The following is a 55472-nucleotide window of genomic DNA, read 5'->3' on the forward strand; positions in this document are numbered from 1 at the left end:
GCGGCTATCTCAGCCGATTGTCGGCCGGGTGTCGGCCGGATGCAGGGTAAGTGGGGGCGGAAAGGGCCGCCGGGCTGGCGGCTGAAGCGGGCCTGGCCGGGAGAAGGCGGCCATGCCGGGTACGGAAAGTCCGCCGGGCTGGCGGACGGAGGAGCAGGCGGGGCCGGGAGGTGGCGCCGTTTCCGCCGCACTGGGTCTGCCGCGCCGAAGGCGGCAGGCACGATCGGGCCAAACCGGCGCGTGGCAGGCGTCGGCCGCCCGGTCAGATCGGCAGCAGCGTCAGGAGCGGCGCGATCAGCACCATCGCGACGCCCGCGATCATCATCGTCAGGCTCGACACGACACCTTCCTCGCTGCCGATCTCGCGCGCCTTCGCGGTGCCCACGCCGTGGGCGGCCGCGCCGAACAGCGCGCCGCGCGCCAGCCGCGTGCGCATCGGCACCAGCGCGAGCACCAGCTCGCCGAGCAGCATCCCGCAGATGCCGGTCGCGATCACGAACAGCGCGGTGAGATCCTTCGGCGCGTGGATCTTGTCCGACACCGCAAGTGCGAACGGCGTCGACACCGAGCGCGTCATCAGCGAGCGCTGCAGGTCGGGGGACAGGTGCAGCAGCTTCGCGAGCAGCAGCGACCCGCACACGCCCGCGCCGATCCCGACCGCGACGCCGACCGACAGCGACAGCCAGTGGCGGCGGATCAGGTCGCGATAGTCGTAGATCGGCACCGCGAACGCGATCGTCGCCGGGCCGAGCAGCCACATCAGCCAGCGCGTGTCGCGGAAGTAGACCGAATACGGGATGCCGGTCAGCAGGACGAGCAGCACCAGCACGCCCGGCACGAACACGAGCGGCGAGAACAGCAGCGTCTTCTTGTACGCGTAGAGCCGCTTCGACGCGAAGTACAGCACGACCGTCAGCACGAAGCAGCCGAACGAGATCGCGGTGTTCGCCTGGTCGGCGGACAGGTTCGACAATGCGGCAAGCATGGCAGGCTCCGGCTCAGTGGGCGGACACGGCGCTCAGGCGCGCGCGGCGACGTTCGGCGAACACGCGCTGCGCGGCGAGCCGGCGCTCGAGCTTCGCGGCGAGGTCGACCGCGACGGCCACCGCGACCATCACGAACGCGGTGCCGGCGAGCATCACCAGCGCGATGCGCCAGCCGTCCTCGCGGAACAGCCCGCCGTACTGCACGGCCGCGACGGCGGCCGGCACGAAGAACAGCAGCATGTCGGACAGCAGCCAGTTCGCGCCGTCCTTCACCCACGCGGGCGCGACGCGACCCGAGAACAGCAGCACCAGGAGCACCGCGAGGCCGATCACGCCGGACGGAATCGGCAGCCCGACCTTGCGCACGGCCCAGTCGACCGCCATCCACAGCACGCCGAGCGCGGCGGCCTGCAGCGCGATCCGGCCCGTGTGCGCCATGCTGCCCGAAGCAGCGGGGCGGGCGGCGAGTGCGGCGGTCGGCTTGGTCATGGCAGGCTCCCTACAGATATTCCGTTGATGGTGGGAGTATAGGGTTTCCCCTAACCATAAATAAAATGACTTGTCTCTATCCTTGTCATTCCAATTCGGAATTCATTCAGATCGCCGCACCAATTTGGGGAGTCATCGATGGAATTGCGCGCGCTGCGGTACTTCGTCGAGGTGGTTCGCCAGCAGAGTTTCACGGCGGCCGCCGACAAGCTGTTCGTGACCCAGCCGACCATCAGCAAGATGGTGAAGGCGCTCGAGGACGAGATCGGCTCGCCGCTGCTGCTGCGCGACGGCCGGCAGATGGTGCTGACCGACGCGGGGCGGATCGTGTTCCAGCGCGGCCAGGACGTGCTCGCCGCGCAGGCGCAGTTGCAGTCGGAGCTGAACGATCTCGGCACGCTCGGGCGCGGCGAGCTGACGATCGGGATCCCGCCGCTCGGCGGCTCGCTGTTCACGCCGATCATCGCCGCGTACAAGCAGCGCTATCCGAACATCGAGCTGAAGCTGTTCGAGCAGGGCGCGCGGATGATCGAGGCCGCGCTGACGTCGGGCGAGCTGGAGCTGGGCGGGCTGCTGGAGCCGGTCGATCCCGGCACCTTCGAGCGGCTGCCGATGGTGCGCGCGCCGCTGTGGCTCGTCGCGCCACGCGAGTCGCGCTGGGAGGAGCATGCAGCGGTGCCGCTCGGGGATCTCGCGCGCGAGTCGTTCGTGTTCTACGCGGAAAGCCTCGCGCTGCACGACGCGGTGCTGGACGCGTGCCGGCAGGTCGGTTTCACGCCGTCGATCGTGAGCCGCAGCGGCCACTGGGATTTCATGGCCGCGCTCGTGCATGCGGGGGTCGGCATCGCGCTGCTGCCCGAGCCGTATTGCCGGCGGCTCGACGCGGGCCAGTTCACGTGCCGGCCGATCGTCGAGCCGGAGATCACGTGGGCGATCGCGCTCGGCTGGCTGAAGAAGGGGTATCTGTCGCACGCGGCGCGCGCGTGGCTGGAAGTGGCGCGGGCGACGCTGCCGATCGCACCCGGCGACGATCTGGCGTTTGGCGGGTTGCGGGCGAGGGAGTGAGGCGCAGCGCGCAATCGGACGCGCTGGATCGACAGCTTTACTCGCCGCCCTCGAAAAGCTTCGAAATCGTATCGCGTCCCATTGAATCGAAGTCACCCGGGACGCGAATCTGCCCCTTCATGAAGCCGATCCGGCTTGGTGACACTGGCTTCGGCATGTCGATCGGTACGACCCTGACGAGCGGCTTGCCAGCTTTGGCAATCACAAACGGCTCACCAGTGTCGACTGCTTTGTCGACCAACTGCGGCAAGTTCGTCTTTGCTTCACCCATGTCGTCAGTCTGCATCGCACCCTCGAAATCGGCCGAATTGAAACAATCACGTCGGCTTAGTTTAGTTTGAAGATGCGAGAAGGCGAGCGCGCCCGCAAGACGCCCCAGCGCCAGCCGACAGTCACGCCGCTTTCAATGCCCCATCGCCGGCCCCGCACCCTTCCTCGGCTTCGTGACCCACACGAGCAACGCGAGCGCGCCGAACATGAACGCCGACAGCAGGAAGAAGTCGTTGGTCGCCATCATGAAGCCCTGCTGCGTGACGAGCTGGTTGAGCTGCGCATTGGCCGTCTGGCCGACGATGCCGAGCTGCGACAGCGCGCCCTGGTAGTCGGTCGTGCTCTGCGCATACACGCTCACCGATTCCGACAGCCGCGCGTGGTGGTAGATCGCGTCGTTCTCCCAGAACGTCGAGCTGGCCGCGGTGCCGATCGCGCCGGACAGCGTGCGCAGGAAGTTCGACAGCCCCGATGCACTTGCGAGCCGCTCGTCGGGGATGCTCGACAGCGTGATTGTCGTCATCGGCACGAAGAAGCACGCGACGCCGATCCCCTGCACGAGACGCGGCAGGATCACATGGTTGAACGGCACGTCGAGCGTAAACGTCGAGTTCCAGATCGACACGCCGGCGAACACGATGAACGCGAAGCTCGCGACCATCCGCAGGTCGAGCCGGTGCATGTTGCGGCCGATCAGCGGCGACAGCACGAGCGCGAGCAGCCCGACCGGCGCGGTCGCGAGGCCGGCCTTGCCGGCCGTGTAGCCCATCACCGTCTGCAGCCACAGCGGGAAGATCACGACCGAGCCGAAGAACGCCATGAAGCCGAACGAGATGATCATCGCGCCGAGCGCGAAGTTTCGATCCTTGAAGAGCGACAGGTCGACCACCGGCTCCTTCTCGGTCGCCTCCCACACGAGCATGAACGCGAGCGACACGACCGCGATCAGCGCCAGCGCGACGATGAACGTCGAGTTGAACCAGTCGCGGTCCTTGCCGAGGTCGAGCATCATCTGCAGGCACGACACGCCGATCACGAGCAGCGCGAGGCCGATTGCGTCGATCCGCTGCTTCGACGTCTTCGTCTCGCGGCCGCGCAGCAGGAAATACGCGCAGGTCGCCGAGAAGATGCCGATCGGCAGGTTGATGTAGAAGATCCACGGCCACGTGTAGTTGTCGCTGATCCAGCCGCCCAGCAACGGGCCGAAGATCGGTGCGACGATCACCGTCATCGCCCATAGCCCGAGCGCGAGCCCGCGCTTCGCGGGCGGGTAGCTGCGCATCAGGATCGTCTGCGACAGCGGCACCATCGGCCCCGACACGAGGCCCTGCAGCAGCCGGAACGCGATCAGCGTCTCGAAGTTGGTCGCGAGGCCGCACAGCGCCGACGCGACCGTGAACGCGAGCACCGACAGCGTGAACAGGCGCACCTCGCCGACCCGCCGCGCGAGCCAGCCGGTGAGCGGCACCGCGATTGCGGACGCCACCGAGTACGACGAGATCACCCAGGTGCCTTCGCTCGTCGCGACGCCGAGGCTGCCCGAGATGGTCGGCACCGCGACGTTCGCGATCGACGTGTCGAGCACTTCCATGAAGGTGCCGAGCGCGAGCCCGACGGTGAGCAGCGCGAGTGCACCGCCTGACAGCGGTGCGGGCGAAGCGGCCGGCGAGGCGGCAGATGCCGTGGTGGCGGACATCGAAATCTCCTAGACGCGGCGCGCGCGACGCGCCGGCACAACGCACGGGTGTGCGCCGCAGCGCAGCCCGGCCGGGTGGAACGGATCAACGGAAAAGGGGAGCGCGTGCCCTGTCATCTTCTGCCCAGACAGATAAATAAGCGAACGCTTAACCTAGACATGGGGCCTCCGCGCACATCAGCCGTCCGCCTCTTCGTCGGGTGTCGGGCAACCGGTCGAGCCGGGCCCGTTGGCGATGAAGCGTTGCAGCAGGCCGGTGAGCGTCGCGAGCTCGTCAGCCGAGAAACCGTCGAGCTGCGCGTTGAGCGCAGTCGCGATCAGCGACGGCAGCGCCCGGGCGGCGTCGGCGCCGCGTTCGGTCAGCGTCAGCTCGATCATCCGGCGGTCCTGCTCGCTGCGCGAGCGTGCGACCAGCCCCTTGCGTTCGAGCCGGTCGAGCATCCGCGTCATCGAGCCGCTGTCATACGACATCTTGCGGGACAGTTCGAACGGCGTGCGCGCGTAGCCGCGCGACAACAGCAGGATCACGCCGATCTGCTGCGCGGTGAGGTCGAGCGGCTCGAGCGCACGGTCCATCCGCTCGACGAGCGCCTGCTTCGCCTTCGACAGGTAATAGCCGAGGCTGGTTTCCAGCGCGATGTTCTCGGGATCGTAGAGGCCGCCGGTCATGCGATTGCGCGCGCAGCAATAGTGCGTTTCAGATTTAAACGCGCCCAGTATCTTGAAAATTGATTGCTTAGTCAATATTATTTGAGGCAACCAGTTACGACGTGCATGTTGCACTGCCGGAGACTATGTTCTGACCGATGCGCCCGCGCTGCGGGCACCCCGAGGATGTTCGCGATGCTGTTCCTGAAAAATGCCGCCGGCGCGCTGCGCCGCAACCTGACCGATACCGCTCATCATGCGTTTTCCGGGCCGCACCGCGGCTGGAAGATCGCGCTGTACGTGACGATGCTGGTGGTGCCAGGCGGCTCGCTCGCGGCGCTCGGGTTCGCATGGTTCGATCATCGCCGGCAGCGCAACGCGAAAGACGGCGCTCGCCGCACGGGCCAACCGGCCGCGACGGAGCCGTCGACATGGCGGTCCGCCGCCGAACCGCTCCCGCTGCCCGCGCGCTGCCACTGACATCGCGCGTCTCCCGCCTTCCTGACTGCTCCGACTGAGCGCCGGCCGCGCCCCGCACGGCCGGCGTCGCACGCCCGTCTTCCCGCCCGCTGGCCGTAATGGCCGGTAAACCGGCCGCTCGTGCCGGTAACACATTCCTGTCGCCGCGCACCGTACCCTTGGGGCTGCGCAGCTTTCCCGCCGTCAGTTACCATTTGTCCGCCAGCGGCACGACGACCGCATCGCGCGACGCCGCTCGCCGGCCGTCGCGCCCAGACAGGAAAATCACCATGCCGTACGCCACCCTCCCGCGCGCCCTTCGCCCGCTGAGCGCCGCCGTCGCCGTTGCGACGGCCGTGCTGCTCGCCGGCTGCGCCGTCGGGCCCGACTATCACCGGCCCGACACGTCGATCCCCGCCGCGTACAAGGAAGCGCCGGCCGGCTGGAAGGTCGCGCAGCCCGCCGACCGCACCGACCGCGGCGCGTGGTGGTCGGTCTACAACGATCCGCAGCTCGATGCGCTGATCGGCAAGCTCAACGCATCGAACCAGACCATCGCGCAATCGGCCGCCGCGTACCGGCAGGCGCGCGCGCTCGTCACCGAGGCGCGGGCCGCGTATTTCCCGACCGTCGGGCTGACCGCATCGGGTTCGCGCGCCCGCACGCCGCGCACGTCGGTGTCGTCGGGTTCATCGTCGAGTTTCGGCAGCGGTTCGACCGGCTCGATCAACAACAGCTACAGCATCGGCCTCGACGCGAGCTGGGAACCCGACCTGTGGGGCAAGGTGAGCCGTACCGTCAGCGCGCAGCGTGCCGGCGAAGCGGCCGCCGCGGCCGATCTCGCGAATGCGCGGCTGTCGCAGCAGGCGCTGCTCGCGCAGACCTATTTCCAGCTGCGCACGTCCGATGCGCTGCAGAAGCTGCTCGACGACACCGTGAAGTCGTACGAACAGTCGCTGAAACTCACGCAGAACCAGTACGCGCAGGGCGTCGCCGCGCGCGCGGACGTGATCCAGGCGCAGACGCAACTGCAGAGCGCGCAGGCCGCGTCGATCGACAACGGCGTCGCGCGCGCGCAGTACGAGCACGCGATCGCGACGCTGATCGGCGAGCCGGCATCGACCTTCTCGCTGCCGCCGAATCCGCTCACGGCCGAGCCACCGATCACGCCGGTCGACGTGCCGTCCGCGATCCTCGAGCGCCGGCCCGACATCGCCGCGGCCGAGCGCCGTGCGGCCGCCGCGAACGAGCAGATCGGCGTCGCGATCGCCGCGTTCTTCCCGACCCTCACGCTGTCGGCCACCGGCGGCTTCCAGAGCTCGGTGTGGTCGCAGCTGTTCACGCTGCCGGCGCGCTTCTGGACGGTCGGCCCGCAGCTCGCGGCCACGCTGTTCGACGCCGGGCTGCGCGCCGCGCAGACCGACGCCGCGCGCGCGACCTACGACCAGGATGTCGCCGCGTACCGCCTCGCGGTGCTCACCGCGTTCCAGGACGTCGAGGACAACCTCGCGTCGCAGCGCATCCTCGCGCAGGAAATCGACGTGCAGCGGCAGGCGGTCGACAGCGCCGAGCATTCGCTCGCGATCGTCACGAACCAGTACAAGGCCGGCACGGTCGCCTACCTGAACGTGCTGACCGCGCAAACCACCGCGTTCACCGCGCAGCAGAAGCTCGCGACGATCTCCGGGCAGCGGATGACGTCGTCGGTCGGGCTTGTGAAGGCGCTCGGCGGCGGCTGGAACGTAGCGGAGATGGCGCGCGAGAACGGCGACATGGCGGCACCGGCACCCGTGCCGGCGTCCGGTGCGGCCGCGCCCGCGGCCACCGCACCGTCGGTTGCCGCGCCGCTCGCGCAGAAGTAGGAAGGGAAGGGCGACGCGCGCGTCAGCGCTGCGCGTCGCCGAAGATCAGCGATACCTCGTTGTTCCCGATCGGGTGGCCGAGCAGGTTCAGCAGCCCCGCGAGGTTCGCCTGCTGTTCGGGCGACGAATGCGCGGTGCCGCGAAACGATCCCTGGCCCGGGCCGAAGTTGCCGTGGCCGTCGAGGAACAGCGGGCCGTGCGTCGTCGACAGGTCGAGGTCGGCGCCGGCCCCCTTCGCCTGCAGCACCGCGCGGTACGAACCGAGCGGCTTCACGCGCGAGACGCGCGAACTCATCGAGTCGATCGTCACCGTCAGCTGGCCGAACGCGTTGTTGCCGATCAGGCGCCAGTCGCTCCAGCCGAGCCGCACGTCGCCCTGCAGGTCGAGCGTGTTGAACGGCGTGCCGAGCCCCGCGAGCAGCGACGCGGGCACGGCCATCGTGCCCGCCGACAGCACCGCGCCGCGCCACGTCGCATCGAGCGTGACCGCATCGGGCATCGCCTCGGTCTGCCGCATGCGCATCTGCACGCGCCCGGTCAGCAGCGGCCAGAAACCCGTGGTCCATTCGACCCGGCCCGGCAGCAGCGTCGCCGCGCTCTGGTCGGCGCCCGGCGCGAGCATCAGCGTGCCGGAGCCGTGCCACAGCGACCCGTCGGGATCGACGAGATTCACGTGCCCGCCGGTCGCGCGTGCGAACTGCGGTGCGATCCACGCGGCCGGTGCGAGCGCGACGAGCGTCACCGCCGTCGCCAAGCCACCCGCCAGTACCCACGGCAATGCGGTGGCGAACCGCTTGATCCCCGGCCTCATCGGCCGACCGCCACTTGCGTCATCCAACTGCGTCATTTCTGCGTAGACGGTTGCATCACGGCCGTCAGGTCGACCTGGCCGTCGTCCTTCAGCGCGGTCGCATGCGCCTCGCCGACCTGCACCTTGAACTGCCGGCGCGCATCGTCGAGCCACTGCGTCCACGCCGGGAACGACACGTTCTTCATCTGGACCTGCACGCCGTTGCCGACGATCTGCACCTGCGCGCCCTGCAGCCCGTGATCGGACAGCGACGCGGTCAGCGCGTCCTTCAGCGCGAGGCCGGTCGGTGCCACGCCCTGCGCGGCAGCCGTCAGCGACTTCGCCTCGTTCGCCTGCGCGGTCATCTGCGCGAGCTCGCGGCGCATCGTCGGCAGCTCGCGCTGGATCCGCGCGCGGCCTTCCTGCGCGGGCGACCACAGCACCGAATATGCGATCGCGACCGCCAGCACGGTGCCGCCCCAGCCGAGCAGCATCTTCTCGCGCTGGGAGCGCTCGCCCCAGAACTGGGCCAGCGTCTGGGTCAGTTGTTCCGTTTTCATGAGCGGCTCCGGATCGTCCATTTGCCCGTGTTGCTGTCGACTTCGCCGGACAGTCCGTTACGCGCGAGGCGCTGCGTGAAATCGGGATCGACCTTGACCTCCGGCTTGAAGCCGACGTCGAGCTTCCGGTCGTGATAGTCGAGCGACGCGATGCCGTTCAGCGGCAGCGCGCCCATCGAACGCGACAGCCCGCTCGATAGCGCAAGGAAATCGTTCGGCGACAGCTCGCCGGCCGCCAGGCGCAACTGGTCGAGCTGGCGCTGCATCTGCGCGGGCGGATCGAGCACCGTCGTCGTCTTCGGGAACGCGGACAGCAGCGTCTCGGTGATCTGTGCGGACAGCGCATCGCGCTCGCGCGACAGCTTCCACCAGTGCAGGTTCATCCCGATCACCGCCACGCCGAGGGTCGCCGCGACGAGCGCGAGCGGCACGCGCAGGCGCTTCACCGTCGCGCGGTCGAAGCGCCACGGCTGCGATTCGAATTCGAACTGGCACAGGTCGAGCTTCTCGGTCAGCGCGCGCCGCGCGAACGCATCGAACGACAGCGGCGCGGCGCCCGGCAGCAGCGGGCCGTCGGCGCGGCCGACCGACGCGAGCCGCGGCTCCGCGCCCGGTTCGCCGAGTTCGTAAAGTTCGACGTCGCCGCCGCCCGCCAGTGCGGCCAGCGTGCCGGCCGCACGCGACGCGGGCGCCGCGAAGCCTTCGCCGAGCGCGCCACGCGCGACCGCGAGTTCGAGACGCGGCGCACCGGCCGCAACCGGCTGCGCGCCCGCCTCGACCAGCACCGGTTCGACCGATGCCGCGAGGCCGAGCACCGCGGCCACCGTCGCCGGGCGGGCCGGCGGCGCCTCGACGGCGTCGGCGGCAACCGCGGCGGCATCGACTTCGCTGTCGGCGGGTGCGGCGGACGCGTGCGGCGCCGGCAGGCAGCGGGTCGCGGGCACGGCGCTCAGGTGCCGGTGGCCGGCCGCCGTGAACGCTTCGCAGATCGTGCGGAACCATGCGCGATCGACGACGGCCAGCACGCGGCGCCCGTCGGGCAGCGCGTCCGGATCGAGCGCGATATGGCAGCCGAGCGGATCCTGGATCAGTTGATCCTCGACGATGTTGGGCAGCGCCTGGCGCAGCTTCGGTCCCTTCAGCGGCGGCACGGTCGCGGCCAGCAGCAGCACGTCGCGCGCGGCGACGATCAGCACCGTCGCATTCGCGCGCGGCAGCAGCGCGAGCGCGGCACGGCCGGCGCGCTGCACATGGCCGGCCTTGTCGACGAGCGTGAACGGCAGCTCGGGCCACTGCCATTCCTGCAACGGCACGGCAGGCTCGCGCGGCGGCAAAGAAACAATCAACGTGCTCACAAGAGCTCCTCTCCCGATTGGCGTCGTTATAGCTGGTCGCGGATGCGCACGACCCGTGTCGAATGCGTGGTCGGATCACGATACACGAGCGAGGTGCGATCGACCTCCGCGCGATCGTGCTGGATCCGGCCATGCACGATGAAATAGCTCGAATTGACGTCGACGACGCTCGCGTCGAGCGTCACGTTCGGTGCACCGGCGCCGCGCAGCGCGAGCTGCACGTCGGCGACGTTGCGGAAAAACACGGTCTCGCGGCGCGACACGAGCGCCTGCGCGGACGACACGCTCATCCCCGGCATCAGCGCCGCGATCACCTCGGCCGGCGCGGTATTCATGTTCACAGGCGTCGTGGTCGGCAGCACGGTGACGAACGGGCGCAGCCGCGCGACCATCTCGGGCGTCACGCCGTCGACGTCGAGCAGGCTGTCGACACCCGTCATCATCAGCGGCGCCGGCCCGCGATCGCCGCCCGTCATGCCGGGATCGTCGGTGAAGCCGCCACCGCCTTGCTGATCGGTCGTCACCGGCGCGGTGACCGGCGGCGCCGTGCCGCCCCCCGGCAGCGTCGGCATCTGGAAACGCGTCGCCGAATTCAGCAGGCTCGCGCGTACCTGCAGCGCGATGCGCTTCGCGAACGCGCCGTCGTAGCCGAGCGTCGTCAGCAGGCGCTGGAACGCCTGGACCTGCGTGACGTTCAACTGCAGCACGCCGGGCGCCGGCGACGCCACCAGGTTGCGCAGGTTGAACTTCGCCTGCGCGTCCTCGATCGAGCCGGAGATATAGGTGTCTTCGCCGCCGGTGTCGTTGGGCGCGCCGATCCGGCCGAGGAAATCCGACAGCTTGGTCTTCGCGATCGGTACGCCCCAGATGCCGCCGAGATACGTGATGCCGGGCGCCGTGTCGCCTTCGGAGCGCAGGATCATCCGCGTCCAGTCGAGCGCGCCGCGTGCGACCCACTGCGCCTGCGCGAGCATGCGCTGATTCTCGATGCGGCGGATCTGCACCTGCTGGCGCCACAGCATCCCGGAGACCAGGATCGCCGACAGCGCGACGACCAGCAGCGCGGTAATGATCGCCGCGCCGCGCTGGCGGCCGCGTGCCGGTGCGCGACCGGCCGCACGGGCGGCAAGCAATGAGCGATGAGGGCGCGCGCGCATCGTCATTCCCCGACGAGGAAGATGCGCGTGACCGGCACGCGCAGCGACGTCGCGCCGATGCTGACCTGCAGCCCCGTCACCGCGCGCGTCGGCGGCGCGTTGCCGATCTGCGGCACCTTGAGCGCATCGTTGTTCTGCGCGAGCGCGTCGTTGGCCGTCTGCAGGTTGGTGGTCCAGCCCACGCGCGGCACGTACAGCTTCGCGTCGATCGCGCCGACACCGCCCATCAGCGCGACCCAGCTCCAGCCTTCGACGCTGCTGTCCTTCAGCACGCTGCGCAACCGGTTCGCGTCGTCGATCGGCGGCGACGCATAACGCACGACGCGCCCGCCGGCGATCCGGTAGCGGACCACCTGCAGCCGCGGCGCGGCGCCCGGCACCTCGAGTTCGCGGACGATCTGCAGCGTATTGCCGGCGACGCCGATCGCCGGCTGGCCGGCCTCGTCGTCGGTCGCGGCGAGCCGCGCGTCGATGCGCATCTGGTCGAACATCTGCGCGAACACGCGCTCGTCTTCCATCGCGGCCGCGACCTTGTCGCGCCCGCGCATGATCTGGTCGAGCCCGCGCCACGCGAGGATCGCGACCACCGCGAGGATCGCGATCGCGATCATCAGCTCGATCAGCGTGAAGCCGCGGGCAGGGCGGGCGAGCGGGCGGCGCATCGGCGCGTCAGAGCGGACGGCTGGTTTCATTCGCGACCACCGTCACCATCTGCGCGAGCACGCCGGTGCGCCCCGGCATGCTCACCGAAATCCGGACGCGCCGGAACACCGGGTTGGGCGTAGTGCTCACGCGCTGCGTGCAGACGAGCTGCACGTTGCCTTGCGAGCAGTCGAAACTCTGTTCGCCGATCTCCGGCCACGCATGCGTGAGGCGCATCTGCGCGAGCGCGTTGTCGGCGCTCCAGCCGGCAAGCAGCCGGCGATGCAGGTCGGAGGCATTGGTCGCCATCGTGCCGACCGCGCGGATCGACGCGGCGAGCGCGACCGCGATGATCGCGAGCGCGACCAGCACCTCGATCATCGTGAAACCGCGGCTCGAAGGAAGCCCCTTCGAGGCATGGCGGCGCGACGAAGCAACGGGGAAGGGCAGGCGACGACGCATCGTCATTGCACCTCGTAGCGGCCGTTGCCGGTGCCGACGATCGTCGCGCTGCCGGCGGCCGAATGCAGCGTCACGCGTACCGGCGTGTCGATGCTCTCGGTGCCGAACACGACACGATTCGCATGCGTGTCGGACCCCGGATAGTCGATGTCGGCGCCCGTGACGCCACCGTCCCAGTCGCGCGGGCGCAGCAGGTCGTCACGCAGCGTGCGCCAGCCGTCGGGCGAGCTCACGTCGAACCGGAAGCCGTGCGCGGTCGGCTGCCACGCGATCGGCCGGGCACGCACCTGCGCTTCGTCGCCGGCGGTCTCGAACAGCAGCGCGATGCGCTGCGCTTCCTCGCGCAGATCGGTGCGCGGATTGCGCGTGAGCGACAGCGACGCGAGCGACACGAGCAGCCCCGCGATCACGAGCACGACCAGCATTTCGAGCAGCGTGAAGCCGCGTGCGCGATGACGCCGCGCACCGTGCCACGCCTGCCCGCCGTCGGCATGCGCCGGCACGGACGCAGCCGCGCCGCGACGCGCACGGCAATCGCGGCCGCAGCGGGAGGTCGTGCGAATGGCGAGCATGAAGAACGGGAACGAAGCGTCGGGCCGGTCAGTGAAGCCTTATTGCCACGAACCGATGTCGGAATCGTTGCCTTCGCCGCCTTCCTTGCCGTCGGCGCCGTAGCTGAACACGTCGATCTCGCCGTGCACGCCCGGGTTCAGGTACTTGTAGCCGTTGCCCCACGGATCGTTCGGCAGGCGCTCGAGATAGCCGCCGTCCTTCCAGTTGTTCGGGATCGGATCGGTGGTCGGCTTCTGGATCAGCGCGTTCAGGCCCTGCTCCTGGGTCGGGTAGCGGCCGTTGTCGAGACGGTACAGCTTGAGCCCCTGCATGATCGTGCCGATGTCCTGCTTGGCGGCGATGCGGCGCGCTTCGTCCGGGCGGCTCATGATCTTCGGCACGATCAGTGCCGCCAGGATCCCGAGGATCGCGACCACCACCATGATCTCGATCAGCGTGAAACCGCGCTGACGACGCACGGCCGCGTTGCGGCGAGTGATCCACGTTTGCATGACTGACTACCTCTTTCCAAAAAATGTCGTTGGTTGAGTGACGCACCCGGCGCACCGGCCGATTGCCTGACGGCAAGCTTCCGAACCCACGGGCGCGGAGCACGCATTGTAAGGCGCGCATTGCCGAGGGCTTTCACCCAACGCAAATTTCATATACATCCGTACAATAGCGCGCATGAACGCGCTCTCGATCCGGATCCTTTCCCTCGCCCTCTTCGCGGGTTTGTGCGCGACGGCCACCTACTGGGTCGTCACGCTGTCGGCTCGCGAAGCGCCGCTGCCCGCCGCCGCCGCGCGGCTGCCGATCCGCACCGAGGACGCCGCGGCGCTCTTCGGCGGTCAGCTCGACAAGAATCCCGTGCAGGACATCCACCTGTTCGGCATCCTCGCGCTCGACCACGGTGGCGCCGCGATCGTCGGCGTCGGCGGCGAACCGCCGCGTGCCGTGTCGCTCGGCGCGGACGTCACGTCCGGCGCGAAGCTCGCCGAAGTCCGCCCCCGCTCGATCATCGTCGAGCGCAACGGCGCCCGCACCGAGGTCCAGCTTCCCGCCAACACGCCGTCCCCGGCGATCTACATGCGCTGAAGCCGAAGGTGACGGCCTGACCCACGGTCAGCCCGTCACTGCACCATGTTGTTCAGCTCGATGATCGGCAGCATCACGGCCAGCACGATCACGAGCACGATGCCGCCCATCGCCAGGATCAGCAGCGGCTCCAGCAGGCTCGTCAGGAACATCGTGCGACGCTCGAGTTCGCGCGCTTCGCCTTCGGCCGCGCGATCCAGCATCGTCGTCACGTCGCCCGTCGCTTCACCGGAACGGATCAGGTGCACGAGCACCGGCGGAAACGTCTTCACGTTGTTCAGTGCGCGCGACAGCGCGGAGCCTTCGCGCACGCGCACGATCGCGTCGTCGATGTTCGCGCGCATCGCGCGGTTCGACAGTGTCTCGCCGGCCGCCTGCAGCGCGCGCAGGATCGGCACGCCCGCCGCGGTGAGGATGCCGAGCGTGCTCGCGAAGCGCACCGTGTTGTAGCCGCGCACGAGCTTGCCCGCGAGCGGCGCGGTCAGCACCCAGCGGTCGAAGCGCAGCCGGGGTCCGTCGCGCGACAGCGTCGCCTTCACGAACCACGCGACGAGCGCGACCGCGATCAGGATCGCCCACCACCAGTGCCGCACGAAATCCGACAGCGCCATCATCACGATCGTCAGCATGGGCAGTTGCTGTTTCGTGCTCGCGAACACGTTGACGACCTGCGGCACGACGTAGCTCAGCAGGAACGTGACGATGCCGAATGCGATCAGCGTGACGATGCCCGGGTACGTGAACGCCAGCAGGATCTTCTGCTTCAGCGCGTTGCTCTGCTCGATGTAGTCGGCGAGGCGCGACAGCACGATGCCGAGCTTGCCGGTGTGCTCGCCCGCCGCGACGAGCGCGCGGTAGATTTCCGGGAAATCTCGCGGATGCTGACCCAGCGCATTCGCGAGCGAATGACCGCCGAGCACCTCGGCGCGAATCGCGGCCATCAGTTCGCGGATGTAGTCGCGCTCGGCCTGCTCGGTCAGCACGCCGAGCGCCTCGTCGAGCGGCAGCCCCGCGATCAGCAGGCTCGCGAGCTGGCGCGTGAGGATCGCCTGTTCGCGCTGCGACAGCTTGCGGCCGAACGCGAGCCGCTGCGACCGCGCCCCGCGCGTCGCGCTGGCGGCCGGTTCGACGACGAGCGGCGTCAGCCCCTGCGTGCGCAGCTGGCCGCGCGCGGCACGCGCGCTGTCGGCATCGATGACGCCTTTCTGCGCGCGTCCCGCCGAATCGATTGCTTCGAAACGGAATGCCGGCATCGCGCTATGCGCCTCCCGTCACGCGCAGCACTTCCTCGAGCGACGTCGCGCCCGACGCGAGCCAGCGCTCGGCGTCGTCGCGCAGCGTGCGCATCCCTTCCGCACGGCCGGCGGCGAGAATCTCGGCATCGGCCGCATTGCGGTGGATCAGCGAGCGGATCGACTCGTCGACCAGCAGCAGTTCGTATACGCCACGCCGGCCCGAATAACCCGAATGCCCGCACTTGTCGCAGCCGACCGGATGCCACACGGTGCGGCCTTCTTCCTGGCGTTCTTCCTTGCAGACGGGGCAGAGCTGCCGCACGAGCCGCTGCGCGAGCACGCCGAGCAGCGACGAGGCGAGCAGGTAGGGCTCGACGCCCATGTCGGTCAGACGCGTGACGGCCGATGCCGCATCGTTGGTGTGCAGCGTCGCGAGCACGAGGTGGCCCGTCAGCGATGCCTGCACCGCGATCTGCGCGGTTTCGAGGTCGCGGATTTCGCCGATCATGATCACGTCCGGATCCTGGCGCAGGATCGAGCGCAGCGCGCGGGCAAAAGTCATCCCGATCCGCTCGTTCACCTGCGTCTGGCCGATGCCGCCGAGATCGTATTCGATCGGATCCTCGACGGTCATGATGTTGGTCGTCGCGGTTTCGAGCCGCGACATCGACGCATACAGCGTGGTCGTCTTGCCCGAACCCGTCGGGCCCGTGACGAGCACGATGCCGTGCGGGCGCGCGATCAGCTTGTCGAACTGGCCGAGCGTGTCGCGACCCATCCCGAGCGCTTCGAGGTTCAGCCGCGCCGCATCCTTTTCGAGCAGACGCAGCACCGCACGCTCGCCGTGCCCGGTCGGCAGCGTCGACACGCGCACGTCGACCGGCCGGCCGCCGACGCGCAGCGTGATGCGGCCGTCCTGCGGCAGGCGCTTCTCCGCGATGTCGAGCTGCGCCATGATCTTGATCCGCGAGATCAGCGCACCGTGCAGCGCCTTCTTCGGCCGCACGACGTCACGCAGCGTGCCGTCGACGCGAAAGCGCACGACCGATGCGTTCTCGAACGGCTCGATGTGAATGTCCGATGCCTGTTCGCGCGCCGCTTGCGTGAGCAGCGCGTTGATCATCCGGATGATCGGCGCGTCGTCTTCCGATTCGAGCAGATCCTCGACTTCGGGGATGTCCTGCATCAGCCGCGACAGATCGACTTCGCCTTCGACCTCGCCGACCACCTGCGCGGCACTGCCGTCCTGGCGCGCATACGCGTGGTTGATCGCCTGCGCGAGCTCGTCGGCCGGCACGCGATGCACGGAAATCGAGCCGAAGTTGCGCGCGATCTCCGCGAGCGCGGCGTCGCTCGTGCGCTCGCTGATCCACACCTCGAGCGTGTCGTCGAGCTGGTGCGCGATCAGCACCTGGCCGCTCTTCGCGAAGCCGTATGGCAGCAGGCGCGCGGCGAGCGGCGACGGCGGCTGCCGTTCGCCCGGCGCGCCGTCATGGGCGGAGGACGCGAGCATGTCGCTCACTGCGATGCTCCCGGCGTGGCCGTCAGCGGCTGTTGCGGCACCGCCTGCTGCGGCACGCTCTGCGGCTGCGCGGGCGTCGCCTCCGGCAACGGCTGGGCCGGCACCGGCGCCACCTGGCGCTGCATCTGCTGGCGGCGCATCTTGTCGAGATCGAACAGGTTGCCCGCCGGCGTGCCACCCTGGCTCGGACCCAGCGGCATCGGCGGGACGACCGGATCGTCCTTGTCGCGCATCACGTTGTTGTCCGACTTGTACGCGCCCGTCACGCCCTGAATGTAGTCGTAGCGGTTAGCCGTGACTTGCTGCGCGACATTGCGATCGTTGATGATCACCGGGCGCAGGAACACCATCAGGTTGGTCTTCTGGCGGTTCTTGTTCTCCGAGCGGAACAGCTGGCCGATCCACGGGATGTCGCCCAGCAGCGGCACCTTGCTGTTCGACACGGCGTAGTTGTCCTGCATCAGGCCGCCGAGCACGATGATTTCGCCGTTGTCCGCGAGGATCGTCGACTGGATCGAGCGCTTGGTGAAGGTCGGGCCGTTGACTGCGGTCGCAGTGGAGGTCACGACCGCCGAATCCTCGGTGTAGAGCTGCAGTTTCAGAATGCCGCCGTCGGTGATCTGCGGCTTCACGTGCAGCGTGAGACCGACGTCGCGGCGATCGTAGGTATTGAATGCGTTGTTCGTATTGCCGCTCGTCAGGTTCGAATACGAACCCGTCGGAATCGGCACGTTCTGGCCGACGACGATTTTCGCCTCTTCGTTGTCGAGCGTGATGAGGTTCGGCGTCGACAGCACGTTCGCGTCACTCACGCCCGCGAAGTAATTGAGCAGCGCGCCGAGGCCCTGCACGCCGAACATGTTGTGCAGCCAACCGACGTTGAGGCCCGGCAGGAGCGTCTGCCCCAACGCGCCGAGACCCGTCGCACCGCCGGCTGCAACCGCGCCGGACACCCCGAGGATGTTGCCGGTGGGCGTACCGGGGGAATTGAAGTTCGTGCCGCCGAGAAACTGGCCCTGCGCGATCTGCCACTGAATGCCGAGGTTGCCGGACGTGTTCGAGTTCAGTTCGACGATCAGCGCTTCGATATAGACCTGCGCGCGCCGCGCGTCGAGCTGGTCGATCACCGAGCGCAGGTTCCGGTAGACCGGATCGGATGCCGTGATGATCAGCGAGTTGGTCGCCGCATCGGCCTGGATCATTCCGCCCGGCTGGTTGTCGTCGCCCTTGTCCTTGTCACCGCCAAGCAGGCCGCCGGTGCCGAGGCCGCCGCCCGACGCACCGCTGCCGTACGACGATGACGACGACGAGCCGCCGAGGCCGCCCGACGGCAGCGGCGGGGTGCCGGACGTGCCGGTCGAGAAGTTGCCGCTCGACGACGAGCCGCCATTCTGGTTGAAGCTGTTCGCATCGTTGGACGACGCCGACGAACCGCTGTCGCTGCCGCTCCCCTTGCCGAGCATCCCGCGCAGCGTCTTCGCGAGCTTCACCGCATCGGCGTTGCGCAGCGGCACGACGTGCATGTTGCCCGGCACGCCGCTCGGCGCGTCGAGCTGCTGCACGAGCCGCTTGGCGGCCGCGAGGCGCGACGCGCTCGAGGCGCGCAGCATCAGCGAGTTGGTGCGCGGGTCGGCCGTGACCGACACCTTCAGCGTGGCGTCGCTGTTGCCGATCGCGCCCGGGTCGAGCATTTTCTGCAGCTGCGCGGCGAGGTCGATCGCGTTCGCGTTGCGCAGCGGAATGACCTGCACCTGCGCACCCGCGGCGCTGTCGACGCCCGCGATGATCTGCGCGATGCGCCGCACGTTGTCCGCGTAGTCGGTCACGACGATCGTGTTGTTCGCCGGGTAGGCGGTGACCGTGTTGTTCGGCGAGATCAGCGGCCGCAGCACGGGCAGCAGGTTGTTCGCCGATTCGTTGTGCAGCTCGAACACCTGCGTGATCACCTGGTCACCGCGCGCCTGCGGCGCATTGCCGACGTAGGTCGGCACGCCCTGCAGCTTCGCGTCGGCCTCCGGCACGACCTTCAGCACGCCGTGATCCTGCACGAGCGCGAAGCCCTGCATGCGCAGCGCCGACTGCAGCGTCTTCAGCGCCTGGTCTTCCGGCACTGGCCGTTCGGCCACGAGGTTGAGCTGCCCCTTCACACGAGGGTCGACGATGATGGTCTTGCCGGTGGCGGCGCCGATCGCCTTGGCGACCTGGTCGATATCCGCGTTCACGAAGTTGAGCGTGACCTGAGCGTAGGCGGCCTGCGAGACGATGAGGCCGGCGACGATCAAGGTCGTGGCGACACGCCGCATAACGAAGCGATTTCTTGTCATGGATGAATGGGTCGATGCCGGCTCAGGCCACTTCCGGCGGTAGTGCTGGGATCCAAGTCCGAAAGAGGCGACATTAGCAGTTTTTCATGTCCGAAATATCACATTGATCCGAGGACTGTCTCACATACGACATGTATCCGGCGATCCGTATGCAATATGTAAGATTCGAGGCTGTTCTCGGCATGCCGACCATCGTCCCCGTTTCACGATGAACCGACACGCAAATGCGGTATAACCGGGCTGCCGTATTCCTGTATGTCGCAAGCTGACGGACTGTCGGTATGATACGGGCGGCACGTTTCTCGTCGCACGAATAACAGGCACGGGTTTTCCCGACCCGCACGTAATTTCTTGTCGATTCCGCACCATGAACAGACGGTTCGTTTCGATCGCGTTGATCGCCGCCGGCGCGTGTTTCGCCAGCGCGAACGCTCGCGCGGACTGTTTCGACGAAGCGGCCAGATATCAGCAGGTCAATCCGCTGATCCTGCGCGCGATCGCGTGGCAGGAGTCGCGCAACCGGCCCAACGCGCTGAACAAGAACACGAACGGTTCGGTCGACTACGGCCTGATGCAGATCAATTCGATCCACCTGCCGACGCTGTCGCGCTACGGAATCGGCCGCGACACGCTGATGGAACCGTGCAAGAACGTCTACATCGCCGCGTGGCATCTCAAGCAGAAGATGAACCGCTACGGCAACACGTGGCAGGCCGTCGGCGCCTATCATTCTGAAACACCGTCGCTGCGCGACAAATATGCGCGGCAGATCGCCGGCATCCTCGCGCAATGGAAGCTGCTGCCGCCCGTGCAGTGACACCGCGCCGCGCCGTGGTCCGACGCCGTACCGGCCGGCCGGCGCGCGTTTGATGCACAATGCGGGCTCACGCCGCCATTTCGCCCGTTCGCGGGCCGATCGTGCCCCGGAAGGGCGCCGCGGCCGCTTTTTCAATTTTTCCGTTGGTGCATATCGCTATGAATCCGGCAATGAACCAGCCGTTGCCCGTCACCGTGCTGTCCGGCTTCCTCGGCGCCGGCAAGACCACGCTGCTCAACCACGTCCTGTCGAACCGCGCGGGCCTGAAAGTCGCCGTGATCGTCAACGATCTCGCGGCGGTCAACATCGACGCCTCGCTCGTGCGCGACGCGCAGGCGCTGTCGCACGTCGAGGAACGCCTCGTCGAGATGTCGAACGGCTGCATCTGCTGCACGCTGCGCGACGACCTGCTCGTCGAGATCCGCACGCTCGCGTCCGAAGGCCGCTTCGACGCGATCATGATCGAATCGACCGGTATCGCGGAGCCGATGCCGATCGCCGAAACCTTCACGTTCGTCGACGACGACGGCACGTCGCTGTCGGCCGTCGCACGGCTCGACACGCTCGTCACCGTGGTCGACGCGTACAACTTCCTGCGCGACTACGGCTCGGATGACGCGCTCGCGACGCGCGGCATCGCCGCGTCGGAAGAGGACGATCGCACGCTCGTCGAGCTGCTGATCGAACAGATCGAGTTCTGCGACGTGCTGGTGATCAACAAGGCCGACCTCGTCGACGCCGACGCGCTCGCACACCTGCAGCACATCTTCGCGCGACTCAATCCGCGCGCACACCAGGTCGTGTCGACGTTCGGCAACGTGCCGCTCGACGAAGTGCTGAACACGGGCCGCTTCGATTTCGACGAGGCCGCGAATGCGCCGGGCTGGCTTGCGTCGCTCGATGACGATCGCACGCATTGCGACGACCCGGACTGCCATGACGAACATCATGCGCACGTGCACGGCGAAGCCGACGAATTCGGGATCGGCAATTTTGTTTACCGTGCGCGCCGGCCGTTTCATCCGGCACGACTCTGGGCGCTGCTGCACCAGGAGTGGCCGGGCGTGCTGCGCAGCAAGGGCTTCTTCTGGCTCGCGACGCGCAACGACATCGCGGGTTCGCTGTCGCAGGCGGGCGGCGTATGCCGGCATGGCCCGGCGGGTCTCTGGTGGGCTGCGCAGGATCGCGCGGAATGGCCGGACGACGACGAGCTGCTCGCTGAAATCCGCGCCGAATGGCACGGCGATCTCGACGATCGCACGGTGGGTGATCGCCGGCAGGAACTCGTGATGATCGGCATCGCGCTCGACGCGGATGCATGGCGCGCGAAGCTCGACGCATGCCTGCTGACCGACGCGGAATTCGCGCTCGGCGCGGCGGGATGGCACGCGTTCGACGATCCGTTCCCGGTGTGGGATATCGATTCGCACGATGACGACGATCACGGCAACACGCAGATCGTGCACGCGTAACGCGTCGTAAAAACAACCGTTAAATCTTGCAAGAGGGTCGCGGACTGTGGCAAAAATGCCGCGCGCACCCAACAAAAAACCCGCCGAAAGGCGGGTTTTTCTTGGAACAGGCGCTGGATTAACGCTTGTTGACGGCGTCCTTGAACGCCTTGCCAGCCGTGAACTTGACCGTCTTGGCTGCCGGGATCTTGATGGTTTCGCCGGTCTTCGGGTTGCGGCCCGTACGTGCTGCGCGCTTGCCCGAACCGAAGCTGCCGAAGCCGATCAGCTGAACCGCATCACCCTTCGACACGGCCTTCTTGATAACTTCGAGCAGCGTGTCCAGCGTTTCGCCGGTTTGAGCCTTGCTGGCGCCCGTTTGGGCGGCGACGGCGTCGATCAGTTCCTGTTTGTTCATTAAGGTTCCTTTATCAGGTTAGGTTGACACGAACAGCGCGAACGCGCCGATTATACGTGCGCGAACCGTGCCGTCGAGAGTCAGACTCCGACGACACAGCGCCGAATCCTGGCCCGCGCGACGCGCCCTCCGGTTAGCCGGTGGCCACCCCGCGGTACGGCGTTGCTATGATAGCGCAGCGCAAACCCAATAACGACAAGGGTTTCAAAGATTTTCATCGGTATTTCGCCGAATGAATCATCGACTGCCCGTTTTTTGACCAGCGCCACCCGGACAGGATACGCAGCGCGGTCCGCCCGTGCGCCGCCCCGTTGGCATTTCCCAACGACCGGTCGGACGGCTCCGCGCAATCCCTTGCCAGGCTTGGCTGCCACGTTTTTTGTTTCGCATGACCGACCGACTTGTTCCCGCCACGCTCGCGCTTCGCGACGACGGCACGCTCGTCTCGCCCGAGTTCGGCGATCTCCATCGCGGCGCGTCAGCCGCGCTTGCGCATCGCGCGTTCGTCGCGGGCAACGCGCTGCCGGCGCGCTGGCAGGGCCGCCGCACGTTCACGATCGTCGCAACGGGATTCGGCGCGGGCGGCAGCTTCCTCGCGGCCTGGGCCGCGTGGCGCGACGATCCCGCGCGCTGCGAGCGGCTGCATTTTGTCGCAGTCGAACCGCATCCGTTCTCGCGCGACGACCTGCGCCGCGCCGCTTCGCACATCGTTGCGAACACAACTATCTCGGCAGATGTCGATGCGCTCGCCGACGCGTGGCCGATGCTCGTGCCGGGCCTGCATCGGCTCGAATTCGACGAAGGGCGCGTGGTGCTCACGCTCGCGTTCGGCGACGCGATCGACATGCTGGGGAAGATCGTCGCGCGCGCCGACGCGTTCTGTCTCGACGGCTTCGCGTCATCGAGCGACGCGGATCTCCGTTCGACCGACGTGGTTCGCGCGCTTTCGAAAATCGCCGGCGAACACGCCACGTTTGCAGCGCATGCGAATTCCGACGCGTTGAAACACGCACTCGGCAAAGCGGGTTTCACGTATCGCGAGGTCGACGATGTGCTCGTCGGCGAATATGCGCCGCGCTGGCGCGCGCGCCGGCACGAACCGCCGCTCGCACTGCCCGTTGCGACGCGCCGCGCGATCGTGATCGGTGCGGGCCTGGCCGGTTGCGCAGTCGTCGAACGCCTGGCCGCGCGCGGCTGGGATGTCACGCTGATCGAGCGGCACGACCGAATCGCGAGCGAAGCATCGGGCAATCCGGCCGGCGTTTTTCATCCGCTGATGACACGCGACGACAACGTCGCGAGCCGCCTCACGCGCGGCGGCTTCCTGCACGCGATCGCACGCTGGCGCGCACTCGAACGTGCGGGCCACACATTCGCGCGCAGCACGCACGGGATGATCCATCTCGCCGAATCGGCCGACGACTTCGCACGGATGCGCGATGCATTCGATACGTTCGGCGCACCCTCCGACTATGTCTCGCTGCTCGACGTCAATGCCGCGCGCGCGCATCTGAACCTGCCGGTCGCGCAGGGCGGCCTGCTGTTTCCGCACGGCGGCGCCGTCTGGCCGGCCGGCCTTTGCGCGGCTCAATACGCGGCGGCCGGCGAGCGCGTGCGCTTGCTCGCCTCCACCGGCGTTGCGCGGCTTGAACGGCGGGGCGACGCATGGCATGCACTGGACGAGGCGGGTGGCACGCTGGCCGAAGCGCCCGTCGTCGTGCTCGCGAACGCCGGCGACGCCGCGCGTCTCGCCGGGCTGCAGCATGTCGCGCTGCAACCGGTGCGCGGCCAGCTCACGTTGCTGCCACCCGGCAGCACGGCACCGCTGCCGTGCCCGACGATCGGCGACGGTTACGCGGTGCCGCTCGACGACGGCACGCTGCTGATCGGCGCGACGTTCGAACCCGACGACGTCGATCCTGCGATGCGCGCAGCCGGCCACCTCGAAAACCTCGAGCGCGTCCGGCATCTGCTGCCGGGCCTGATCGGCGACCTGCCGGATCCCGACACGTTGCGCGGCCGCGTGGCGTTCCGCTGGGTCGTCGGCGACCGTCTGCCGCTGCTCGGCCCGCTCGCCGACGAAGCGGGCGCCGTCGCCAACGCGCGCGCACTGAGCGGTGCGCAGGCACGCGACCTGCCGCGCCTGCCCGGACTCTATGGCGCATTCGGCTTCGGCTCGCGCGGGCTCGTCTGGGCCGCACTCGGCGCCGAGCTGATCGCCTCGCAACTCGAAGGCGAACCGTGGCCGCTCGAACGCGAACTCGCCGATGCCGTCGATCCCGCACGCTTCCTGATCCGCGCGTTGCGCGCGCGCCGCGTCGGCCAGGCCGACTGACTGCTCACTCGAGCCGCTCACAGTTTCCCGACTTTTTCGCGCAAGGTTATCCACTCGACACTGTGGATAACCGCGCGGAATCCGCGCGCACTTCGTGTGCAATCACAGTGGACGTAAACTGGGCAACTCGGCACAGCTGTGAAACGGCCCGAAAGTTGCTCAACTCAAACCTCTGTGCACAAACAGTCTGTGCAACGGGTTATGGGCTCCCCAACGCGTTGATCTGTCGACGTAAACTGAAGTTATCCACAGAACTGTGCGTCCTTTGTTAACTTCTACTACGTATATATACAAGTAAACCTTTGAAACCAAAGACCTGCGGTGCCGCACAGCGCCGCGAGTCGAATCAATGGGTTCCAGACCGAAAAAGCTGTGGCACAATCGGTTTCCTTCGCGTTCATCCGGCCAGGCGCCGGACATGCTTCAATGGAACGGTCGGCACGATTTCGAATCTGAATCTTCGAGACTGCGCAGTCCGTTCACACACCAGGCCGACAATCCAGATCGGCAACCTGAACGACTTTCCGCCCTGTGGCGGAAAAGGCGGATCCCATGTCCCGCCGTCGTCGACACAACAATCACATTCGGGGCGATACCCAGCCGGCGCGCATCCATTTCTGACGCTTGACCCCGCGTCGCTGGCGGTCGCTTCCAAAGGAGAAGTCACCACGATGAAGTCGGCGTTCTCATTCCTGCCCAACTGGCCGCTCACGCCGGATGCCGTGTTCTGGGCCGGGCTCGCGCTGTTCGCGGCCGGCCTGTGTGGCGAGCTTTGCTATCGCGCATGGCGTCTGCCTCGCATCACCGGTTACGCGGTGATCGGTCTCATCGCCGGTTCGTTCGGATTCGGCGTGATCGATGCAAGCACCGACGAAACCTCGCGGCTCTTGATCGACGTCGCGCTCGGGTTGCTGCTGTTCGAGCTCGGCAGCCGCCTCGACCTGCGCTGGATCCGGCGCAATCCGTGGCTCGTCGCGTCGAGCCTCGCCGAAGCCACGCTGACGTTCGTGCTGGTGCTGTTCGCGATGCTCGCGCTCGGGGTGTCGGGAATGGTCGCGCTCGTGCTGTCGGCGATCGCGATCGCGACGTCGCCGTCGATGGTGATCCAGCTGAAGACCGAACTGCGCGCGGAAGGGCAGGTGTCGCAACGCCTCATCACGCTCACCGCGCTCAACAGCGTCTATGCGATCGTGCTGACCAAGCTCGTGACGAGCTGGCTCCATCAGGAAGCGTACGGCAACGTTTTCGCGACGATCCTGCAGCCGCTCTACCTGATCGCCGGTTCGTTCATCGTCGCGTATCTCGTCGCGCGTTCGTGCAACTACCTGTTCCGCCACATGAACGCGACGATGCGCGACGAGCATTCGTTCGTCGCCTTGTTCGGGCTCGTGATGCTCGCGATCGCCGTCGCCCAGGCGCTGAAGCTGTCGACGCTGCTCACGCTGCTGCTCGCCGGCATCATCGTGAAGAACCTCGAGGCGCGCCCGCAACTGTGGCCCGAGCATTTCGGCACGGCCGGCTGGCTGCTGACGGTGATCCTGTTCGTGCTCACGCTCACGTCGTTCACGTGGGGCGACATCGCGCTCGGCGGGTTGCTCGCGATCGTGCTGATCGTCACGCGGCTCGTCGCGAAGCTGGCCGGCGTCGTCGCGTTCGCGAAGCCGAGCGGCATCGGGATGAAGCAGGGCATTGCGCTCGGCATCGCGCTCACGCCGATGTCCGCGCTGTCGTACCTGCTCGTCGACGACACCTACCAGCTCTATCCGAATTTCGACCCGCACCTGCGCGCGATCGTGATGTGCACGATCGTGATCCTGCAGCTCGTCAGCCCGTTCATCGTCTACCGCTGCCTGTCGGCGGTCGGTGAGCGCAGCGACAGCAACTGATTCCGGAACCTGCCATGGCACTCGAAACCTTCGTCAATTCCGAGCCGTTCACGTTCGGCGTCGAACTGGAGATCCAGGTCGTCAACACGCACAACTACGACCTGACCAAAGCGGCCTCCGACCTGATGCGCCTGATCCAGGGCGAGACCTTTCCGGGCAACATCACGCCGGAAATCACCGAGAGCATGATCGAGCTGTCGACCGGCATCTGCCATTCGCACGAGCAGGCCGTCACCGAGCTGCATGCGATCCGCGACGTGCTCGTGAAGGCGGCCGACCAGCTCAACGTCGGGCTGGCCGGCGGCGGCACGCATGCGTTCCAGCAATGGAGCGACCGGCAGATCTACGATGCGCCGCGCTTCCAGTACATCTCCGAGCTGTACGGCTATCTCGCCAAGCAGTTCACCGTGTTCGGCCAGCACGTGCACATCGGCTGCCCCGATCCCGACAGCGCGCTGTTCCTGCTGCACTCGATGTCGCGCTTCATTCCGCACTTCATCGCGCTGTCGGCATCGTCGCCGTTCGTGCAGAACGTCGACACCGGCTTCCATTCGGCACGCCTGAATTCGGTGTTCGCGTTCCCGCTGTCGGGCCGCGCGCCGTTCGTGCTGACCTGGGACAGCTTCGAGGAGTACTTCACGAAGATGGTGAATACGGGCGTCGTCAACTCGATGAAGGACTTCTACTGGGACATCCGCCCGAAGCCCGGCTACGGGACGATCGAGGTGCGCGTGATGGACACGCCGCTGTCGGTCGACCGTGCGGCGGCGATCGCCTGCTACATCCAGACGCTCGCGCGCTACCTCCTGACCGACCGGCCGCTGAAGCTGTCGGAGGACGACTACCTCGTCTACACGTTCAACCGTTTCGAGGCGTGCCGCTTCGGGCTCGAGGGCACCTGCGTGAATCCTCAGACAGGTGAGCGCCGCACGATCGCGGAAGACATCCTCGACACGCTCGACCGGATCGCGCCGCATGCGGCCGCGCTCGGTTCGCGCGCGGCGCTCGACGAGATCGGCGCGCAGGCCAAGGCGCGCGTGAACGATGCATCGTGGTTGAGAACCGTTTTCAAACAGGAAAAATCGCTCAATGAGACGGTCCGCCAGCAGTGCTTACGTTGGCGCGAGTGAAAAAATGTTTTGCAGATTACGGGCTCGACCGAGTGGCGATTCACTGAACGACGGGCGGCCTCGATTGAGGCCGAAATCGTTGCCGGTTGTCCTGAAAATCTGTGGATAACTTGATATTCCGCTGCAAAGTCAACGATCTGTGCGCGGGATAACCCGGTGGATCATTGCGGTCGGCCCGATGGCCGATCCGAACAGGAAAATGTCCGTTCGCACCGTTCCGCGGGCGTTCGGCATTGCAGGCACAACGAAAAATTTCGGTTATCCAGCGATTTTCCACAGAATGAAGGGGATAACTTAGCTGTGCGATTTTCCGCTCTCGCTTAGAATGTCGGCTTTGCGGACACCGGAACGACGCGTGTCTTACCGGTCGCCGCGAACGCGACCGCCGCGTGTGCCCTCGCGACGGCCGTGCTGACGCACTCGCAAGAGCGTGTCTGTTTTGAGATAGACATTCGATCTCCACACTACGGCCGCTCGGCAAACCGGGCGGCGGCAAAGCGAAAAGACTATGAGCGAAGGCGTTTACGGGAATCAGGCTTCGGGACGTGTGACCCACAGCCTGCTGCGGTTGAGTACGGCCATGCGGAGCCAGGCATGGGATTGGGCGGAAGGCGCTGGCCTGACGCCGACGCAGGGCGAGATTCTCGTGCTGCTGCTGCAGCGCAAGGGCCCGATGCGGCTCGGCGAGATCGCGCGCGAGACGCAGCTGACCGCTGCGACCACGAGCGATGCCGTCAGCACGCTCGAGACCAAGGGTCTCGTCGAGAAGCGCCGTGCGCTGGACGACGGCCGCGCGCTGGCCGTGCGCCTGTCGGCCCGTGGCCGCACGGCCGCGAAGAAGGCGCTGCAATGGCCTGAATTCCTGACGAAAGCCGTCGGCAAGCTCGGCGCGGACGAGCAGGGCGCACTGTATCGCGCGCTGCTGAAGACGCTGCGCGAACTGCAGGTGGCCGGTGCGACGCCGCCGCAGCGCATGTGCGTGACGTGCGCCCACTTCCAGCCGGGCAAGCTGTCGAAGAAGACCGTGCATCACTGCGCGGCGCTCGACATCTCGATGTCCGACAGCGATCTGCGTCTCGACTGCTCGGTGCAGGAAGAAGCCGACGCGGCGACGCAGAAGAAGACCTGGAAGATTTTCGCAGGCTGACGTCCGTCGATCGACCGGGAGGCCGATGATGAACGCTGAAGTCGTGGCGATCCGCCACGTGCATTTCGAGGATCTCGGGAGCTTCGAGCAGGTGCTCGGCGAACGGGGCCGGCGGGTGCGCTACGTTGACGTCGGGTCGTCGCGGGTCGAGGTGCTCGACGTGCTCGAGCCATCGCTCCTCGTCGTGCTCGGCGGGCCGCTCAGCGTGTACGACGATGCGCAGTATCCGACGATCGCGCCGCTCGCGGCGCTCGTGCGCAAGCGCATCGACGCGGGCCTGCCGATCCTCGGCATCTGCCTCGGCGCGCAGTTCATCGCCCGGGCGCTCGGTGCGCGCGTCTATCCGGCCGCGCAGCACGAACTCGGCTGGGCGCCGTTGACGCTCACCGACGCCGGCCGCGCATCGCCGTTGCGCCATCTCGACGCTGCGGCGACGTCGATGCTGCACTGGCATGGCGACACGTTCGACCTGCCGGGCGGTGCGATGCATCTCGCGTCGACACCGGCCTGCCGTCACCAGGCATTCGCATGGGGCCAGCATGTGCTGGCGCTGCAATGCCATCCGGAAATCCGCACCGACCGCTTCGAACCGTGGCTGATCGCGAACGCCGGCGAAATCGCGGCGACGCCCGGCATCGACGCGCGCCAGTTGCGCGCCGATACCGCGCAGCACGGCCCCGCGCTCGAGGCGGCCGCGCGACGCATGTTCGCGGAGTGGCTCGACAGCGTCGGACTCTGACGCTGCCAGTCGCGGCGCCGTTCGCCGCGAAGGGGTTGCCCGGCCCGCATCCGTTGCAGGCCGGCGCATCGTCGTTTGCGCCGCGTTTGCCGCGTCGCCGGCCACTCGCCGCGGCCCGTTCCTGACCGTCCGCTTACTGCCGGGTGCGCCGTCAGCACGCTTCCGGCCTGCGTGCTACGCTCGTTCGCTCTTTCCTTTCCTGGCGAGCGGCCTCCATGACTGCGCTGTTTTCCCCGTTCACGCTGCGCGGCGTGACCCTTCCGAACCGGATCGTGATCTCCCCGATGTGCCAGTATTCGGCCGAGCGCGGAGAAGCGACCGACTGGCACATGATTCACCTCGGCCATCTCGCGCTGTCGGGCGCGGGGCTGCTCTGCATCGAGGCGACCGCGGTGGAACCCGACGGGCGCATCACGCATGGCGACCTCGGCCTCTGGGACGACGTGACCGAAGCCGCGCTGAAGCCCGTGCTGGCCGCGATCCGCAAGCATTCGCCGGTCCGCGTCGCGATGCAGTTGTCGCATGCGGGGCGCAAGGCGTCGAGCAACGTGCCGTGGCAGGGTGGTCAGCTCGTGTCCGTCGCCGACGGCGGCTGGTTGCCGCATGCGCCGTCGGCCGTGCCGCACAAGGATGGCGAGACGCCGCCGCTCGCACTCGATGCCGCCGGCCTGAACCGGATCCGCGAAGCGTTCGCGGCGTCGGCGAAGCGGGCCGCGCGGCTCGGCATCGACGCAATCGAGGTGCACGCGGCACATGGCTACCTGCTGCACCAGTTCCTGTCGCCGCTCGCGAACCAGCGCATCGACGAATACGGCGGCTCGCTCGAAAACCGGATGCGCTTTCCGCTCGAGATCTTCGAGATCGTGCGCGCGGCGTTTCCGGAGGACCGGCCGGTCGGCGTGCGCGTGTCCGCGACCGACTGGGTCGAAGGCGGCTGGGAGCTCGACGATACGATTGCATTCGCGCACGAACTGAAGCGTCGCGGCTGCGACTGGATCGACGTGTCGTCCGGCGGCGTGTCGCCGCTGCAGAAGATTCCGCTGTCGCCCGGCTACCAGGTGCCGTTCGCGCAGGCGGTGAAGCGCGCGGTCGGCATGCCGACGTTTGCCGTCGGCCTGATCAACGAGCCCGCGCATGCGAACCGGCTCATCGAGGCCGGCGATGCCGATTTCATCGCGATGGCGCGCGCGATGCTGTACGACCCGCGCTGGCCGTGGCACGCGGCGGCCGAACTCGGCGCGCAGGTGACGGCGCCGCCGCAATACTGGCGCTCGCAGCCGCGCGAGCACAAGGCGTTGTTCGGCGACATCGCATTCGGCCAGCGTTGAGCGCCGGGCGCGCAATATTGCGCGTGATGTTGAACGAAGCAATCGCGAACGTGTAGGATGCGGGTGATTCGCCGCATGCCCGACGCGGCACCGACCGGTGCCGCGTTTTCGTTTTGCGCGACGCCAGGCTGCGACCGCGGCCGCCTTCCATTCAAGTCGTCTTCACAAGGATTCGTTCGATGAGTTCACGCAGGATCGCGGTGCGCCGCTCGGGAGTACACGGCAAGGGCGTGTTCGCCGTGGCGCCGATCAAGGCCGGCGAGCGCGTAGTGGAATACAAGGGCGAGCGAATTTCGTGGAAGGAAGCGCTGCGCCGTCACCCGCACGACCCGAGCGAACCGAACCATACGTTCTACTTCGCACTCGATGAGGGCGGGGTGATCGACGGCAAGATCGACGGCAACAGCGCGCGCTGGATCAACCATTCGTGCGCGCCGAACTGCGAAGCCGAGGAAGTCAAAGGCCGCGTGTACATCCACGCGCTGCGCGACATCGGGGCGGAAGAGGAGCTGTTCTACGACTACGGCCTCGTGATCGATGCGAAGCTGACGAAGACGCTCAAGCGCGAATACGCGTGCCATTGCGGCGCGGCATCGTGCCGCGGCACGCTGCTCGCGACGTCCGACGATGGCGGGAAGAAGAAAAAGAAGAAGGACAAGAAGGACGGCAAGTCCGAGTCCCGATCGAAGGACAAGAAAAGCAGGAAGTGATGCAGGCGGCGGCGCATCGTGCGCTGCCGCTGCCGTTTAAGCGGCCGGCTGCGGCGTTGCGCAGCCGTGTTCTCCGCGTTCCTCATCCGGCGCGCGGCCCGACCAGCGGCCGGTGCGCCGCGAATCGCTCAGTGCGTCGGCGCGGCGGCCGGCGTTTCGCTGGCCGGCTTCTCGGTGCGCGCGGTCAGCGGCACCCGCACCACGAAGCGCGAGCCGCCTTCCGATGCATCCTCGTACGATACGGTGCCGCCGTGCATCGCGATGATGTCGTGGACGATCGCGAGGCCGAGCCCGGCGCCTGTCTCGACACCGTTGCCGTTTTGCGCGTCGCCGCGGAAGAAACGCTTGAACAGGTCGGCCTGCTGGTTGGCAGGCACGCCGGGGCCGTTGTCCTCGACGACGATCTCGGCGGCCGACTGGCCGTCCTCGAGCGCGCCACGCGCGACGTTCACCGTGATCCGCGCGCCATCCGGCCGCGCGAGCGGCACGTACTTCAGCGCATTGTCGAGCAGGTTCGCGATGACCTCGCGCAACAGCACGGGATTGCCGCGCACGACCAGTTTTTCGTCGTCACCCGGATCGTCGGTACGCTGGAAGCCGAGATCGACGTGCGACGCGAGTGCGCGCGGCACCCATTCGGCACCCGTCTCGAACGCCATCGCCGCGAGGTCGACGTCGACGAACCGCGCGGCCTGTTCGCCCGGTTCCGCTCGGGCGAGCGACAGCAACTGGTTGGACAGCCGTACCGCGCGGTCGGCGGCGGCGCGGAGTTCGCGCACCGCGGCGAGGGTCTGGTGCGGGTCGCGCGCCACGGCCGCCTGCTCGGCATGCAGCTTCACGGCCGTCAGCGGCGTGCGCAACTGGTGCGCGGCATCGGCGATGAACTTGCGCTGCGCGTCGAGCGCGGTCTTCAGGCGGCCGAGCAGCGCGTTCATCGCGCTCGTCAACGGCCGGATCTCCAGCGGCACCTCGGTTTCGTCGACCGGTTCCAGCGACGTGTGGGTCTGCCGGTTCAGCGAATCGGCCAGGTGCGTGAGCGGGCCGAGCTGCTGGTTCACGACGCGCCACACGATGCCCCAGCCCGCGAGCAGCAGCAGCAGCAGCGGCATCATGATCGCGACGAGGAATTCGGCCGCGATCCGGTAGCGGTGCCGCACCGGTTGCGCGACCTCGACGACCATCGGCTTGCCGCCGTCGACGTCGTCGACGCGCACCTGCGCAACCCGCACCGCGCGGTTGTCGTACTCGGCCTCGAATACGTATGCGTGATGCATGCGGCGCACGTTGATGCCCTGCAGCGGCAGCTTCGGATCGCCGGCGAGTTCCTGTTCGCCGTCGCTGATCCGGTAGATCAGCGCTTCGGCGGGATCGGAGAACATCGCCTGCGCGAGCGGCGGCACCGTGAATGGCGCATCGGGGCCGGCGATCTGGATCTGTTTGGAGATGGCGGTGGCGAGATCGGCGAGCGAGCGGTCGATCACGTGCTGCGTGTATTGCCACGCGAGCCAGTAGGCAATCAGGCCGCTCATCAGCGCGAGCATCGACAGCGGGGCGGCGAGGCGCCGAAGCAGCGAGCGGCGCAGGCTGGTGGTCACAGCCGGATCAGGAGACATTTCGACGGGCAAATGGATAAGCGCCGCTCACGGGGAGCGGCGCGGTCGTGCGCCGGACGGCGACGCGGGCAGGGCGGCACGCCGGCGCACGAGGCCGGCCGGCGCGCGGGCACTGCCGCTCAGACGCTCGCGGTCTGGCGGATTTCCTGCAGCAGGTAGCCGAAGCCGCGCACCGTGACGATCTCGACACGGCACTGCTCCAGTTTCTTGCGGACGCGGTGCACGTAGACTTCGATCGCGGTGTCGCCGAGATCGCCGCCGAAGTGCGTGAGGTGATCCTGCAGCTGGGCCTTGCTGACGACGCGGCCGTGACGCAGCAGCAGCATCTCGAGCACCGCGAATTCGCGCGGCGACAGTTCGAGCGGCTTGTCGTCGTTGAAGATGCGGCGGTCGACGCCCGACAGGCGGACGCCGCCGAGCGACACTTCCGGACGCGGCATGTCGCTGTGCGGGCCGCTGCGGCGCATCACCGCGCGGATGCGCGCTTCGAGCTCGGCCGGTTCGAACGGCTTGAGCATGTAGTCGTCGGCGCCCGAGTTCAGGCCCTGGATCCGGTCGTTCAGCTCGTCGCGTGCGGTCAGCACGATGACGGGCGTGTGGCGGTTGGTCTGGCGGAAACGCGTGAGCAGCGTCATCCCGTCGATGCCCGGCAGGCCGAGGTCGAGGATCACGAGTTCGTGGCGGTTCTGAGCCAGCGCCTGTTCGGCAAAGATGCCGTCATGCACCATGTCGACGGTGAAGCCAGCCTGCTCGAGGCTGCTCTGGATACCGCGTGCGATGGGGCGGTCGTCTTCAATCAGAAGGAGTCGCATGAAGTTCGCTCAAGTACAATGGGTTGGCGGTTCAGGCACGCGGACAGCACGACGCCGTTTCCACAGGGGCGCCGCAACACCTGACATCAAGCATGGCGGCCAGCGAACGATTAAATCCAAACATGTCCGATATTTCGATCAACGACCTAGAAGCCGCGATCAATTTCTGGCGCGCCCGCTCGCCGTCGAGCGGCGACGAACTCAAACTCTGCGAAGAGGCCAGCGCGCTTTCCAAGCCGTATGCGCTGCTGATTGTACAGCGCGAAAGCGCGCTGCAACTGGAAGGTTTGGACCCCAAGGCACGGAAAGCCTACGAGACTTACGTGCGCCTTAAGGATGGCTTGGAAAGCTGAAGGCTTTCGCTGAGTACATCCTAGGAAACGTTCATCGAAATGAAAAGTTGACGCGCCGCGCATCGAAAGACGCGCGGCGGTAGAGGAAGGCCTCAGGCGGCCGGTTGCGCGTGCGCGCCGGCACGGTCGATGAACAGCGCCAGTTCGATGTCGCGTTCGGTCAGGCCGTCGGCATCGTGGGTCGACAGCGTGACGTCGACACGGTTGTACACGTTGAACCATTCCGGATGGTGGTTCATTTCCTGCGCCTTGATCGCGACGCGCGTCATGAAGCCGAATGCTTCGTTGAAATCGGCGAAGCGCAGGCTGCGCTGGATTGCGTCGCGGCCCGGTACGGCCGTCCAGAGCGGCAGGCCTTCGAGCCGGGTCTTGCGTTCTTCTGATGTGAGCTTGTGGATCATCTTGCACCTCTCGGTCGGTAACGGCGCCCGCGCGCGGCTGCGCCGCGCGGCGAAGCCGGCACCGGTCATTGTTTCATAGTTGTGGGGAAGCGATCGGGAGGCCGGCAGCGGCGCGTTGTGGCGCCCTCGAGCGTCACGCGTCGGCGTCGTCGGGCCAGCCTTCGCCCGTGCCGCGATGCAGCACGCGATCGCTATCGAGCACCGCACCGGCCGCGAACTCGGGCAGCGCCGCCAGCCGGTCGGCCAGTGCACGGCCATCGACGTCGGCCAGCGCGAACAGCTGCGCGAAATCGTCGATCACGAAGTAGGTCTTCTGGAACGTGTCGATCCGGTACTGCGTGCGCATCACGCGCTCGAGGTCGAAGCCGAGCCGGTTCGGCGCCGCGCTTTCGAGGCTGTACAGGCTTTCGCCTTTGCTCGACACGATCCCCGCGCCGTAGATCGACAGCCCGTTCGTGCCGCGCGGGTCGCGGATCAGCCCGAATTCCACCGTATACCAGTAGAGCCGCGCGAGGCGCGCCAGCGCCGCTTCGTCGTCGGCGACCGCGAGTGCGGTGCGGCCGTACGCCTGCATGTAGTCGGCGAACACGGGGTCGATCAGCAGCGGCACGTGGCCGAACAGGTCGTGGAAGCAGTCGGGTTCCTGCAGGTAGTCGAGCTGGTCGGGGCGGCGCATCCACCAGGTGACCGGAAAGCGCCGGTTCGCCAGGTGCTCGAAGAACACGCGGTCGGGCACGAGGCCCGGCACGGCGACGATCTCCCAGCCGGTGGCCGGCTTCAACTGGCGGTTCACGTCGGCGAACGACGGCACGCGATCGGCCGGCAGGTCGATCTTCCCGAGCCCCGCGACGAACGCGTCGCACGCGCGACCGCGCAGCAGCGCCGACTGGCGTGCATAGAGCTGCTTCCACACCGCGTGGTCGACCTGGCCGTAGCGCGCGAGCGGCTGGTCGATGGTGAAATCGGCGCGGGTTTCGAGGCCCGCATCGAACTGCTCCTGCAGTTTCGCGGTGACGACGGTGGACATGATCTGGCTCTGCACGTGGCGGTTGGGAACCATGCAAGTGTAGAGCGGGCTGCACGCGGAATGGGCGCAATGTTGGCGCTGATTCGCTCGATGATGCGATAATCGCGCATCAAATCACGAATCAATGCGGAGAATACTCATGCTGGAACTCGATCACTTCGATCTCGCGCTGCTGGACGTGCTGCAGCGCTTCGGCCGCGCGACGCATCAGCAGCTCGGCGAGGAGGTGCCGCTGTCGCCGTCGCAGATCGGCCGTCGGCTGCAGCGGCTCGAGGCGGCCGGCGTGATCGAAGGCTACCGCGTGATGCTGCGCCCCGAAAAGCTCGGGCTCGGCGTCACCGCGTTCACGAGCCTCAAGCTCAAGCACCATGGCGATTCGATCATCGAGCAGTTCCAGCAGCAGATCGACGTGCTGCCCGAAGTGCTCGAATGCCATGCGGTGGTGGGCGATGCCGACTACCTGCTGCGGATCGTCGCGCCGGACCTGAACGCGCTGTCTCAGTTCGTGATGAAGAAGCTGATGCGCGTGCCGGGCGTCGACAGCGTGCGCTCGAACATCGTGCTGACGACGTTCAAGCGCAACGGCGCGTTGCCGCTCGCGCACCTGGCGCCCGGCGCCGCCTGACGCGGCGCCAGGGTTGGAGGCGGCGCGGGTTGCGCCGCCGTAGGGCAGGGCCGGATCAGGCCGTTTCGTGCGGCGTGTCGGCGTTCAGCAGGTCGACGTACGCGACCGCGACGAGATCGTCCTGCGACACGCCGAGCTTCGCGAACACGTCGTGCGCTTCGGCTTCGCCGCCGGCCTCGTCGTCATCGGGGCCGAGCACGACTTCCAGTTCGATGAAATCGCCGAGGCCATCGACGCGGTCGAGGTGGATGCGCGTGCGGCCCGCGAGATACACGTGCCGTTCCTTCGTCACGATCCCGCGCGTGGTCAGCGCGGTGGCGAGCAGCGCGTGCATGGCGTCGGGGTTCGTCACCGGGCTGCGCGTGTAGTACGACGCCTTCGGGCCGTCGCGATCGTCGCGCTGGTAGAAGATCAGTTCGGCCGGCGTGCCGTCCTCGAAGCGGCGCAGCTTCAGCCGGCCGCGCGGCACGTCATAGAAGAAATCCTGCTGGCGATAGAACAGCGGCGCTTCGGTCGCGAGCTTGGCCGCCTGCTCGCGCAGGTGGTCGAATTCGCGGGCGCGGGCTTTGATCTCGATGTTGCGGGCCATGCGGGTCTCCTTCAATCGGGGTCTCGCGGTGTGCGAACGCACAATCTAGCAAAAACGCGGAGACGGTGGCGTGACGACGCGCGGGGGGCGTGGCGAGATGACGCGTGCAGGCCGCGTCGCGCCGTCTTCAGCACCGCTCATATCGCCCACTGGGCTTCGATGAGCCGCAGCGCCGCCGCGATCGCCGGCTCGTCGCGCCGCTCGGCGAGCGCCACGAACGTCAGTTCGGTCGGCACCGTCACGCGTTCGACGATCGTCAGCGCATGCGCGTGCGCTTCGGCCAGCGCGGTCGAGTCGCGCGCGAGCGTCAAGCCGATGCCCGATTTGACGAGATCGAGCATCGACTGCTCCTGGTCGACCTCGGCAACCTTGACCGGCTGCGCGCCGGCATCCGCGAAGCGCCGCGACAGCAGCCGGTGGTGCGCGGACGCCGGCGGCGTCCAGATCCACGGCAGCGCGGCGAGCGCGCGCCAGTCGTGCGCGCGCTGCACGCGTTCCCTCCAGCCGGCCGGCGCGAGCACGCGGTACTGGAAATGCGTGAGCGTGACGGTGTGGAACAGCGCACCGTCGAGCGGATCGTTCTCGCCCGGCCGGCCGATGTAGTAGCCGACGTCGAGCGCCTGCGTGCGCACCTGTTCGATCACCCAGCCCGACATCCCGTGCCGCAGCGCGGTTTCGATCTGCGGATGGGTTTCGACGAGCGCGCGCAGGAAGCCGCCGAGCCGCAGGAAGCCCGGATCGAGGATCGTGCCGATCCGCAGCCGGCCGCGCACCTCGTGCCGCAGCGCAGCAGCGGCGCGCTGCACGTCGGCGGCCGCGGCGAGCGCCCGTTCCGCATGCGGCAGCAGCGTCTGCCCGTCGCGCGTGAGCGCGAGCCCGCGCGACGTGCGGGTAAACAGCGTGACGCCGAGCGTTTCCTGCAGATGCTTGATCTGCAGGCTGACGGCTGGCTGCGTCAGGTGCAGGTGGACGGCGGCGCGCGTCAGGTTGCCTTCGCGCGCGACCGTCGCGAACGCGCGGAGCAGGGTGAGATCCATCGTCGTGATATGAGCGCAGCTTATAACGCAGTTCAGCATAACTCATTGGATCGGCGGGCGGCTGCCGGAGTACGCTTCATCGGTCGTGGCGCGGGGCCGCAAGGGCGGCCGGCGACGCACTATGCTGGAAATGACGCTCGCGGGATCGCGCCGCGTGACAGGAGACAACATGACTACCCAACGCACGCTAGAAGGCGAATTCGATTACGTGATCGTCGGCGCGGGCACCGCGGGCTGCGTGCTCGCGAACCGCCTGACCGAAGATCCCGACATCCACGTGCTGCTGCTCGAAGCGGGCGGCAAGGACGACTACCACTGGATCCACATCCCGGTCGGCTATCTGTATTGCATCGGCAACCCGCGCACCGACTGGCTGTACAAGACGCAACCGGAAGCCGCGCTCAACGGCCGCGCGCTGTCGTATCCGCGCGGCCGCGTGCTCGGCGGCTGCTCGTCGATCAACGGGATGATCTACATGCGCGGCCAGCGCGAGGATTACGACAGCTGGGCGCAGGAAACCGGCGACGCCGGCTGGTCGTGGGACAGCGTGCTGCCGATCTTCAAGCGCAGCGAGGATCACCATGCGGGCGCGAGCGACGCGCACGGCGCGGGCGGTTACTGGCGCGTCGAGAAGCAGCGGCTGCGCTGGGAGATCCTCGAATCGTTCGCGCAGGCCGCGCAGCAGACGGGCATCCCGGCAACCGACGATTTCAACCGCGGCGACAATACCGGGGTCGGCTATTTCGAGGTGAACCAGAAGCGCGGCGTGCGCTGGAATACATCGAAAGCGTTCCTGCGGCCCGCGATGGCGCGCCCGAACCTGACCGTGATCACCGGCGCGCAGGCACAGCGCGTGATTTTCGACGGGCGGCGCGCGGTGGGCGTCGAGTATCGCGGCGGCGGCACCGACTACGTTGCACGGGCGCGCTCGGAGGTGCTGCTGACGTCCGGCGCGGTGAATTCGCCGCAGCTGCTCGAACTGTCGGGCATCGGCGATGGCCGGCGGCTCCAGGCGCTCGGCATCGACGTCGTGCAGGATCTGCCGGGCGTCGGCGAAAACCTGCAGGATCACCTGCAATTGCGGATGGCGTTTCGTGTCGAAGGCGTGCGCACGCTCAACACGCTGTCTGCGCACTGGTGGGGCAAGCTGATGATCGGCGCCGAATATGCGTTGCTGCAGCGCGGGCCGATGTCGATGGCGCCGTCGCAGCTCGGCGCGTTCGCGAAATCCGATCCCGACGATCCCGCCCTCACGCGCCCCGATCTCGAATACCACGTGCAGCCGCTGTCGCTCGAACGCTTCGGCGAGCCGCTGCACAGCTTCAACGCGTTTACGGCGTCCGTGTGCCATCTGCGGCCGACGTCGCGCGGCAGTGTGCACATCGCGAGCGCCGATCCGGGCGCGGCACCCGCGATCGCGCCGAACTATCTGTCGACCGAGCACGATCGCCACGTCGCCGCGAACGCGCTGCGGCTCACGCGCCGGATCGCGTCCGCGCCGGCGCTCGCACGCTATCGTCCCGAGGAAATCCTGCCGGGCCTGCAGTACCGGAGCGAAGCCGAGCTGATCGAGGCGGCCGGCGCCGTCGGCACGACGATCTTCCATCCGGTCGGCACCTGCCGGATGGGGCGTGCCGACGATGAACGCGCGGTGGTCGACAGCCGGTTGCGCGTGCGCGGCATCGCCGGGCTGCGGATCGTCGATGCATCGGTGATGCCGTTCATTACGTCGGGCAATACCAATTCGCCGACGCTGATGATCGCCGAACGCGCGAGCGACATGATCCGTGCCGATCGACGCGCGGCGCGTGAAGCGACGCCGGTGCGCACGGAGGCCGCGGTGACAGCCTCGTGACGGAACGCTGACACGCACGACAGCGGGCCGTCACGATGCCGCCCGCTGATTCGCTATGCGAAACAAGCTGCCGTTGCAGCGCCGGTGCCGATGGCGCCGATTGTGCCGGTTCGCCGGCAAGATCCATGCAAGCCGTGCAATCGCACGGCTTTTTTGTTGCGTGCGTGCCGGGCCATGCGGAGGGCAACGGACGATGATGCACGTGTCAAAAAAACGGGGTGAAAAACCGTGCACAGCCGCGCGCGACATGGCGGCCAGCCCTATAAGTGCAAATCCCGATGATTGCACTGCACCAACGGCGAGACAATGTGGCGCAGTGTGCATACGCGTCGGCGCGGGAGACCACCCTCGAGGCGTAACACGGCGCCCGGGGCAGCCCGCTCATCCGCTGACCTGTTTCGCGGACGCTTCTCGCGAATCTTCCCGGTGCTTCGCCTGACTTCGTACGGAAGGGAACATGATTCTCGGCGACACGATTCTGGAAACACGCGGACTGACCAAGGAATTCAGGGGTTTCACGGCCGTCAACGGCGTGAACCTGCGTGTGCGTCGCGGTGCGATCCATGCGTTGATCGGACCGAACGGCGCGGGCAAGACGACCTGCTTCAACCTCCTCACCAAGTTCCTGACGCCGACGGCCGGCCAGATCGTCTTCAACGGCATCGACATCACCGACGAGCGGCCCGCGCAGGTGGCGCGGCGCGGCATCATCCGCTCGTTCCAGATCTCGGCCGTGTTCCCGCACCTGACCGCGCTGCAGAACGTGCGCATCGGCCTGCAGCGCGCGCTCGGCACCGAATTCCATTTCTGGCGCAGCGAACGCACGTTGAAGCGCCTCGACGACCGCGCGATGGACCTGCTCACGCAGGTCGGCCTCACCGATTTCGCACAGGTGCCGACTGTCGAGCTCGCGTACGGCCGCAAGCGCGCGCTGGAGATCGCGACCACGCTCGCGATGGAGCCCGAACTGATGCTGCTCGACGAGCCCACGCAGGGGATGGGCCACGAGGACGTCGACCGCGTGACCGCGCTGATCAAGAAGGTGGCGAGCGGCCGCACGATCCTGATGGTCGAGCACAACATGAACGTGATCGCGGGTATCTCCGACACGATCACCGTCCTGCAACGCGGCGAGGTGCTCGCCGAAGGCTCGTATGCGGAAGTGTCGAAGAATCCGCTCGTGATCGAGGCTTACATGGGCAGCGCCGACGCGGCGCTCGCGGGGGCGCACGCATGAAGCACAGCGCACGGGAGGAACGCGAATTGAGCGGCGTCGAAAGCGGCACGCCCGCGCTGGAGATCACGGGCCTGGAGGCCTGGTACGGGGAATCCCACATATTGCACGGTGTCGACCTGACGGTGCATCGCGGCGAGGTCGTCACGCTGCTCGGCCGCAACGGCGCGGGCCGCACGACGACGCTGCGCGCGATCATGGGGCTCACGGGCCGCCGCAGCGGGTCGATCAAGGTCGCGGGCAACGAGACGATCGGCCTTGCGACGCACCGCATCGCGCATTTCGGCGTCGGCTACTGCCCGGAGGAGCGCGGGATCTTCTCGAGCCTGTCGTGCGAGGAGAACCTGATGCTGCCGCCGCCGATCGGGCCGCGCGACCATGCGATGTCGATCGAAGAGATCTACACGATGTTCCCGAACCTCGCGTCGCGCCGGCAGAGCCAGGGCACGCGCCTGTCCGGCGGCGAGCAGCAGATGCTCGCGGTTGCGCGGATTCTGCGCACCGGCGCGAACCTGCTGCTGCTCGACGAGATCTCCGAAGGCCTCGCACCGGTGATCGTGCAGGCGCTCGCGCGGATGATCGTCGCGCTGAAGGCACGCGGCTACACGATCGTGATGGTCGAACAGAATTTCCGCTTCGCCGCGCCGCTCGCCGACCGGTTCTACGTGATGGAGCACGGCAGCATCGTCGAACATTTCCAGGCGGCCGAACTGGAAAGCAAGATGCCGACCCTGCACGACCTGCTCGGGGTGTGACGCCGCCCCGTCTCTCTTGCCGCTAGCCGTGGCGGCTTCGAACAACCACAACGCATCAGAACAACAGGAGACGTCAATGAAAATGAAGACCCTCGCACACGCCTGTCTCGCACTCGCGACCGCCGCGTTCACCGCCGGCGCCGCGCAGGCCGCGGATACCGTGAAGATCGGCTTCATCACCGACATGTCGGGGCTTTACGCGGATATCGACGGGCAGGGCGGTCTCGAAGCGATCCGCATGGCGGTCGCCGATTTCGGCGGCAAGGTGCTCGGCAAGCCGATCGAGGTCGTCTATGCCGATCACCAGAACAAGGCCGACATCGCCGCGTCGAAGGCGCGCGAATGGATGGACCGCGGCGGGCTCGACCTGCTGGTCGGCGGCACGAACTCCGCTACCGCACTGTCGATGAACCAGGTCGCCGCCGAGAAGAAGAAGGTCTACATCAACATCGGCGCGGGCGCCGACACGCTGACCAACGAGCAGTGCACGCCGTACACGGTCCACTACGCGTACGACACGATGGCGCTCGCGAAGGGCACCGGCTCGGCGGTGGTGAAGCAGGGCGGCAAGACGTGGTTCTTCCTGACCGCCGACTATGCGTTCGGCAAGGCGCTCGAGAAGAACACGTCGGATGTCGTGAAGGCGAACGGCGGCCAGGTGCTCGGCGCGGTGCGTCACCCGCTGTCCGCGTCGGATTTCTCGTCGTTCCTGCTGCAGGCGCAAGCGTCGAAGGCGCAGATCCTCGGCCTCGCGAACGCCGGCGGCGACACGATCAACGCGATCAAGGCCGCGAAGGAATTCGGCATCACGAAGACGATGAAGCTCGCCGCGCTGCTGATGTTCATCGACGACGTGCACAGCCTCGGCCTCGAGACGACGCAGGGCCTCGTGCTGACCGACAGCTGGTACTGGAACCGCGATGCGGCGTCGCGCCAGTGGGCGCAGCGCTACTTCGGCAAGATGAAAAAGATGCCGTCGAGCCTGCAGGCGGCCGACTATTCATCGGTGACGACCTACCTGAAGGCCGTCCAGGCTGCCGGCACGACCGACTCCGACAAGGTGATGGCCGAGCTGAAGAAGATCAAGATCAACGACTTCTACGCGAAGGGCTACATCCGCACGGACGGCAGCATGATCCACGACATGTACCTGATGGAAGTGAAGAAGCCGTCGGAATCGAAGGAGCCGTGGGATTACTACAAAGTGCTCGCGACGATTCCGGGCGAACAGGCGTTCGCGACCAAGCAGGAATCGCGCTGCGCGTTGTGGAAGTAAGCAGGGCGTAGCGGCGCGCGCGGGCGTGCCGCTCGGTGGCGGCTGCAGCGATGTGCCCGCTGCGCCGCCCGCGTGCGCAACGCATGAAGGTTGCGCGCGCAACGAAACTCATTCTGACGGCTAAGTCGATGGAAATCTTTGGCATTCCGTTGCCGGCGATGCTGAGCCAGTTGCTGCTCGGGCTCGTCAACGGCTCGTTCTACGCGATCCTGAGCCTCGGGCTCGCGGTGATCTTCGGGCTGCTCAACGTGATCAACTTCGCGCACGGCGCGCTGTTCATGCTGGGTGCGATGCTCGCGTGGATGGGCCTGTCGTATTTCGGGCTGCCGTACTGGGCGATGCTCGTGATCGCGCCGCTGGTCGTCGGCGCGTTCGGGATCGTGATCGAGCGCTCGATGCTGCGCTGGCTGTACAAGCTCGATCACCTGTACGGGCTGCTGCTCACGTTCGGGCTCACGCTGGTCGTCGAAGGCGTGTTCCGCTCGATCTACGGCTCGTCCGGCCAGCCGTACGACGTGCCGTCGCAGCTGTCCGGCGCCACCAACCTCGGCTTCATGTTCCTGCCGAACTACCGCGCGTGGGTGGTGGTTGCGTCGCTCGCGGTGTGTCTCGTGACGTGGTTCGTGATCGAGAAGACGCGCCTCGGCGCCTACCTGCGGGCGGGCACCGAGAACCCGAAGCTCGTCGAGGCGTTCGGCGTGAACGTGCCGATGATGATCACGCTCACCTACGGCTTCGGCGTCGCGCTCGCCGCGTTCGCGGGCGTGCTGGCCGCGCCGGTGATCCAGGTGTCGCCGCTGATGGGCCAGCCGATGATCATCACCGTGTTCGCGGTGGTCGTGATCGGCGGGATGGGCTCGATCCTCGGCTCGATCGTCACGGGCCTGCTGCTCGGCGTGATCGAGGGTTTCACGCGGGTGTTCTACCCCGAAGCGTCGGCCACCGTCGTGTTCGTGATCATGGCGATCGTGCTGCTGTTCCGCCCGGCGGGCCTCTTCGGCAAGGAAAAATGATGCAGAGAAAAGTGCTCTACGGCGTGCTGCTCGCCGCACTGCTCGCCGCGCCGTTCATCGGCGCGTACCCGGTGTTCGTGATGAAGGTGCTCACGTTCGCGCTGTTCGCGGCCGCGTTCAACCTGCTGATCGGCTATACGGGGCTGCTGTCGTTCGGCCATGCGATGTTTCTCGCGACCGCCGGCTATGCGACCGGTTATTCGATGCAGACGCTCGGTTTCACGCCGGAGCTCGGCGTGCTCGTCGGTACCGTTGCCGCAACGCTGCTCGGGCTCGTCGTCGGGCTGTTCGCGATCCGGCGGCAGGGCATCTACTTCGCGATGATCACGCTCGCGTTCGCGCAGATGGTCTACTTCATCTACCTGCAGGCGCCGTTCACGCACGGCGAGGACGGCCTGCAGGGCGTGCCGCGTGGGCACCTGTTCGGGCTGCTCGACCTGTCGAACGACGTCGCGCTGTACTACGTCGTGCTGGCCGTGGTGGTGGCCGCGTGCGCATTCATCGTGCGGGTCGTGCATTCGCCGTTCGGCCAGGTGCTCGTCGCGATCAAGGAAAACGAAGCGCGCGCGATCTCGCTCGGCTACGACACCGACCGCTTCAAGCTGCTCGCGTTCATCCTGTCGGCGGGCCTCGCGGGGCTGGCCGGCTCGCTGAAGGTGCTCGTGCTCGGCTTCGAGACGCTGTCGGACGCGTACTGGACGATGTCGGGCCTGGTCGTACTGATGACGCTCGTCGGCGGGATGGGCACGCTGTTCGGGCCGCTGCTGGGTGCGGCGCTGATCGTTGCGCTGGAAGACCGGCTCGGCGACATCGGCGAATGGCTCGCATCGGCGACCGGCATCGGCTGGTTCCATTCGCTCGGCGAATCGGCGACGATCGTCACGGGGCTGATCTTCATCGCATGCGTGCTCGCGTTCCGGCGCGGGATCGTCGGCGAGATGGTCGCGCGGATCAAGCCGCTCAGGGCGTCCTGAATGCGTGCGGCGCGCGTCACCGGGCGTTGATGCGAAGCACCATCCGGCATGCTCCGGAAGGGCGTCACAGCGGGCTCGGGCCGGCGCCGCGCGGTTGGCTGGTGCCCCATTTTCGTGCGGCGATGCACCATAGGGGTAAATGCTAAGTTGTCGCAGTGTGAAAGGTAATTTAATCTTCGTCTCAGTTCTGGTGCACCGCGAAACGAATTTGCAGGTGGAGAACGAGGAGACAATCGAGGCACAAAGTGCCCGGACCCCAAAGCGCTGTTGGACGGAATCCAACAGCGCTTTTTCATTTGCGTGCACGGATTTCCGCCGATGGTGCATCGGCCAGCGCAGTGGCCGTCTTCCGCGCTTGCGTTCGCACCGCGCTTCTTCCGCGCTTCGCCGCGTCCCCCCGTTTTCCCATTTCCCGCTATCCGCTCGCAGACGATGCGCAACCGCGCACCAGCCGTTCGGGCTAACCCGGTTGGCGTGCGCAAAACGCGTCCGTTACACTCAGCTTTCGCCGACCGCTCGGTCGGGAAAATCGGTCGGCAGTTCTCCTACAAGCAGAATGCAGAAGAGGGAGTACGGTTGGATGAGCAGCGCAGGACGATGGATCGGGGCAGGAAGGGCGGCTGGTGCCGTTCGTTCGTCGTGGGGTGGGGCAGTCGTTGCCGTGGCCTTCTCAAGCCGCTCTGCGGGCTGTAGGCGCGTTCCGGCGCCATCGCCGGTCGTTGCGCGCGCATCCGTATCGGACTTCACATCTGCACGCGCATGAGCGGCCGGCTTTCCGATCGTGCGCCGCTCGCGGGCCTGGCCGCGTCAGTCCGGATCGACGCGCCTTTTCTTGATCGTTGCGCATGCATCGAGCGCCCGCACGATTCCGCATTTCTCTACTTCCTTCATCCAGACGACACCGCTGCTGCGCATCGTGACGGTCGAACGACCGTTTCGACCGGCAGCCGGCGCATGCTTGCGCGGTGCCGTCCGGGCGCCGTCGCGGATGCGGCGTTTCACGGGAAAACGAGCGTAGGCGTGGCCAGGCGAGATAGTTAAATTATTAACTTGTTTTTGGGGACCGGGAGCCGCCCGAGCGACCCGTGGCTTTTTCGAGCAGCGTTTGGAGACAACGTAAATGAAGATGAATCGATGGATGGAGGCCGTGCTCGCCGCGGGCCTCGTGTGCGCGGCGGCAACGGCGTCGGCGCAGGTGAAGATCGGCGTGACGCTGTCGGCCACCGGGCCGGCCGCGTCGCTCGGGATTCCGGAAAAGAACACGATCGCGCTGCTGCCGAAGGAAATCGCGGGCAAGAGCGTGCAATACATCGTGCTCGACGACGCTTCCGACACGAGCCGCGCGGTGCAGAACGTGCGCAAGCTGATCGATGAAGATCACGTCGACGCGATCATCGGCTCGTCCGTCACGCCGAATTCGCTCGCGATGCTCGACCCCGTATCGCAGGGCAAGACGCCGACGATCTCGCTCGCGGCGAGCGCCCAGATCATCGCGCCCATGGACGCGAAACGCGCGTGGATGTTCAAGGTGCCGCAGAACGACCAGCTGATGGCCGACGCGATCGCCGGCTACATGGCGAAGCACGGCGTGAAGACGGTCGGCTTCATCGGCTTCGCGGACGCGTACGGCGACAGCTGGTACAAAACGTTCGACGCGGCGGCCGCGAAGAACGGCCTGAAGGTGGTGTCGAACGAGCGCTACAACCGCACCGACGCGTCGGTGATGGGACAGGTGCTGAAGCTGATGGGCTCGAATCCCGATGCGGTGCTGATCGCCGGCTCGGGTACGCCGGCGGCGCTGCCGGCGAAGACGCTGAAGGAGCGCGGCTACAAGGGCAAGGTGTACCAGACGCACGGCGTCGCGAACAACGACTTCCTGCGCGTGTGCGGCAAGGACTGCGAAGGCGAGATCCTGCCGGCCGGCCCCGTGCTCGTGACCGACCAGCTGCCCGATTCGAATCCGGTGAAGAAGCCGGCGCTCGGCTACAAGGCTGCGTATGAGAAGGCGTACGGCGCGGGCTCGCTGGCGACGTTCGGTGGCCATGCGTGGGATGCCGGGCTGCTGCTGCAGCGTGCGATTCCGGAAGCGCTGAAGAAGGGCCAGCCGGGCACCGAGGCGTTCCGCGAGGCGCTGCGCGCGTCGATCGAAAACGTGAAGGACCTGCCCGTGTCGCACGGCGTGATCAACATGACGCCGACCGACCACAACGGCTTCGACACGCGTGCGCGCGTGATGGTGCAGATCGTCGACGGCAAGTGGAAGCTGCAGGCCGAGTAAGCATCACGTGAAACCGGCGTGCGCGGCGCAAATGGCGTCGTGCATGCCGTCGGCAGGGTGCCGGGCCTGACGGGCCGCGCCCATGCCGCCTGGAACCACCGGGGCCGCCAGCAGGGCGCCCGACGCGTCGACCTTGCCGCCCGCGCCCCGGCCGTTCCCGTCTTCCGTTTCTCCGCAGCATTCTCGATACACGAAACGTATGGATCTCTCGATTGCAGCGATCCTCGCGCAAGACGGCATCACGACCGGCGCCATTTACGCATTGCTGTCGCTGGCGCTCGTGCTGGTGTTTTCCGTCACGCGGGTGATCTTCATTCCCCAGGGCGAATTCGTCGCCTACGGTGCGCTGACGCTTGCCGCGTTGCAGGCGCAGAAATTTCCCGCCACCTGCTGGCTGCTGTTCGTGATGGGCATCGCGTGCTTCCTGCTCGAAGTCGGCGGCCTGATCCGGCATCGCGAACGGCGTCATCAGCTCGGCCGCACGCTTGCGACACTCGGCAGCCGCTACGTCCTGCTGCCGCTCGCGGTGTTCGCGATCACGCGCAGCTTTGCCGCGCAGCCGCTGCCGATGCTCGCGCAGATCGCACTGACGCTCGCGATCGTCGTGCCGATGGGACCGTTCGTCTACCGGCTCGTGTACCAGCCGATCGCCGAAGGCACGACGCTGCTGCTGCTGATCGTGTCGGTCGCCGTCCACTTCGCGATGGTCGGCCTCGGGCTCGTGATGTTCGGCGCGGAGGGCTCGCGCACCAACGGCTTCTCGGATGCGTCGCTGTCGATCGGCAGCATGACCGTGTCGGTGCAGAGCATCCTGGTGGTCGTGACGGCGCTCGTGCTGATCGGCGCGCTCTACGTGTACTTCGGCCGCACGATCGCCGGCAAGGCGCTGCGCGCGACGTCGGTGAACCGGCTCGGCGCGCGGCTCGTCGGCATCGGCACGACCGAGGCAGGGCGGCTCGCGTTTACGTTCGCGGCGGGGCTCGGCGTGCTGTCCGGGATCCTCGTCGGCCCGCTGACGACGATCTACTACGACTCGGGCTTCCTGATCGGCCTGAAGGGTTTCGTCGGCGCGATCATCGGCGGGCTCGTCAGCTATCCGCTCGCGGCCGCCGGCTCGCTGCTCGTCGGCGTGCTCGAATCGTATTCGTCGTTCTGGGCGAGCGCCTACAAGGAGGTGATCGTGTTCACGCTGATCATTCCGGTGCTGCTGTGGCGGAGCTTCGCGACGCCGCACGCGGAAGAGGAAGAGGAGTGACACGATGAAGACGATGGTACGCAACAAGACCTTCTGGGTGTTTCTCGTGGTGCTGTTCGCGCTGCCGGTGCTGCCCGGCGCGCTGCAGGTGCCGGAATACTGGATCACGCTGCTGAACTACATCGGCCTCTACGCGATCGTCGCGATCGGGCTCGTGCTGCTCACGGGTGTCGGCGGGATGACGAGCTTCGGGCAGGCCGCGTTCGTCGGCATCGGCGCGTATGCAACCGCGCTCCTGACGACGCGCTACGGCGTGTCGCCGTGGCTCGCGCTGATCGTCGGTGTCGTGCTGACGGCGCTCGTTGCGCTCGTGCTCGGCGCGGTCACGATGCGGCTGTCCGGTCACTTCCTGCCGCTCGGCACGATCGCGTGGGGCCTCGCGCTGTTCTACCTGTTCGGCAACCTCGAGCTGCTCGGCAAGTACGACGGGATCAACGGGATTCCGGCGCTGAACCTGTTCGGCATCGCGCTCGAAAGCGGCCGCAGCCTGTATTTCCTGATCTGGGCGGTCGTGCTGGCCGCGATCGTGTCGGTGCAGAACCTGCTGAACAGCCGCCCGGGCCGCGCGATCCGCGCGCTGCGCGGCGGCGGCGTGATGGCCGAGGCGATGGGCGTGAACACCGCGTGGATGCGCGTCGTGATCTTCGTCTACGCGGCGGTGCTCGCGGCCGTCTCGGGCTTCCTGTACGCGCACCTGCAGCGTGCGGTGAACCCGACCCCGTTCGGGCTGAACCACGGGATCGAGTTCCTGTTCATGGCCGTGGTCGGCGGCGTGTCGCACGTGTGGGGCGCGGTGCTCGGCGCGGCGATCCTGACCGTGCTGCAGGACTACCTGCAGACGCTGCTGCCGAAGCTGCTTGGGTCGGAAGGCAACTTCGAGATCATCGTGTTCGGCGTGTTGATGGTGTTGCTGCTGCAGTACGCGCGCCAGGGCGTGTGGCCGTTCGTCGCCAGGCTGTTCCCGCGCGGGCCGCGTGCGCATGTGCCCGAGCACGCCGATCCGTTGCCGCAGCGCACGAAGCCGGCGGCCGGTGAACCGCTGCTCGTCGTCGACAACGCGCGCAAGCAGTTCGGCGGGCTCGTGGCCGTCAACGACGTCAGCTTCGACGTGAAAGCGGGGCAGATCATTGGGCTGATCGGCCCGAACGGCGCCGGCAAGTCGACCACGTTCAACCTCGTGACGGGCGTGCTGAAGCCGACGGGCGGCACGATCACGTTCCGCGGCGAGCGCATCGACGGGCTCACATCGCGCCAGATCGTCCGCCGCGGTATCGGCCGGACGTTCCAGCACGTGAAGCTGTTGCCGGCGATGACGGTGCTCGAGAACGTCGCGATCGGTGCGCACCTGCGTGGCCATACCGGCGTGTGGCGCAGTGTCGCGCGGCTCAATGGCCATGAGGAAGCGCAGTTGCTGGCCGAGGCCGCGCGACAGATCCGCCGTGTCGGGCTCGAAAAGCACATGTACGACGAAGCGGGCAGCCTCGCGCTGGGCCAGCAGCGGATTCTCGAAATCGCGCGCGCGCTGTGCTGCGACCCGACGCTGCTGCTGCTCGACGAGCCGGCCGCCGGGCTGCGCTACCAGGAGAAACAGCAACTCGCCGACCTGCTGCGCCGGCTGAAGACGGAAGGCATGAGCGTGTTGCTCGTGGAACACGATATGGATTTCGTGATGAATCTCACCGACCGGCTGGTGGTGATGGAGTTCGGCACGCGGATCGCGGAAGGGCTGCCGCAGGACGTGCAGCAGGATCCGGCAGTGCTCGAAGCGTATCTGGGCGGGGTGGAATGATGACGGACACGACGATGCCGATTCTCGAAGTGCGCGGGCTGGCAGTCCGGTACGGGAAGGTGGAGGCGCTGCACGGCGCGGCAATCAAGGTTGGCGCGGGGCAGATCGTCAGCGTGATCGGCCCGAATGGCGCCGGCAAATCGACGCTGCTGAACGCGATCATGGGCGCGCTGCCGGTGAACGGGCATGCGTCGGGCGCGGTCGTGTATCGCGGTCACGACGTCGGCGCATTGCCGGTCGAGCAGCGTGTCGCACGCGGGATGTGCCTTGTACCGGAAAAGCGTGAGCTGTTCAGCACGATGACGGTCGAAGACAACCTCGTGCTGGGCGCGTATCGGCGCAAGCAGGCCGGCGAAGCGAACTTCCTCGACCAGCTCGATCACGTGTTCGCGCTGTTTCCGCGGCTGAAGGAGCGGCGCAAGCAGGCGGCCGGCACGCTGTCCGGCGGCGAGCGGCAGATGCTCGCAGTTGGCCGCGCGCTGATGGGCAAGCCCGACCTGCTGATGCTCGATGAGCCGAGCCTCGGGCTGGCACCGCTGATCGTGAAGGAGATCTTTCATATCATCAGCGCGTTGCGCGGCACGGGCGTGGCGACGCTGCTGATCGAGCAGAATGCGCGGGCTGCGCTGCAGATCTCCGACTACGGCTATGTGCTGGAGACGGGCGAGTTTGCGCTGGAAGGGCCGGCGGCCGAACTCGCACAGAATCCGCGCGTGATCGAAACGTACCTTGGGTTGGCGAAGAAAACGGCTTGATCGGTAGAGCGGTTGGCTGGAATCAGGCGGCGTGTTTCACGTGAAACACGCCGTTTTTGTTTTAGGGTTGAGATCTGACTCCGATACATCGACGGTTAACAACCAGGGGATAAGTACCGGAGGAACAGTCAAAAGCTCTGTGCAGTGGCGATGAGTGAAGGTATCCACAGTGCAGACGGCGATCCGGTTTGTCGTTCGGAGTTGGCCACTCGTTCCACCGGCCGACGATGTGCCGCGCCACAGGGGATAACTGTCTAGCGAACCGACGGAAATTCTGTGAGGAAGAGGGTGGGTGTGGTTGCACAGGGGATTTCGTCCGGGGTGTTGGGTGGGGCACAGGCCTCGAACGGGTTGTATGTTTCACGTGAAATCTCCGGACAACTGGATCTCTGCACAGGCGCAACGATGTGCGGCGGGCGGGCTCGAAGCATTGCCTGAGTGGGCTCTGAGCCACAGATTCATCGGTCCAATGCCGAAAAATCGTCGAAATGCACAGACCCTACCAATCGGACGGCATTCGGGTGAAAAGCGAACCCGCTATAATTCGGCCCATACATTTCTCAGATAGGTTCGTGCGCAGTCCTGCGGACGGAATCCACCATGCTTTTTCCCACAGAATTTGACGTCATCGTTGTCGGTGGCGGTCATGCCGGCACGGAAGCCGCGCTGGCGTCCGCCCGTATGGGCGCAAAGACACTGCTGCTGACCCATAACATCGAAACACTTGGGCAGATGAGCTGCAATCCGTCGATCGGCGGCATTGGCAAGGGCCATCTGGTCAAGGAAGTCGATGCGCTGGGCGGCGCAATGGCAGCCGCGACCGACGAGAGCGGTATTCAGTTTCGGATCCTCAATTCGTCGAAGGGTCCGGCTGTGCGCGCGACGCGCGCGCAGGCCGATCGCATCCTGTACAAGGCCGCGATCCGCCACCGGCTCGAGAACCAGCCGAACCTCTGGCTGTTCCAGCAGGCCGTCGACGACCTGATGGTTGAAGGCGACCGCGTGGTGGGTGCCGTCACGCAGATCGGCATCCGCTTCCGCGCCCGCGCGGTCGTGCTGACCGCCGGTACGTTCCTCGACGGCAAGATCCACGTCGGCCTGAACAACTACACGGGCGGCCGTGCAGGCGATCCGGCGGCCGTGTCGCTGTCGTCGCGCCTGAAGGAGCTGAAGCTGCCGCAGGGCCGCCTGAAGACCGGTACGCCGCCGCGTATCGATGGCCGTTCGATCGATTTCTCGAAGCTGGACGAACAGCCGGGCGATCTCGATCCGATCCCCGTCTTCTCGTTCCTGGGCCGCGCGGAGCAGCATCCGCAGCAGCTGCCGTGCTGGGTCACGCACACGAACGAGCGCACGCACGACATCATTCGCGGCGGCCTCGACCGTTCGCCTATGTATACAGGCGTGATCGAAGGCGTCGGGCCGCGCTATTGCCCGTCGATCGAAGACAAGATTCACCGGTTCGCATCGAAGGAATCGCACCAGATCTTCCTGGAGCCGGAAGGGCTGACGACCAACGAGTTCTATCCGAACGGGATCTCGACGAGCCTGCCGTTCGACGTCCAGCTCGAGCTCGTGCACTCGATGCGCGGCCTCGAGAACGCGCATATCCTGCGCCCTGGCTACGCGATCGAGTACGACTACTTCGACCCGCGCGCGCTGAAGGCATCGCTCGAGACGAAGGCGATCAACGGGCTGTTCTTTGCGGGCCAGATCAACGGTACGACCGGCTATGAAGAAGCGGCTGCGCAGGGTCTGCTGGCCGGCCTCAATGCGGGTCGTTACGTGCAGGAGAAGGACGCATGGTGCCCGCGCCGTGACCAGGCCTACCTTGGCGTGCTGGTCGACGATCTCGTGACGCGCGGTGTGGCCGAGCCGTACCGGATGTTCACGAGCCGCGCCGAATATCGCCTGAGCCTGCGCGAAGACAATGCGGACATGCGCCTGACCGAGATCGGCCGCGAACTGGGGCTCGTCGACGACGCGCGCTGGGACGCATTCAGCCGGAAGCGCGACGCTGTTTCACGTGAAACCGAACGCCTGAAGTCGACGTGGGTTACGCCGAAGACGTTGCCGGCGGAAGAGGCGACCGCGCTGCTCGGCAAGGCAATCGATCACGAATACAGCCTCGCCGAGCTGCTGCGCCGTCCGGGCATCGGCTACGACGGCGTGTGCGGCCTGAAGGGTGGCGAATGCGGCCCCGCGGAGCCGCTGGCTGACGATCCGGTGCTGCTCGAGCAGATCAAGGAGCAGGTCGAGATCGGCATCAAGTATCAGGGCTATATCGAGCGTCAGGCATCGGAGATCGAACGCAACGATGCGAACGAGAACACGCGCCTGCCGGACGGTATCGATTACCGCGAAGTCCGCGGCCTGTCGTTCGAGGTGAGCCAGAAGCTCAACGAGTTCCGGCCGGAAACGATCGGGCAGGCGTCGCGCATCTCGGGTGTCACGCCGGCGGCGATCTCGCTGCTGATGGTGCACTTGAAGCGCCGCGGCCTGGGCCGTCGTAATGGCACTGCCGAAGCGGCAACGGAGCAGGGGGACGGCACCGTCCCGACGCAACAATGACGGTGCGTCGCGCGCCGGCGGTTAATCGGGACGTACTGGAAGAGATGCTCGTCGAAGGCACGACGGCGCTCGACCTTGCTCTGACGGATGCACAACGCAATCAGCTGCTCGACTACGTCGCGCTGCTCGGCAAGTGGAACGCGGTCTACAACCTGACTGCGATCCGCGACCCGAAGCAGATGCTGATCCAGCACATCCTCGATTCGCTTTCCATCGTCCCGCATCTGCGTGGCCGTGCATCGGCCCGCGTGCTCGACGTTGGCTCGGGCGGCGGGTTGCCCGGTATCGTGCTGGCGATCGTCGAGCCGGACTGGCAGATCACGCTGAACGATATCGTGCAGAAGAAGTCTGCATTCCAGACTCAGATGCGCGCGGAGCTGAAGCTCGCGAACCTGTCGGTGGTCACGGGGCGGGTCGAATCGCTGCAGCCGGGTGTCGAAGTGCCAGAAAAATTCGACATGATCGTATCCCGCGCTTTCGCGGATCTGTCCGACTTCGTTAAACTTGCTCGACATCTGGTCGCGCCGGGCGGATCGATTTGGGCAATGAAGGGTGTCCATCCGGACGACGAGATTGCGCGGTTGCCGGAAGGCAGCCGCGTCAAGCAGACGATACGGTTGGCGGTACCGATGCTCGATGCCGAACGGCATCTGATCGAAGTAGCCGTCGACGAGGCGAATTGAAGGGAAGGCGCGCAGTAGCGCGCCGTTTGTTTGAAGGTAAAGGGAATACACCAACGATGGCAAAGATCTTCTGCGTTGCGAACCAGAAGGGGGGCGTCGGCAAGACGACGACATCGGTCAATCTCGCCGCAAGCCTTGCAGCGCAGGAGCAACGAGTCCTGCTGATCGACCTCGACCCGCAGGGTAACGCGACGATGGGCAGCGGGATCGACAAGGCTGCCTGCGAAGCGACCGTGTACGAAGTGCTGGTCGACGGCGTATCGGTGACCGACGCGCGCATCCGCCCGGAAGGCGTCACCTACGACGTGCTGCCCGCGAACCGCGAGCTGTCCGGTGCCGAGATCGAACTGATCAACATCGACAACCGCGAGCGCCGGCTGAAGGCCGCACTCGAGCACGTGGCCGAGGATTACGACTTCGTGCTGATCGACTGCCCGCCGACGCTGTCGCTGCTGACGCTGAACGGGCTGTGTGCGGCGCATGGCGTCGTGATCCCGATGCAGTGCGAGTACTTCGCACTGGAGGGGTTGTCGGATCTCGTCAACACGATCAAGCAGGTTCACGCGAACATGAATCGCGACCTGAAGATCATCGGCTTGCTGCGCGTGATGTTCGATCCGCGCATCACGCTGCAGCAGCAAGTCTCCGATCAACTGAAAGCGCACTTCGGCGACAAGGTGTTCGACGCGGTGATTCCGCGCAACGTGCGCCTGGCGGAAGCGCCGAGTTACGGGCTGCCGGGCGTCGTGTTCGACCGCAGCTCGCGCGGTGCGCAAGCGTATCTCCAGTTCGGTGCCGAGATGATCGAGCGCGTTCGCGCGTTCGAGGTGTCGTGATCCGGACATGAGCGAAGCGAGGAAGAAAGACATGAACGCGGTACCAAAGAAGAAGGGCTTGGGACGTGGCCTCGAAGCGCTGCTCGGCGGCAGTGCCGATATCACCGAAGCGGTGAAAATCGAAGGGGCACCGAACACGCTCGCGCTCGGCAAGCTGCAGGCCGGCAAATACCAGCCGCGGACGCGGATGGACGAAGGCAGCCTGCAGGAGCTCGCGGCGAGCATTCGCGCGCAGGGCGTGATGCAGCCGATCCTGGTACGACCCATTTCGTCTGATAAATACGAGATCATTGCGGGTGAGCGCCGTTTCCGCGCGGCGCGCCTGGCGGGCCTCGATGAAGTGCCGGTGCTCGTGAAGGACGTGTCGGATCAGGCCGCCGCGGCGATGGCGCTGATCGAGAACATCCAGCGCGAGGACCTGAACCCGCTTGAAGAAGCGCACGGTATCCAGCGCTTGCTCGACGAGTTCGGTTTCACGCACGAACAGGCGGCCGAATCGGTCGGCCGTTCGCGCAGCGCGGTGTCGAACCTGCTGCGCCTGCTGAACCTGGCTTCGCCGGTGCAGACGATGCTGCTGGCCGGTGATCTCGACATGGGGCATGCACGCG

The 55472-nt window shown here is 66.8% G+C and carries 52 protein-coding genes (1 of these 52 only partly in view); 29 read left to right on the forward strand and 23 right to left on the reverse strand.

Annotated features, from left to right (window positions below; genetic code table 11):
• Window positions 1-262 precede the first annotated feature (262 nt).
• The gene (locus ACN8ZM_RS00280) at window positions 263-985 is read right to left on the reverse strand and encodes an LrgB family protein (protein WP_043184819.1); all 723 of its coding nucleotides are present in this window, start codon (window positions 983-985) and stop codon (window positions 263-265) included.
• 13 nt (window positions 986-998) lie between these two features.
• Window positions 999-1475, reverse strand: coding sequence for a CidA/LrgA family protein (locus tag ACN8ZM_RS00285; protein WP_043184821.1), 477 nt, complete (start codon window positions 1473-1475; stop codon window positions 999-1001).
• A 138-nt stretch (window positions 1476-1613) separates the two neighbouring features.
• Between ACN8ZM_RS00285 and ACN8ZM_RS00290 the strand changes: the two genes are divergently transcribed.
• Window positions 1614-2540, forward strand: coding sequence for a LysR family transcriptional regulator (locus ACN8ZM_RS00290; RefSeq protein WP_205823604.1), 927 nt, complete (start codon window positions 1614-1616; stop codon window positions 2538-2540).
• A gap of 37 nt (window positions 2541-2577) precedes the next feature.
• On the opposite strand, the gene ACN8ZM_RS00295 is transcribed toward ACN8ZM_RS00290, so the two are convergent.
• The 3 genes from ACN8ZM_RS00295 to ACN8ZM_RS00305 form a co-directional block, all read right to left on the reverse strand.
• On the reverse strand, window positions 2578-2826 hold the full coding sequence (locus tag ACN8ZM_RS00295; RefSeq protein WP_043184823.1) for a type II toxin-antitoxin system Phd/YefM family antitoxin: 249 nt from the start codon (window positions 2824-2826) through the stop codon (window positions 2578-2580).
• Window positions 2827-2943: 117 nt separating this feature from the next.
• Entirely contained in the window at window positions 2944-4506 is a 1563-nt protein-coding gene (locus ACN8ZM_RS00300) for a DHA2 family efflux MFS transporter permease subunit (protein ID WP_043184824.1), read from the reverse strand.
• Window positions 4507-4683: 177 nt separating this feature from the next.
• A complete protein-coding gene (locus ACN8ZM_RS00305; protein ID WP_043184825.1) occupies window positions 4684-5175 on the reverse strand; it encodes a MarR family winged helix-turn-helix transcriptional regulator in 492 nt (163 codons plus the stop codon).
• 174 nt (window positions 5176-5349) lie between these two features.
• Between ACN8ZM_RS00305 and ACN8ZM_RS00310 the strand changes: the two genes are divergently transcribed.
• Together ACN8ZM_RS00310 and ACN8ZM_RS00315 are read left to right on the forward strand one after the other, a co-directional pair.
• Window positions 5350-5634: a multidrug ABC transporter ATPase gene (locus tag ACN8ZM_RS00310; protein ID WP_011350474.1), complete on the forward strand. Its 285-nt coding sequence runs from the start codon at window positions 5350-5352 to the stop codon at window positions 5632-5634.
• 269 nt (window positions 5635-5903) lie between these two features.
• Complete coding sequence (locus ACN8ZM_RS00315) at window positions 5904-7475, forward strand: efflux transporter outer membrane subunit (protein ID WP_205823607.1); 1572 nt, start codon at window positions 5904-5906, stop codon at window positions 7473-7475.
• Between the two features lie 22 nt (window positions 7476-7497).
• Here the strand turns inward: ACN8ZM_RS00315 and ACN8ZM_RS00320 are convergent, their stop codons facing one another.
• The 8 genes from ACN8ZM_RS00320 to gspG are packed head-to-tail and all read right to left on the reverse strand — an operon-like array spanning window position 7498 to window position 13505.
• Window positions 7498-8286 (reverse strand): type II secretion system protein N, encoded by a 789-nt coding sequence (locus tag ACN8ZM_RS00320; protein WP_089449625.1) that lies wholly within the window; start codon window positions 8284-8286, stop codon window positions 7498-7500.
• 32 nt (window positions 8287-8318) lie between these two features.
• A complete protein-coding gene (gene gspM / locus ACN8ZM_RS00325; RefSeq protein ID WP_420210376.1) occupies window positions 8319-8825 on the reverse strand; it encodes a type II secretion system protein GspM in 507 nt (168 codons plus the stop codon).
• On the reverse strand, window positions 8822-10180 hold the full coding sequence (gspL, locus tag ACN8ZM_RS00330; RefSeq protein WP_420210377.1) for a type II secretion system protein GspL: 1359 nt from the start codon (window positions 10178-10180) through the stop codon (window positions 8822-8824). Before gspL ends, gspM begins: the two co-directional genes overlap by 4 nt.
• 26 nt (window positions 10181-10206) lie before the next feature.
• Window positions 10207-11337, reverse strand: a complete 1131-nt coding sequence (gene gspK, locus ACN8ZM_RS00335; protein ID WP_420210378.1) for a type II secretion system minor pseudopilin GspK — start codon at window positions 11335-11337, stop codon at window positions 10207-10209.
• A 2-nt stretch (window positions 11338-11339) separates the two neighbouring features.
• The gene (locus ACN8ZM_RS00340) at window positions 11340-11999 is read right to left on the reverse strand and encodes a PulJ/GspJ family protein (RefSeq protein ID WP_420210962.1); all 660 of its coding nucleotides are present in this window, start codon (window positions 11997-11999) and stop codon (window positions 11340-11342) included.
• Window positions 12000-12006: 7 nt separating this feature from the next.
• Window positions 12007-12441, reverse strand: a complete 435-nt coding sequence (gene gspI / locus ACN8ZM_RS00345) for a type II secretion system minor pseudopilin GspI (protein WP_420210963.1) — start codon at window positions 12439-12441, stop codon at window positions 12007-12009.
• A 2-nt stretch (window positions 12442-12443) separates the two neighbouring features.
• Window positions 12444-13013, reverse strand: coding sequence for a GspH/FimT family pseudopilin (locus tag ACN8ZM_RS00350; protein ID WP_043184831.1), 570 nt, complete (start codon window positions 13011-13013; stop codon window positions 12444-12446).
• Between the two features lie 39 nt (window positions 13014-13052).
• The gene (gene gspG, locus ACN8ZM_RS00355; protein WP_043184832.1) at window positions 13053-13505 is read right to left on the reverse strand and encodes a type II secretion system major pseudopilin GspG; all 453 of its coding nucleotides are present in this window, start codon (window positions 13503-13505) and stop codon (window positions 13053-13055) included.
• A gap of 175 nt (window positions 13506-13680) precedes the next feature.
• On the opposite strand from gspG, the gene ACN8ZM_RS00360 reads away from it, so the two are divergent.
• Entirely contained in the window at window positions 13681-14091 is a 411-nt protein-coding gene (locus tag ACN8ZM_RS00360) for a type II secretion system protein N (protein WP_043184833.1), read from the forward strand.
• A 35-nt stretch (window positions 14092-14126) separates the two neighbouring features.
• Here the strand turns inward: ACN8ZM_RS00360 and gspF are convergent, their stop codons facing one another.
• From gspF to gspD, 3 genes are read right to left on the reverse strand one after another with little or no spacing between them, the layout of a single operon-like run.
• Window positions 14127-15344: a type II secretion system inner membrane protein GspF gene (gspF, locus tag ACN8ZM_RS00365; protein WP_043184834.1), complete on the reverse strand. Its 1218-nt coding sequence runs from the start codon at window positions 15342-15344 to the stop codon at window positions 14127-14129.
• A gap of 4 nt (window positions 15345-15348) precedes the next feature.
• Window positions 15349-16839, reverse strand: coding sequence for a type II secretion system ATPase GspE (gspE, locus tag ACN8ZM_RS00370; RefSeq protein WP_155291975.1), 1491 nt, complete (start codon window positions 16837-16839; stop codon window positions 15349-15351).
• A 5-nt stretch (window positions 16840-16844) separates the two neighbouring features.
• A complete protein-coding gene (gene gspD, locus ACN8ZM_RS00375; protein ID WP_420210379.1) occupies window positions 16845-19172 on the reverse strand; it encodes a type II secretion system secretin GspD in 2328 nt (775 codons plus the stop codon).
• Between the two features lie 367 nt (window positions 19173-19539).
• Here gspD and ACN8ZM_RS00380 point away from each other — a divergent pair, with 367 nt between their 5' ends.
• On the forward strand, window positions 19540-19989 hold the full coding sequence (locus ACN8ZM_RS00380) for a lytic transglycosylase domain-containing protein (protein WP_043184837.1): 450 nt from the start codon (window positions 19540-19542) through the stop codon (window positions 19987-19989).
• 158 nt (window positions 19990-20147) lie between these two features.
• Window positions 20148-21461: a GTP-binding protein gene (locus tag ACN8ZM_RS00385; protein ID WP_089449631.1), complete on the forward strand. Its 1314-nt coding sequence runs from the start codon at window positions 20148-20150 to the stop codon at window positions 21459-21461.
• A 118-nt stretch (window positions 21462-21579) separates the two neighbouring features.
• Here the strand turns inward: ACN8ZM_RS00385 and ACN8ZM_RS00390 are convergent, their stop codons facing one another.
• Window positions 21580-21858, reverse strand: coding sequence for an HU family DNA-binding protein (locus tag ACN8ZM_RS00390; RefSeq protein ID WP_006401505.1), 279 nt, complete (start codon window positions 21856-21858; stop codon window positions 21580-21582).
• Window positions 21859-22246: 388 nt separating this feature from the next.
• On the opposite strand from ACN8ZM_RS00390, the gene mnmC reads away from it, so the two are divergent.
• From mnmC to ACN8ZM_RS00425, 7 genes are all read left to right on the forward strand, one after another.
• Complete coding sequence (mnmC, locus tag ACN8ZM_RS00395) at window positions 22247-24193, forward strand: bifunctional tRNA (5-methylaminomethyl-2-thiouridine)(34)-methyltransferase MnmD/FAD-dependent 5-carboxymethylaminomethyl-2-thiouridine(34) oxidoreductase MnmC (protein WP_420210380.1); 1947 nt, start codon at window positions 22247-22249, stop codon at window positions 24191-24193.
• A gap of 671 nt (window positions 24194-24864) precedes the next feature.
• Complete coding sequence (locus ACN8ZM_RS00400) at window positions 24865-26079, forward strand: cation:proton antiporter (protein WP_043184840.1); 1215 nt, start codon at window positions 24865-24867, stop codon at window positions 26077-26079.
• A gap of 14 nt (window positions 26080-26093) precedes the next feature.
• Window positions 26094-27209 carry a YbdK family carboxylate-amine ligase gene (locus ACN8ZM_RS00405; RefSeq protein ID WP_043184841.1) on the forward strand — a complete coding sequence of 372 codons (1116 nt, stop codon included), beginning with the start codon at window positions 26094-26096 and terminating at the stop codon, window positions 27207-27209.
• A 508-nt stretch (window positions 27210-27717) separates the two neighbouring features.
• Window positions 27718-28356: a MarR family winged helix-turn-helix transcriptional regulator gene (locus ACN8ZM_RS00410; RefSeq protein ID WP_043184842.1), complete on the forward strand. Its 639-nt coding sequence runs from the start codon at window positions 27718-27720 to the stop codon at window positions 28354-28356.
• Between the two features lie 28 nt (window positions 28357-28384).
• A complete protein-coding gene (locus tag ACN8ZM_RS00415; protein ID WP_043185216.1) occupies window positions 28385-29095 on the forward strand; it encodes a glutamine amidotransferase in 711 nt (236 codons plus the stop codon).
• Between the two features lie 215 nt (window positions 29096-29310).
• On the forward strand, window positions 29311-30423 hold the full coding sequence (locus ACN8ZM_RS00420; RefSeq protein WP_420210381.1) for an NADH:flavin oxidoreductase/NADH oxidase: 1113 nt from the start codon (window positions 29311-29313) through the stop codon (window positions 30421-30423).
• Between the two features lie 179 nt (window positions 30424-30602).
• Entirely contained in the window at window positions 30603-31133 is a 531-nt protein-coding gene (locus tag ACN8ZM_RS00425; RefSeq protein WP_089449634.1) for an SET domain-containing protein, read from the forward strand.
• Between the two features lie 128 nt (window positions 31134-31261).
• Here the strand turns inward: ACN8ZM_RS00425 and ACN8ZM_RS00430 are convergent, their stop codons facing one another.
• Together ACN8ZM_RS00430 and ACN8ZM_RS00435 are read right to left on the reverse strand one after the other, a co-directional pair.
• Window positions 31262-32746 carry a sensor histidine kinase gene (locus ACN8ZM_RS00430; protein WP_043184852.1) on the reverse strand — a complete coding sequence of 495 codons (1485 nt, stop codon included), beginning with the start codon at window positions 32744-32746 and terminating at the stop codon, window positions 31262-31264.
• Window positions 32747-32865: 119 nt separating this feature from the next.
• Window positions 32866-33558 carry a response regulator gene (locus ACN8ZM_RS00435; protein WP_006401494.1) on the reverse strand — a complete coding sequence of 231 codons (693 nt, stop codon included), beginning with the start codon at window positions 33556-33558 and terminating at the stop codon, window positions 32866-32868.
• Window positions 33559-33680: 122 nt separating this feature from the next.
• On the opposite strand from ACN8ZM_RS00435, the gene ACN8ZM_RS00440 reads away from it, so the two are divergent.
• Window positions 33681-33911 (forward strand): DUF3717 domain-containing protein, encoded by a 231-nt coding sequence (locus tag ACN8ZM_RS00440; protein WP_034183818.1) that lies wholly within the window; start codon window positions 33681-33683, stop codon window positions 33909-33911.
• A gap of 92 nt (window positions 33912-34003) precedes the next feature.
• On the opposite strand, the gene ACN8ZM_RS00445 is transcribed toward ACN8ZM_RS00440, so the two are convergent.
• Together ACN8ZM_RS00445 and phhA are read right to left on the reverse strand one after the other, a co-directional pair.
• The gene (locus ACN8ZM_RS00445; protein WP_039352208.1) at window positions 34004-34312 is read right to left on the reverse strand and encodes a 4a-hydroxytetrahydrobiopterin dehydratase; all 309 of its coding nucleotides are present in this window, start codon (window positions 34310-34312) and stop codon (window positions 34004-34006) included.
• A 133-nt stretch (window positions 34313-34445) separates the two neighbouring features.
• Window positions 34446-35339, reverse strand: a complete 894-nt coding sequence (gene phhA, locus ACN8ZM_RS00450) for a phenylalanine 4-monooxygenase (protein WP_043185217.1) — start codon at window positions 35337-35339, stop codon at window positions 34446-34448.
• Window positions 35340-35478: 139 nt separating this feature from the next.
• Here phhA and ACN8ZM_RS00455 point away from each other — a divergent pair, with 139 nt between their 5' ends.
• Complete coding sequence (locus tag ACN8ZM_RS00455; protein WP_006408082.1) at window positions 35479-35964, forward strand: Lrp/AsnC family transcriptional regulator; 486 nt, start codon at window positions 35479-35481, stop codon at window positions 35962-35964.
• Window positions 35965-36019: 55 nt separating this feature from the next.
• On the opposite strand, the gene ACN8ZM_RS00460 is transcribed toward ACN8ZM_RS00455, so the two are convergent.
• Both ACN8ZM_RS00460 and ACN8ZM_RS00465 read right to left on the reverse strand, forming a co-directional pair.
• The gene (locus ACN8ZM_RS00460) at window positions 36020-36553 is read right to left on the reverse strand and encodes a class IV adenylate cyclase (RefSeq protein ID WP_043184855.1); all 534 of its coding nucleotides are present in this window, start codon (window positions 36551-36553) and stop codon (window positions 36020-36022) included.
• 137 nt (window positions 36554-36690) lie between these two features.
• On the reverse strand, window positions 36691-37590 hold the full coding sequence (locus ACN8ZM_RS00465) for a LysR family transcriptional regulator (RefSeq protein WP_420210382.1): 900 nt from the start codon (window positions 37588-37590) through the stop codon (window positions 36691-36693).
• Between the two features lie 169 nt (window positions 37591-37759).
• Here ACN8ZM_RS00465 and ACN8ZM_RS00470 point away from each other — a divergent pair, with 169 nt between their 5' ends.
• The 14 genes from ACN8ZM_RS00470 to ACN8ZM_RS00535 form a co-directional block, all read left to right on the forward strand.
• Window positions 37760-39445: a GMC family oxidoreductase gene (locus tag ACN8ZM_RS00470; protein WP_420210383.1), complete on the forward strand. Its 1686-nt coding sequence runs from the start codon at window positions 37760-37762 to the stop codon at window positions 39443-39445.
• A gap of 457 nt (window positions 39446-39902) precedes the next feature.
• Complete coding sequence (locus ACN8ZM_RS00475; RefSeq protein ID WP_021160426.1) at window positions 39903-40682, forward strand: ABC transporter ATP-binding protein; 780 nt, start codon at window positions 39903-39905, stop codon at window positions 40680-40682.
• Window positions 40679-41434, forward strand: a complete 756-nt coding sequence (locus ACN8ZM_RS00480; RefSeq protein ID WP_043184860.1) for an ABC transporter ATP-binding protein — start codon at window positions 40679-40681, stop codon at window positions 41432-41434. Before ACN8ZM_RS00475 ends, ACN8ZM_RS00480 begins: the two co-directional genes overlap by 4 nt.
• Before the next feature lie 76 nt (window positions 41435-41510).
• The gene (locus tag ACN8ZM_RS00485; protein ID WP_043184862.1) at window positions 41511-42710 is read left to right on the forward strand and encodes an ABC transporter substrate-binding protein; all 1200 of its coding nucleotides are present in this window, start codon (window positions 41511-41513) and stop codon (window positions 42708-42710) included.
• 128 nt (window positions 42711-42838) lie between these two features.
• Entirely contained in the window at window positions 42839-43723 is an 885-nt protein-coding gene (locus ACN8ZM_RS00490; protein WP_043184865.1) for a branched-chain amino acid ABC transporter permease, read from the forward strand.
• The gene (locus tag ACN8ZM_RS00495; protein ID WP_043184866.1) at window positions 43723-44697 is read left to right on the forward strand and encodes a branched-chain amino acid ABC transporter permease; all 975 of its coding nucleotides are present in this window, start codon (window positions 43723-43725) and stop codon (window positions 44695-44697) included. Before ACN8ZM_RS00490 ends, ACN8ZM_RS00495 begins: the two co-directional genes overlap by 1 nt.
• A 1120-nt stretch (window positions 44698-45817) precedes the next feature.
• Window positions 45818-46975 carry an ABC transporter substrate-binding protein gene (locus tag ACN8ZM_RS00500; protein ID WP_043184871.1) on the forward strand — a complete coding sequence of 386 codons (1158 nt, stop codon included), beginning with the start codon at window positions 45818-45820 and terminating at the stop codon, window positions 46973-46975.
• A gap of 199 nt (window positions 46976-47174) precedes the next feature.
• Window positions 47175-48230, forward strand: coding sequence for a branched-chain amino acid ABC transporter permease (locus ACN8ZM_RS00505; RefSeq protein WP_043184875.1), 1056 nt, complete (start codon window positions 47175-47177; stop codon window positions 48228-48230).
• A 4-nt stretch (window positions 48231-48234) separates the two neighbouring features.
• Complete coding sequence (locus tag ACN8ZM_RS00510) at window positions 48235-50019, forward strand: ABC transporter permease subunit (RefSeq protein ID WP_089449641.1); 1785 nt, start codon at window positions 48235-48237, stop codon at window positions 50017-50019.
• Window positions 50019-50774 carry an ABC transporter ATP-binding protein gene (locus ACN8ZM_RS00515; protein WP_043184876.1) on the forward strand — a complete coding sequence of 252 codons (756 nt, stop codon included), beginning with the start codon at window positions 50019-50021 and terminating at the stop codon, window positions 50772-50774. Before ACN8ZM_RS00510 ends, ACN8ZM_RS00515 begins: the two co-directional genes overlap by 1 nt.
• Window positions 50775-51374: 600 nt before the next feature.
• Complete coding sequence (gene mnmG / locus ACN8ZM_RS00520) at window positions 51375-53345, forward strand: tRNA uridine-5-carboxymethylaminomethyl(34) synthesis enzyme MnmG (RefSeq protein ID WP_089449643.1); 1971 nt, start codon at window positions 51375-51377, stop codon at window positions 53343-53345.
• On the forward strand, window positions 53342-54028 hold the full coding sequence (gene rsmG, locus ACN8ZM_RS00525) for a 16S rRNA (guanine(527)-N(7))-methyltransferase RsmG (RefSeq protein ID WP_420210384.1): 687 nt from the start codon (window positions 53342-53344) through the stop codon (window positions 54026-54028). Before mnmG ends, rsmG begins: the two co-directional genes overlap by 4 nt.
• Before the next feature lie 56 nt (window positions 54029-54084).
• Window positions 54085-54864: a ParA family protein gene (locus ACN8ZM_RS00530; protein ID WP_043184882.1), complete on the forward strand. Its 780-nt coding sequence runs from the start codon at window positions 54085-54087 to the stop codon at window positions 54862-54864.
• Window positions 54865-54895: 31 nt separating this feature from the next.
• On the forward strand, window positions 54896-55472 hold the 5' portion of the coding sequence (locus ACN8ZM_RS00535; RefSeq protein WP_027788713.1) for a ParB/RepB/Spo0J family partition protein. 317 nt of this gene lie beyond the right edge of the window; 577 of the gene's 894 nt are visible here — the first part of the coding sequence; it begins with the start codon at window positions 54896-54898; its stop codon lies off the right edge, out of view.

This window comes from Burkholderia aenigmatica (assembly GCF_048627025.1).
Taxonomy (GTDB): domain Bacteria; phylum Pseudomonadota; class Gammaproteobacteria; order Burkholderiales; family Burkholderiaceae; genus Burkholderia; species Burkholderia aenigmatica.

What these genes read in the sequence shown, in the direction of transcription:
- ACN8ZM_RS00530 (WP_043184882.1), top strand. Translation starts at nt 54,085, where the DNA reads ATGGCAAAGATCTTCTGCGTTGCGAACCAGAAGGGGGGCGTCGGCAAG.
- ACN8ZM_RS00290 (WP_205823604.1), top strand. Translation starts at nt 1,614, where the DNA reads ATGGAATTGCGCGCGCTGCGGTACTTCGTCGAGGTGGTTCGCCAGCAG.
- ACN8ZM_RS00470 (WP_420210383.1), top strand. Translation starts at nt 37,760, where the DNA reads ATGACTACCCAACGCACGCTAGAAGGCGAATTCGATTACGTGATCGTC.
- ACN8ZM_RS00390 (WP_006401505.1), bottom strand. Translation starts at nt 21,858, where the DNA reads ATGAACAAACAGGAACTGATCGACGCCGTCGCCGCCCAAACGGGCGCC.
- mnmG (WP_089449643.1), top strand. Translation starts at nt 51,375, where the DNA reads ATGCTTTTTCCCACAGAATTTGACGTCATCGTTGTCGGTGGCGGTCAT.
- ACN8ZM_RS00410 (WP_043184842.1), top strand. Translation starts at nt 27,718, where the DNA reads ATGAGCGAAGGCGTTTACGGGAATCAGGCTTCGGGACGTGTGACCCAC.
- ACN8ZM_RS00380 (WP_043184837.1), top strand. Translation starts at nt 19,540, where the DNA reads ATGAACAGACGGTTCGTTTCGATCGCGTTGATCGCCGCCGGCGCGTGT.
- gspM (WP_420210376.1), bottom strand. Translation starts at nt 8,825, where the DNA reads ATGAAAACGGAACAACTGACCCAGACGCTGGCCCAGTTCTGGGGCGAG.
- ACN8ZM_RS00400 (WP_043184840.1), top strand. Translation starts at nt 24,865, where the DNA reads ATGAAGTCGGCGTTCTCATTCCTGCCCAACTGGCCGCTCACGCCGGAT.
- ACN8ZM_RS00455 (WP_006408082.1), top strand. Translation starts at nt 35,479, where the DNA reads ATGCTGGAACTCGATCACTTCGATCTCGCGCTGCTGGACGTGCTGCAG.
- ACN8ZM_RS00445 (WP_039352208.1), bottom strand. Translation starts at nt 34,312, where the DNA reads ATGATCCACAAGCTCACATCAGAAGAACGCAAGACCCGGCTCGAAGGC.
- ACN8ZM_RS00415 (WP_043185216.1), top strand. Translation starts at nt 28,385, where the DNA reads ATGAACGCTGAAGTCGTGGCGATCCGCCACGTGCATTTCGAGGATCTC.
- ACN8ZM_RS00360 (WP_043184833.1), top strand. Translation starts at nt 13,681, where the DNA reads ATGAACGCGCTCTCGATCCGGATCCTTTCCCTCGCCCTCTTCGCGGGT.
- ACN8ZM_RS00425 (WP_089449634.1), top strand. Translation starts at nt 30,603, where the DNA reads ATGAGTTCACGCAGGATCGCGGTGCGCCGCTCGGGAGTACACGGCAAG.
- ACN8ZM_RS00505 (WP_043184875.1), top strand. Translation starts at nt 47,175, where the DNA reads ATGGATCTCTCGATTGCAGCGATCCTCGCGCAAGACGGCATCACGACC.
- ACN8ZM_RS00430 (WP_043184852.1), bottom strand. Translation starts at nt 32,746, where the DNA reads ATGTCTCCTGATCCGGCTGTGACCACCAGCCTGCGCCGCTCGCTGCTT.
- phhA (WP_043185217.1), bottom strand. Translation starts at nt 35,339, where the DNA reads ATGTCCACCGTCGTCACCGCGAAACTGCAGGAGCAGTTCGATGCGGGC.
- ACN8ZM_RS00495 (WP_043184866.1), top strand. Translation starts at nt 43,723, where the DNA reads ATGCAGAGAAAAGTGCTCTACGGCGTGCTGCTCGCCGCACTGCTCGCC.
- gspF (WP_043184834.1), bottom strand. Translation starts at nt 15,344, where the DNA reads ATGCCGGCATTCCGTTTCGAAGCAATCGATTCGGCGGGACGCGCGCAG.
- gspK (WP_420210378.1), bottom strand. Translation starts at nt 11,337, where the DNA reads ATGCGCGCGCGCCCTCATCGCTCATTGCTTGCCGCCCGTGCGGCCGGT.
- ACN8ZM_RS00420 (WP_420210381.1), top strand. Translation starts at nt 29,311, where the DNA reads ATGACTGCGCTGTTTTCCCCGTTCACGCTGCGCGGCGTGACCCTTCCG.
- ACN8ZM_RS00310 (WP_011350474.1), top strand. Translation starts at nt 5,350, where the DNA reads ATGCTGTTCCTGAAAAATGCCGCCGGCGCGCTGCGCCGCAACCTGACC.
- ACN8ZM_RS00300 (WP_043184824.1), bottom strand. Translation starts at nt 4,506, where the DNA reads ATGTCCGCCACCACGGCATCTGCCGCCTCGCCGGCCGCTTCGCCCGCA.
- ACN8ZM_RS00475 (WP_021160426.1), top strand. Translation starts at nt 39,903, where the DNA reads ATGATTCTCGGCGACACGATTCTGGAAACACGCGGACTGACCAAGGAA.
- gspE (WP_155291975.1), bottom strand. Translation starts at nt 16,839, where the DNA reads ATGCTCGCGTCCTCCGCCCATGACGGCGCGCCGGGCGAACGGCAGCCG.
- ACN8ZM_RS00280 (WP_043184819.1), bottom strand. Translation starts at nt 985, where the DNA reads ATGCTTGCCGCATTGTCGAACCTGTCCGCCGACCAGGCGAACACCGCG.
- ACN8ZM_RS00460 (WP_043184855.1), bottom strand. Translation starts at nt 36,553, where the DNA reads ATGGCCCGCAACATCGAGATCAAAGCCCGCGCCCGCGAATTCGACCAC.
- gspG (WP_043184832.1), bottom strand. Translation starts at nt 13,505, where the DNA reads ATGCAAACGTGGATCACTCGCCGCAACGCGGCCGTGCGTCGTCAGCGC.
- ACN8ZM_RS00285 (WP_043184821.1), bottom strand. Translation starts at nt 1,475, where the DNA reads ATGACCAAGCCGACCGCCGCACTCGCCGCCCGCCCCGCTGCTTCGGGC.
- ACN8ZM_RS00295 (WP_043184823.1), bottom strand. Translation starts at nt 2,826, where the DNA reads ATGCAGACTGACGACATGGGTGAAGCAAAGACGAACTTGCCGCAGTTG.
- ACN8ZM_RS00465 (WP_420210382.1), bottom strand. Translation starts at nt 37,590, where the DNA reads ATGGATCTCACCCTGCTCCGCGCGTTCGCGACGGTCGCGCGCGAAGGC.
- ACN8ZM_RS00315 (WP_205823607.1), top strand. Translation starts at nt 5,904, where the DNA reads ATGCCGTACGCCACCCTCCCGCGCGCCCTTCGCCCGCTGAGCGCCGCC.
- ACN8ZM_RS00305 (WP_043184825.1), bottom strand. Translation starts at nt 5,175, where the DNA reads ATGACCGGCGGCCTCTACGATCCCGAGAACATCGCGCTGGAAACCAGC.
- rsmG (WP_420210384.1), top strand. Translation starts at nt 53,342, where the DNA reads ATGACGGTGCGTCGCGCGCCGGCGGTTAATCGGGACGTACTGGAAGAG.
- ACN8ZM_RS00350 (WP_043184831.1), bottom strand. Translation starts at nt 13,013, where the DNA reads ATGCTCGCCATTCGCACGACCTCCCGCTGCGGCCGCGATTGCCGTGCG.
- ACN8ZM_RS00340 (WP_420210962.1), bottom strand. Translation starts at nt 11,999, where the DNA reads ATGCGCCGCCCGCTCGCCCGCCCTGCCCGCGGCTTCACGCTGATCGAG.
- gspD (WP_420210379.1), bottom strand. Translation starts at nt 19,172, where the DNA reads ATGACAAGAAATCGCTTCGTTATGCGGCGTGTCGCCACGACCTTGATC.
- ACN8ZM_RS00435 (WP_006401494.1), bottom strand. Translation starts at nt 33,558, where the DNA reads ATGCGACTCCTTCTGATTGAAGACGACCGCCCCATCGCACGCGGTATC.
- ACN8ZM_RS00510 (WP_089449641.1), top strand. Translation starts at nt 48,235, where the DNA reads ATGAAGACGATGGTACGCAACAAGACCTTCTGGGTGTTTCTCGTGGTG.
- ACN8ZM_RS00490 (WP_043184865.1), top strand. Translation starts at nt 42,839, where the DNA reads ATGGAAATCTTTGGCATTCCGTTGCCGGCGATGCTGAGCCAGTTGCTG.
- ACN8ZM_RS00385 (WP_089449631.1), top strand. Translation starts at nt 20,148, where the DNA reads ATGAATCCGGCAATGAACCAGCCGTTGCCCGTCACCGTGCTGTCCGGC.
- ACN8ZM_RS00485 (WP_043184862.1), top strand. Translation starts at nt 41,511, where the DNA reads ATGAAAATGAAGACCCTCGCACACGCCTGTCTCGCACTCGCGACCGCC.
- ACN8ZM_RS00440 (WP_034183818.1), top strand. Translation starts at nt 33,681, where the DNA reads ATGTCCGATATTTCGATCAACGACCTAGAAGCCGCGATCAATTTCTGG.
- gspI (WP_420210963.1), bottom strand. Translation starts at nt 12,441, where the DNA reads ATGCGTCGTCGCCTGCCCTTCCCCGTTGCTTCGTCGCGCCGCCATGCC.
- ACN8ZM_RS00480 (WP_043184860.1), top strand. Translation starts at nt 40,679, where the DNA reads ATGAAGCACAGCGCACGGGAGGAACGCGAATTGAGCGGCGTCGAAAGC.
- ACN8ZM_RS00500 (WP_043184871.1), top strand. Translation starts at nt 45,818, where the DNA reads ATGAAGATGAATCGATGGATGGAGGCCGTGCTCGCCGCGGGCCTCGTG.
- mnmC (WP_420210380.1), top strand. Translation starts at nt 22,247, where the DNA reads ATGACCGACCGACTTGTTCCCGCCACGCTCGCGCTTCGCGACGACGGC.
- ACN8ZM_RS00515 (WP_043184876.1), top strand. Translation starts at nt 50,019, where the DNA reads ATGACGGACACGACGATGCCGATTCTCGAAGTGCGCGGGCTGGCAGTC.
- ACN8ZM_RS00405 (WP_043184841.1), top strand. Translation starts at nt 26,094, where the DNA reads ATGGCACTCGAAACCTTCGTCAATTCCGAGCCGTTCACGTTCGGCGTC.
- ACN8ZM_RS00320 (WP_089449625.1), bottom strand. Translation starts at nt 8,286, where the DNA reads ATGAGGCCGGGGATCAAGCGGTTCGCCACCGCATTGCCGTGGGTACTG.